The sequence below is a fragment of the Streptomyces sp. genome (assembly GCF_035644915.1).
Lineage (GTDB): Bacteria > Actinomycetota > Actinomycetes > Streptomycetales > Streptomycetaceae > Streptomyces.
This window is the reverse complement of record NZ_DASQNP010000086.1, coordinates 1-51519: the sequence shown is the minus strand read 5'-3', so window position 1 is coordinate 51519 and position 51519 is coordinate 1. Positions and strand designations below refer to the sequence as shown.

Here is a 51519-nt window from a genome sequence, read left to right as displayed (position 1 = left end):
GGAGACGGCCGCGGGGGCGGGCGCGGTGGTGGCGGTGGTGGCGGCGGCCGGGGCCGGCGCGGCGACCACGGCGGGAGCGGGCGCGGCCACCGCCGCCGGGGCGGGAGCGGGCGCGGCCACCGCCGCCGGGGCGGGAGCGGTGGGCGTACGGCCGGGGGGCGGGGCGGGCTCGACGCGCTCGCTCCGGCTCGCGGGGGCCGGTACGCCGGGGAAGACCGGCTCGCGACGGCCGCGGGGGGCGGCCAGCAGGGCGATGGAGCCGACGAGCCCCCCGGCGCACAGGCCCACGGCGGCGGTGAGCGGGGCGGAGGGCGAGGCGGGCTCGGTGGGGTCGAACGCCGGGGAGAACAGCGACAGCCTCACCCCGGTGCTGCCGGTGACCGCGTTGCCGCTCCTGGTCAGGGCGTTGGCCACCGCATTGGCGATGGCGGCGGCCCGGTCGGGGCGCGGGGCGATCCCGGTGATCTCCACCATGGGGGCGTCCGGCGAGGTGACCGACCGTACGCTGCCCCGCAGTTCGTCCGCCGGCATCCTCGCCGACGCCTGCGCCTCCGCCAGGACGGCGCTGTCGGTGGCGACGCGGCCGTACGCCTGGGCGAAGCCGAGGGCCGCCGCCGAGTCGGCCTGGCCGGCGGGCACCACGACCACGTAGCTGGTGGCGGTGTACTCGGGCGCGGCGAGCAGCCCGTACGCCGCCCCGCCGGTCAGCCCCAGCAGGGCTCCCAGGGCCGGCGGCGCCCAGGCGGGCACGGCCGGGCCGCGCCACGGGCGCCATGAGCGCAGCCTGCCCAGCAGGTCGGGACGTCCGGACGGTGCGGGGGGTTGGGTCATGCGCGTGGTCAAGGCGAAACTCACCTCTTCGTCGGAGCGGGTGTCGTCGGAGCAGTTGCCGCCGGCGCGGATGCGGTCGGCGCGGGCACGGAGGCGGACCGCGCGGGCAGGCCGGGGACGGCGGTACGGACGGGAGTGCGCCCGGAGACGCGCGCGGTGGCGCGCTCGTGCAACTCCTCGTAGAGGGCCATGAGCCGGTCGGCGCTGCGGGCCACGTCGTAGCGGCGCACGGCCTCGCACACCGGCGCGCGGCGCCTCCCGGCCGGTACCGACGACGGCTCCCGCAGGGCGGTGACCAGGTTCCGGACCCCCGGTCCGATCCGGTGCGCCCCCGGGGCGTGGCCGGGCGGCAGTTCGTCGATCGCCGGGCACGTCACGTGCAGCACGGGCAGCCCGGCCGCCAGCGCCTCCAGCACGGCCAGCCCGAAGGACTCCTCGGCGGAGGGCGAGACGAAGACGTCCATGGCGCTCAGCAGTCCGGGGATGTCCGGGCCGTCGCCGTGCCCGGCCGACACCGCTCCCCCGCACTCCCCCAGCAGCAGGACGCGGTCGGCCACGCCGAGCCCGGCGGCCAGTTCGCGCAGCCGGGTGCGCTCCGGGCCGTCGCCGACCAGGACCAGGCAGGCCCCGGGCAGTTGGGCGACGGCGCGTACGGCGACGTCGAAGCGCTTGCCGGGCACCAGGCGGCCGACCCCGCCGACCACCAGGGCGTGGGCGGGCAGGCCCAGCCGCGTCCGTACGGCCGTGCGCGCGATGGGGTCGAAGCGGAAGCGCTCGGCGTCGATGCCGTTGGGCACCAGGCGGATGCGGGAGGCGGGCACGCCCCAGCGGCGCAGCCGGGTGGCGACGGTGGCGGAGACCGCGACGGTCGTGTTGCCCAGGCGCTCGGTGGCCAGGTACAGCGCCCGGGTGCCCGCGGTGAGCGGGCGTCCCTCGATCATCCGCTCGCCCAGGGAGTGCTCGGTGGCGACCACGGTCCGCACCCCCGCCAGCCGGGCGGCGATCCGGCCGTAGACGCAGGCCCGGTACAGGTGGGTGTGGACGACGTCGTAGCGCCCGGCGCGGATGAGGTCCACCAGGCGGGGCAGGGCGGACAGGTCGCGGTTGCCGTTCATGCCCAGGTGGGTGACCGCGGTGCCGTCGGCCTCGATGCCGGCGGCGACCGCGCCGGGGTTGGTGAGGGTGACGACGTCGCAGCAGAGCGGGAGGTGGCGGAGCAGCAGCCGGAGCTGCTGTTCGGCCCCGCCGGCGCCGAGACCGGTGATGACGTGCAGCACCCTCATCGGTCCTCCCCCGTCCCGGCGTCCGGCTCCGCCCGGGTGTCCGCCCGTGCCCTCCCCGGCCGCGCCGGGCTCACCGTCCGGCCCCGGTGAGGGGGGTGCCGGCGGCCGGCTCGGTGGGCCCGCTGGGCAGGGCGCGGCGGCGCAGGGGGTGCAGCAGCCTCTTCGCGTACAGCCGCAGCGAGGTGTCCTCCTCGCCGACGTGCACGCGGGGCAGGGCGTACGGTCCGGTCAGCGGGCCGGGGTCGATGGCGCAGGCGTAGTCGTAGCCCGCGGCGCGCACGGCCCGCACCACGCGCCGGTCGACGGTGCCGTAGGGGTAGCAGAAGCCCCGCGCCGGGCGGCCGGTGATCTCCTCCACCAGCAGGCGGCTGCCCTCGGTCTCCCGCCGCAGGGTGTCGTCGTCGGCCCGGGTCAGGTCGAGGTGGAGCAGCCCGTGGGAGCCGATCTCCATCCCGGCGCCGACCGCGGCGCGGATTCCGGCCTCGGTCAGCAGGGGCTTGCGGGGACCGAGCGGGTCCCACTCGTTGCTGCCGCCGAGCCTGCCGGGCAGGACGAACACGGTCGCGGTGCAGCCGTGGCGGCGCAGCAGCGGCACGGCCTCCTCGATGAAGTCGGCGTATCCGTCGTCGAAGGTCAGGCCCACCAGGCCGGCGCCCCGTCCGGCGGCGCGCTCGCGCAGCAGTTCCCCCACCCCCACGCCGCGCCAGCCCCGCCGCCGCAGCCAGCGGAGCTGGCGGTCCAGCCGGCCGGGCGAGACGGTGATCTTGTAGGGGTCCTCGGTGTGCTCGGCCACCGAGTGGTACATCAGCAGCCAGGGGCGCACCGGGCGGAGCCGGGGGAGCGAGGCGGTCCGGAAGCCGGGGACGGCGGGAGCGGGAATGTGCGTCGGGTCAGCGGACATGGCGGAACCTTCGTGTGACGGCGGTGAGCAGCGTGGGTACTTCGGGTGCGCGGACGGCGAGCGCCGCGACGGCGAACGCGGCCGGGACGACCAGGCCCCCGGCCAGCGCGGTGAGGAGCGGTGAGGCGACGAGCGGCGCCGCGGCCCAGCCGGCCGCGGTGGCGACCGCCGCGGCCAGCGCCAGCCGGCCGAGGCCGGCCGTGACCCGGCGCACCCGGATGGGCAGCATCCGGGTGCGCAGGCCGCGCAGGAGCAGCAGCGCGGTGGTGGTGATCCCGGCGGCGTTGGCCGCGGCGATGCCGTGGACGCCCCAGTGGGGGGCGGTCAGGGCACCGGCCACGACCGTCAGCAGCAGGCCGACGGCCATCGCCCCGGCCGGGTACCAGGTGGGCCGGCCGGTGGAGAAGAACGGCCGCACCAGGGCGCCGGCCAGGCTGTGGCCGAGCAGGCCGACGGCGTAGACGCGCATGACCGAGGCCGTGGCGCCGGTGTCCGCCGCGTCGAAGGCCCCGCGCTGGAAGAGGAGTTCGATGATCTGGGGCGCGTAGGCGATCACGTACGCGGCGCCGAGCAGCACCACCACGGCGGCCAGGATCAGATCGCGCTCCACCCTCAGCCGGGCCCGCTCCGTCTGTCCGTCGGCCATCGCCCGCGCGACCAGCGGGAAGGTGACCGTGCAGACCAGCAGGGAGAAGGTCATGGGCAGTTGGGCGACCTTCTGCGCGTAGTTCAGGTGCGAGATGGCGCCGGGCGGCAGCGAGGAGGCCAGGAAGCGCTCGACGAGCACCTGGGACTGCCGGGAGAGGGCGAAGACGGCCACCGGCGCGAGCACGGTCCCGGCCACCAGCGCGGCCGTGCGCGGTGCCGGTGCCCCGCCCCGGGCGCCGGGCCGCCGTCCGGGCCGGCGGCGGCCGGTGCGGACGGGCAGGTGCCGCCAGAACGCCGGGAGCTGGGCGAGGACCATCGCGACGCTGCCCGCGGCCACCCCGAACGCGGCGGCGCGCACGCCCCACCGGGCGTGCAGCACCAGCACGGTGGTGATGATGGTGAGGTTGTACGCGACGTAGATCGTCGCCGGGGGGACGAAGCTGCGGTGGGCCCGCAGGGCCGCGCTGAAGTACCCGGCGGTCCCGAAGCCCAGCACCGTCAGGGCGGTCAGCCGGGTGCAGACCACCGCCAGGCCGGGGTCGGCCAGCCCGGGCGCGAGGGCGCGCACCAGCAGCGGGGCCAGGAGGGCCACGGTCCCGGCGGCGCACGCCAGGGCCAGCAGCAGCCGGGGGAGCGTCGCCGCCAGCAGGGCGCGCACGGGGTCCTCGGCGGGGTCATCGGCGGGGCCGTCGTCCGGACGGCCGGCGGCGGCCCGGCGGGACAGCGCGAGGCTGAACGCCGGTACCAGCACCAGCGCCATGGCGTCCTCGATGAGGATCGTCGCGGCGAACTCCGGGACCGTCCAGGACACCAGGAAGGCGTCCGTGTCGCTGCCCGCCCCGAACAAGTGGGCGATGGTCTGGTCCCGCATGAGGCCGAGGAAGGAGCCCGCCGCGGTGAGGACGGCGGTGGCGGCGGCGGCCCGGGCGACGAACCGCCCGCCCGGAACGGAGCCGACGCCCCGCCGGGAGGCGGAGGCCGCAGCGGACGCGGCGGGCGTGCCGGACGTGCCGGGACCGGAGGGCGGCGGGGGTGCGGTGGGTGCGGTGGTCACCGGCCGGCCCCTTTCACTGAGTATTCCCCGGCGCGTTCCCCGGCGTGCGCGCCGGCCGGCTCCCCCGCCACGGCCGCGGGCGCCAGCGCCCACCAGGCGGTCAGGCCGAACTCCACGGCGGTCAGCACGGTCGAGGGGCCGCCGATGTCGGCGTACAGGAAGTCGACGCAGTTGAGGACCAGCAGGCCGACCGCGACCAGGCCGCAGTCGACCCCGCGGTCGGCTCCGCGGCCGGTGCCGCCGGGGCCGGTTCCCCGGTCCGCCGCCCGGGCCCGCCGCAGCCGCCGCACCCCGAGCACCAGCAGCGCCGCCCAGCCGCCGACGACGGCGGTGACGCCGACCAGTCCCTGTTCGGCGAGGACGAGCAGGTACATGTTGTGCGGGGACAGCAGCGGCTGGCGGTGGAAGTCCTGCCCCGCTCCGGCGGTGTCGCTGGCCGAGGACAGCGCGAGGGAGGCGTGGGTGTCGCGGTGCTCGGGGAAGCCCTTGGGGCCCACCCCGGTCACCGGGTCCTCGCGCCACATCTCCACGGCCGCGGCCCACATGGTGTAGCGGTCGGTCACCGACTGGTCGGGGGCGTCGGTGACGTCGGTGATGCTGCTCGCCCGCTCCGCGACGAGGTCGGAGCCCACCCCCGCCCCGCCGACCAGGACCACCCCGGCGGCCACCAGGAGCGCCAGGGTGCGCAGCGCCGACCGCGCCCCCGCCAGGAACAGCACCGCCGTTCCGGCCGCGGCGGTGGCGATCCACGCCCCCCGGCTGAAGGAGAGGGCCAGCGGCACCAGGAGCGCCGCGGCGGTGGACAGCGCGGCGGGCCGCAGCCACCGGGGCGCGCCGGGCGGCGGGGCGAGGCCCGCGGCCAGGGCGATGACGATGCCGCAGGAGACGGTGGAGGACATCCCCATGATGTCCAGCGGGCCGAAGGTGCCCACCGCCCGGACGTCCTGGCCCTGGTAGGAGGCGCCGGTGCCGGTGAGGTACTGGTGGACGCCGACCGCGCCCTGGACCAGGGCGACCCCCACCAGGCAGGCGGCCAGCAGCCGGGCGTGGCGGCGCGAGCGCAGCACGATCACCAGGGCGGCCGGCACCAGGACGAGGATCTGCAGCAGGCGGGCGAAGCCGGCGAGGCCGGACGCCGTGTCGTGGGAGGCGACGGTCGCCGCCGCGAGCGCGGCGACGGGGGCCGCCAGCACGACGACGGCCGTCCGGTCCAGCGGCCGGGTCCGGGTGCGCAGCGCCAGGACGGCGCAGCACAGGACCAGGACCGCCGACGCGGCGTCCGCGGGGGTGACGTGAACGCCCCCGCCGCCCCCGCCGGGGCCGGGGGCGGCGGGCACGCACAGCAGCACGACGGCGGCGAGCGCGGGCAGCACCGGCCAGTGGTCGGCCAGCAGGTCCCGGATCCGGTCGTGCACCCCGTCCCGCGTCCGGCCGTCCGCCGGGGGGCACGGGGCCGTGATCGCCGTGGTGGCCGGGTTGGCCGTGGTCACCTCAGCTTCCTCCGAGCCGGAAGACGGAGCCGGCGGTGTGCAGCAGGATGCGGACGTCCTGCCACAGCGACCAGGTGTCGATGTAGTGGTTGTCGAACCGCGCCCGGTCCTCGATGGAGGTGTCGCCGCGCAGCCCGTGCACCTGGGCCAGCCCGGTGATCCCGGCGGGCATCCGGTGACGGGCCGCGTAGCCGGGGTGGAGCTGGCTGAACCGCTGGACGAAGTAGGGGCGTTCGGGCCGGGGGCCGACCAGGCTCATGTCGCCGCGCAGGACGTTCCAGAGCTGGGGCAGTTCGTCCAGCGAGGTACGGCGCAGCAGGTGGCCGACCGTGCTCATCCGCCGGTCGTCGGCGACGTTCCACCGCGTCGCCGACTCGTGCTCGTCGCGGGGGCGCAGGGTGCGGAACTTCAGCACGGTGAACGGGCGGCCCCCCAGCCCGATGCGTTCCTGACGGAAGATCACCCCGGGGCCGTCGGCGAGCCGGACGGCCAGGGCGCAGGCCAGCAGCACGGGGGAGACGGCCACCAGCGCCGTGGCGGCGACCACGACGTCCAGGGCGCGCTTGCCGCGCAGTCCGCGGGCGCGGTGCCGGGGCCGCGGGTCCAGGCGGTGGCAGGCGAAGCCCCACAGGTGGTCGCCGCCGCGGACGCGCCGGACGGCGGGGTGCGGAACCGCGGCGGTGTCGGGGGACGGCCCGCCGACCAGCCACACGGTGCAGTCCAGGTCCGTGAAGAGCGGGAGGAGCGCCGCGGTCTCCGGGTCCGACCAGGGGTCGCGGGTGAAGACCGCGTCCCGCACGGAGTTCTGGATGGCGGCCCGGACGATGTCCTCCTGCCCGGTGAGCACCGGTACGGAGACGTCCTCGGCCAGGACCGCGGCGGCCGGTCCGCCGCCGGGTTCGACCACGCCGACCGGGCGCATCCCGTACTCGGGGTGCTCGTACAGGGCGGCGGTGATCCGCCGGCCGGCCGGACCGCCGCCCACCACCAGGGCCGAGCGCGGCCTGCGGCGGCCGGCCCGGCGCCGCCCCAAGTAGACCGCGCCGCGCGCCGCGCAGGCCAGCGCCGCGTGGGCGAGGACCGTGCCGAGCAGGGCGGTCCAGCCCAGGGCCCCGGCGGGGTGGACGGCGGCCAGCAGCGCCGCCGCCACGCACCAGGCGACCGCCGTGCGGCCGAGCAGGGCGGGCAGTTCGTCGAGCGCGGAGGCGGCCAGGGCGGTGCGGTACAGACCGCCGTGCGCGTTGAGCGGCAGCAGGACCGCGGGTACGGCGGCGCAGACCGCCGCGAGGACGAGCGGGCCCTGCCCCCCGCCACCGGCCGGGGGGACCGCCGCGGCGGCCACCGCGACCGCCGTGAGGCAGTCGGCGGCCGCGAGCAGGGTGGCCGCGCGGCGCCGGTGGGTGTTCCTCCGCAGGTGCGGCGGCAGCGGTCGGGGCACCGGCCCGCGCGGCGGGCCGACGGACGTCGCCGCGCGGATCGTGGGTTCCGGTGGGGACAGGACCTGGCTCGGGTTGGACGTCCCGGCGTTCTCCGTGGTCATCGCCTGGTGCGCTCCCTGGTTTCGGGGTGGGGTGGGACGGACGGGTCGGTGGACGGGCGGGCGGGCGGCCCGGCGGACGGACGGCGGGGCGGGCGGACGCGCGGGGCGGCGGACCGTTCGGCCAGCACCTCGCCGTACAGGCGCGCGGTCTCCGCCGTCGTCCGCCGTACGTCGTAGGCGGTCAGGACGTGCTCCCGGGCCTGCCGCCCCAGGTCGTGCCGGAGCCGCGGGTCGGCCAGCAGGGCGACCAGGGCGCGGGCCAGGGCGCCGGGGTGCTCCGGCGGGACCAGGCAGTGGCCGGCGCGGTCCGGGGGGAGGCTCTCGGCCGCGCCGGTCACCTCGGTCAGCACCACCGGGCGGCCGCAGGCCATCGCCTCCAGCGGGACCAGGGCCATGCCCTCCCAGCGGGAGGGCAGCACCACCACGTCGGCGGCCGCGTACCAGGGCACCGTGTCGTCGGCGGCCCCGGCGAACAGCACCCGTCCCGGCGCCGCCGCGCCCAGTTCCCGGCGCTGCGGTCCGTCGCCGACCAGCACCAGCCAGGCGTCGGGGACGCGGGCGGTGACCTCCGGCCACGCCCTCAGCAGCACGTCCTGGCCCTTCTGGCGGCACAGCCGGCCGACGCAGACCGCCAGGGGGGCGCCGGGCGGCACCCCGTCGAGGGCGGGCAGGGCGGCGCGGGCGCGCGCGGAGTCGTCCGCCGGGCGGAAGCGGCCGGTGTCCACGCCGTTGCGGACCACCGCCCAGCGGGCGCGCACCCCCGCCCGGAGACCGTGCAGCCGCTCGTCCTCGCTGACGCACAGCACGCGGTCCGTCCAGCGGGCCGCCAGCCGCTCCCACCGCAGGGCGAGGCGGGCGGTCGTCCCCCCGACCGCGTCGAAGGACCAGGCGTGCGGCTGGTAGACGGTCGGCACCCGGCCGCGCAGGGCCAGCCGGGCGGCCAGGCCGGCCTTGGCGCTGTGCGCGTGCACCAGGTCGGGGCCGGTCCGCCGGATCAGGCGGGCGGCCCGTACCGTCTCCCGCAGCAGGTCCGGGCCCGGTTCGCGCCGCGCGGGCCAGTGGACGACCTCGGCTCCGGCCGCGGCGGCGTCCCGGCCCAGCACGCCGCCGGGCGGGCAGGCCACCACGGCGCGCAGTCCCGCGGCGGTCTGGGCGCGCACCAGGTCGGTGACGACCCGGGCGACGCCGCCGTCGACGGGCTGGGACAGGTGCAGCACCGTCCCGGGCGCCGCTGCTCTCTCGTTCTGGGGCACGACTCGACTCCTCATGCGGGGAACTGACTCGGCTTCACGCCCTCCGGCGTCCGGCGGGGCCTCAGGGCCGCGCGTCCACCTGGAGGAAGAGCGCGCCCAGTTGGTAGCCCTCGTCGCGGGTGGTGAAGCGGAACGTCAGTGAGCGGCCGCCGCGCGCCAGCGCGGGCGTGATGCCGTAGACGTCGGAGTCGTAGCCCAGCGTGTTGGGGTACGACGGCACGCGGCCGTGCGCCGGGTGCCCGTGGTCGGTGATCGTGGAGTTCATGGGGTCGTCGGCGGGGTTGGCCGCGTCGTGCACCCGGAACGCCGGGCCGGTTCCGGGGCGCACGGTCAGCGACTCGCCGCCCCGGCCGCGGTCGCCGTCGTAGGCCACCACGCCCGCGGCGCCGGCGGCCCGGGCGGGCACCGGCAGGTCCTCGACGGTGATGTCCAGGGCGTTCCGGGAAGGCGTCAGGGGCTCGTAGCCGTCCATGACCACCAGGTGGCGGAGCGGTTCCTGCGGGTGGGCGTAGGCGGCCACCAGCGTCCAGCCGCCCCACGCCCCCGCGGACGAGCGTCCCTTGGCGACGTTGAGCTGGCCGACGGTGTAGTAGCCGCCGCCGGACTGCGCGACGAGGGCGGTGACGTCGGCCGAGGCGGTGTAGCCGTCCATGACCCCGGTGCGGCGGTGGCCGACGAGGGTGTCGGCGAGGAGTTCCTTGTACGCGCCGCCCGGTTCGGCGATCAGCACCCGCCCGTTGTCCTCGTGCGGCTTCTGCTCGCCGACCCGGAGGTTGCCGCCCCAGTACAGCCGGGCGTAGGTGACCCGCGCCCCGGCGGGCAGGCGCAGTTCCGCCCGGCTGGAGTTGTAGGTGTTGGGGTCGTCGTCGACGTCGACGTACGTCATCTCGTAGTCGCCGTTGGTCCCTCCGTCCACTCCCGCCCGGGCCGCGTCGCAGGCCAGTCCCCCGGGGTCGGCGGACGCCTCACAGGTGGCAGCGGAGTTGGCGGCGCGCACGAGGCCGCCGTGCTGGACGGCGCGGTAGCGCTCGCCGAAGGGGATGCGCTCCGCCTCACCGGAAGCGGCGGGCGCGGTGGGTGCGGCCGCGGCGGGGGCGGGCGCGGCGGCGGTCGGCGGCAGTGCCATCGCCAGGGCCGCGGACGCCAGTGCGCACAGCACTCCTCGGCTGGTGAGCCCCAGGGGAACACGCATGGATCTTCTCCGATCGATGCCAACCAAATCGGAGCAAACCATGACAGAGGTGGACCCTTCCCCCGGGGGAGACGCGCGGGGGGTTGCGCCGAGAGTGTGATCATCCCGGCGGGGCATCGCGGCGGGCCGAACCGCCCCCGCCCTCCGGCCGCCACGGGAGCCGGAATGGTGATCTGACTAACCCTATCGAGTGATCATGCGCACCCCCTCGCATCAACCGTCGTTGGGCCGGGTGTCCCAATTCACCACCTGAAAGGAGATTGGCGATGATCCGTATCGCCAAGGCCGCCTCCCTCGCCGCGGTCGGCAGCGCCCTGGTCCTCGGCGGCGCGGGGGTCGCGGCGGCCACCGACGGCGCCCACGCCAACGGCGCGGCCGTCGGTTCCCCCGGCGTCCTGAGCGGCAACGTGGTCCAGGTCCCGGTCCACGCCCCGATCAACGCCTGCGGCAACACGGTGAGCGTCATCGGCGCGCTGAACCCGACCTTCGGGAACGTCTGCATCATCGACTGACCCGAGCGTCAGGGCCGTTCCTCCACTCCCGCCACGGGGCGGGAGCCGGCCGGGGCCCGGCGGAGACTCCCTTCTCCTCCGGGCTCCGGCCCTTCCCGTGTTCCGGGGCTCGTGCTCCGGGCTCACGTTCCGGGCCCGCGATCCGGCGGGCCGTCAGCCCTCCCACGACGCGCGGGTGGCCTCGGGCGAGGGCAGCGGCGGGCCCGGAGGGTCGTCGTGGGTGGGGGGCTGGGTCTCGATGCGCGTCTCCAGCACGCCCGAGCGTTCGAAGCGGAGGGTGACGGGGACGAAGTCGCCGCCCCGGACCGGCTCCTCCACGCCGCGCAGCACCAGGTGCGGGCGGTCCCGCCCCAGCACCAGGACGCCCTCCGGGGGCACCTCCAGCCCCGTCCCGCCCTCCCGGCCGACGATCTCCACCGACCCGGCCACCGGCGACTCCGCCCCGACCAGACGGTCGGGGGCTCCCGACTCGTTGTAGAAGCGGCCGTACAGCGGGATGTCGTCCCCCCTGGACCAGGCCCTGCCGTCGGGCGGTTCGGCCAGCCGCACCTGGCGCACCTCGACGGAACCGACCTCCGTGTTGGTGCCCGGCGAGTCGAACCGCCCCACCAGGTTCCCCTCCTGGGGAGGCGCGCACCCGGCGGCGAGCAGGGCGGCCAGCAGCCCGGCCGCGAGGGCGGCGGCCGTCCTCACGGCCGGCGTACGGGCGGGTGGCGGAGGCGGCGGCAGGGGCATGGCTCGGTTCCCGTTCCCGTGGGCTTCAGGGGGTTCCGCACGAGTGCCACGGGGGCGGGCGCGGGAAACCGGAGCCACCCCGGCGGCGGCCCGTTTCACTCCGGCGGCGGGAACCCGCGGACGCGGAGGCGGACGCCGTGCCCGAGCCCGGAAGCAGGAGCTGCGACAGGTAGCGCGCTCGGCGCCGCGAGGAGGCCGAGGACAGCGGCGTTCCGGACCGGCACGCCGCCGAGGAGGCCGGCCGGTCGCTGCGGGAGGCTCCTCAGCGGCGCTCCCCCGGGCCGCGCACCGGGCGCGGCAAGGGCCCCAGGAGCGAACGCCCCGAGAAGACCCGGCCGGCACCTCCGGCCGCCCCGGCCCGCCGCCGGCCGGAGGGGCCGGGAAGCCGGGGCGGCCGCACGCGCCGGAGGGCGGTCACGGACCGCCCTCCTCCTTCTGCCGCCGGACCGCGTCCGGCTCGCCCGCCGCGTCACGGGGCAGGTCGCCGTCCCGCGGCGGATCCACCTCCACCGGCGGGATCCAGGGGCCGCGCTCCACCCTCTCCCCCGGCTGCATCCCCGGGACCGGTCCCTCGGCGATCTCCGGCTGCTCGATGTCGCTGCCCGCCACCGCGTGGACGTCGCCCTTGCCCAGGGGGGACGGACGCGGCTGGTCCCCGCCGCCGGTGTCCCAGTGGCGTTCGCCCGTGCCCGGGTCCTCCCCACTGCCGGCGCTTTCGCGGTGCGGGGCGTTGCCGGGATTCCGGCTCCGTTCGGCTTCCTGCGCTATCTCGCGGGCGCGCCGCTCCCGCTCCGTTCCGTTCTCCTCGTCGGTCATGGCCGCGCTCCTCTCCGTGGATTCCGCGAGCCCTCCGAGCCCTCCGAGCGCTCCGAGTGCTCCGTGACGACGGATCTGCCGACGCGGCGCGGGTACCCCGTGACCATGGGAAACATTCTGGTGGGCACCTGCTCGTGGACGGACCCGGCACTGATCGCCAGCGGCTGGTACCCCCCGGCCGCCCGGGGGGCGGAGGGGCGGCTGCGGCACTACGCCGAGCGGTTCGGGCTGGTCGAGGTGGACTCCACGTACTACGGGCTGCCCAGTACCCGCAACAGCGTGCTGTGGGCGGAACGCACCCCCGCCGACTTCGTCTTCGACGTCAAGGCGTTCTCCCTGCTCACCGGTCACTCCACCCGGGTCGGCTCGCTGCCCGTGCCGCTGCGCCCGGCCGGGGCGGCGCCGGGGGCGCGGGTGCGGGCGGACGCGCTGCCGCCCGCGACCGTGGAGGAGGTGTGGCGGCGCTTCGCGGAGGCCCTGGAGCCGCTGCGCGCGGCGGGACGGCTGGGCGCGGTGCTGATGCAGTTCCCGCCGTCGCTGCGGCCCGGGCCGGACGCGGAGGTGTTCCTGGACCGGTGTCTGGGGCGCGCGGACGCACTCGGCTGGCGTACGGCGGTGGAGTTCCGCCACCCCCGGTGGTACGCGCCCGAGCGGTGCGCGCGGACCGCCGCACTCGCGCGGCGGCACGGGGCGGCGCTGGTGGCCGTGGACTCCGCCCAGGGACTGCCGACCTCCGTGCCGCCCGTCGCCGTCGCCACCGCGCCGCACCTGTCGGTGGTCCGGTTCCACGGCCGCAGCCCGCACTGGGGCACGGGGAGCAAGGAGGACGCCTACCGGCACCGCTACACCAAGGAGGAACTCGCGGAGTGGATCCCGCGGATACGGGCACTGGCGGAGCGGACCGAGCAGGTCCACGTCCTGTTCAACAACTGCTGCGGCGACGCGGCGGTCAGTGCCGCCGAGACCATGGCCGGCCTGTTGGAGTGATGCGGCGATGAACGAGACGACCGGGAAGACGGCCCGCCGGGACCAGGAGCGGAACGCCGCCACGGTGCGCGCGCTGCTGGACCGGTACGGCCGCACCTACGCGCAGGAGGCGGGCATCCTGCTGCGGAACACACCGGTGCCGCTGTACCGCCTGCTGGTGCTCTCGCTGCTGCTGAGCGCCCGCATCCGGGCGGACACCGCGGTGGCGGCGGCGCGCGCCCTGTTCGACGCCGGGCTGGGCGACGCGCGCCGGATGGCCGAGTCCACCTGGCAGCAGCGGGTGGACGCGCTCGGCGCGGGCGGCTACCGCCGGTACGACGAGCGGACGGCCACCCAGCTCGGGGACGGCGCGGAGCTGCTCCTCCAGCGGTACCGGGGGGACCTGCGCCGGCTGCGGGAGGAGAGCGGGGTGAGCGAGCGGCTCCAGCGCTTCCCCGGCATCGGTCCGACCGGCGCGGACATCTTCCTGCGCGAGGCGCAGGGCGTCTGGCCGGAATTCGCCCCGTACATCGACCGCCGGGCGCGCGACGGCGCCGAACGGCTCGGGCTGCCCTCCTCCGCCCGCGCGCTGGCGCGCCTGGTGCCCGGGGAGGACCTGCCGCGCCTGGCGGCGGGCCTGGTCCGCGCCGCCCTGGACCGGAAGGTCGCCGAGGAGGTGCGGGCCGCAGCGGAAGCGTGAGTTCCTTTTCCCTTTTCACGCTGCTCCGCACGCCGTACCACGCCGTTTCGCACCGTCGTGCGCCCTGGCGCGCCACGGCTCCGCCCTTTTCCGGTGGCGGCAAAGTCCACCCCTTGCCGGATTGCGACGGGCGCGTCTATGTTTGGCGCGCTCGTCGACCGAATTCTGTGAATGCTCAACCGAGCACGACTGACGGAGCGCCGGTTACGGCGTAAGGGGAGGGACCGGCCGTGGCCGGACGTGGACGTCATCGCCGTTACAAGCCCAACGCGGTTTCCCGCGCATCGCTGACCGTCACCGCGAGCGGTGCGGGAATAGCCATCCCACTGATCGGCGCCACCACCGCCCACGCGGCGCCCGACGAGATCTGGAGCAAGGTCGCCGCCTGCGAGAGCAGCGGGAAGTGGAATATCAACACCGGAAACGGTTATTACGGCGGATTACAGTTCAAGCAGAGCACCTGGCAGGAATTCGGCGGCACCGCCTACGCCTCCCGGGCCGACCTGGCGACCCGGCAGGAGCAGATCGCCGTCGCCGAGCGCGTGCTCGACCAGCAGGGCCCGGGCGCCTGGCCGGTCTGCTCGGACCGGGCCGGGCTGACCCGAGACCACCAGGGCTCCCCGGCCGTCCCCGCCCCCCGGACGGACCGCGCCGAGACCGTCGGGACCACCAAGGCCACCAAGGACACCAGACCCGCCCAGGACACCGGAGCCGCCGGGGGCGCCGAGCGCTCCGGGAAGGCCGGGGAGCGGGAGAAGCCGCGCGAGCGGCCCGACGAGGCGGGCCGCTCGTACGTGGTGGCCGGCGGTGACACGCTCTTCGGGATCGCCGACGAGCACGACGTCCGGGGCGGCTGGCAGGCGCTGTACGAGCGCAACCGCACGGTCGTGGGCGAGGATCCGAACCTGATCTTCCCCGGCCAGCGGCTCCACCTCCAGCAGGGGCGGAGCACCGCCGGGGCCGAGCCCCGGGCCCAGGAGAGGACCGGGTCCGGGGCGCAGCAGAAGCCCAGGGTCCAGGAGAAGCCCAAGGCGCAGCAGAAGCCCAAGGCGCAGGAGAAGCCCAGGGTCCAGCAGAAGCCCAAGGCCCAGGAGAAGGTCAGGGCCCAGGCCAAGCCGGAGAAGGCGGACCGGACGTCCCAGCGGGCGGAGAGCTCGCCGTCCTTCACCGCCCCCGTCTCCGGTGTCGGTCCCAGCACCGCCTACCGGCAGTCGGGCAGCAGTTGGTCCAGCGGCTACCACACCGGTGTCGACTTCCCCGTGCCCACCGGGACGTCGGTGCGGGCCGTCAGCCGCGGCCAGGTGGTCTCGGCCGGCTGGGGCGGCGCGTACGGCTACCAGGTCGTCGTCCGGCACGCCGACGGCCGCTACAGCCAGTACGCCCACCTGTCGGCGATCTCCGTGCGCGCCGGCCAGCAGGTCAACGCCGGGCAGCGGATCGGGCGTTCGGGCTCCACCGGCAACAGCACCGGCCCGCACCTGCACTTCGAGGTCCGCACCGGCCCCGGCTACGGCTCCGACATCGACCCGCTGGCCTACCTGCGCTCCCACGGCGTCCGGATCTGAACGCGCAGCACCTCCGACACCTCCAACGCCCCGGCCACGGGGGGCCGTTCGCGGACGGCGCGGGGCCGCCCCCGCGCGGTGGTCACCCGAGGTCGCGCGGCTCCAGCGGACGGGTCGCCGGGCCCTGGAGCACCGAGCCGTCGGGGGCGAAGCGCGAGCCGTGGCAGGGGCATTCCCAGGCCTGCTCCGCGTCGTTGAAGTGGACCAGGCAGCCCAGGTGCGTGCAGCGGGCGGAGACGGCGTGCACCTGGCCCTCGGCGTCGCGGTGGACGGCGCAGCGGCGGCCGCCGATCCGCACGATCGCGCCGCTGCCGGGGGCGATCTCCTCCACGGAGTCCGCGTGGGAGGGGCGCAGCCGGTCGCCGACGAAGTGCTTGGCGACGGTGGCCTGGAGGCCCAGCAGCGAGGGGGCCTCGCGGAAGCCGGGCAGGCGCCTGGGGTCGTACAGGCCGGCCCAGGGCGGGAGTTCGCCGCCGGTGGCGTACGCGGCGAGCAGCCGGCCGGCGAGCACGCCGCTGCTCATCCCCCAGCCGCCGAAGCCGGTGGCGACGTAGGTGTGGCGCGCGCCGGGGTGGAAGGGACCGATGAAGGGGACCCGGTCGGTGGAGTCGTTGTCCTGGGTCGCCCAGCGGTGGACGACGCGGGCGCCGGGGAAGCGTTCGGCCACCCAGGCGGCCAGCCTCCCGAAGCGCTCGGTGACGTCCGCCGTGCCGGGCAGGAACCGCTCGCCGGTGACGATGAGCAGCCGCTGCCCGTCCCCGTACGGCGCGGTGCGCACCGAACGGGTGTTGTCCTCGGGCGTGATGTACATCCCGGCCGGGTCCCGGTCGGCGGGGATCGCGGCGGCGACGACGAGTTCGCGGTGCGGCTCCAGCCGGGAGAACAGCAGCGCCCGGTCGAAGACGGGGTAGTGGGTGGCGACGACGACCGCGCCGGCGGTGACCGTGGCGCCGTTCTCGGCGGTCACCGTGCACGGCTCGCCCTCCTCCAGGCCGACCACCCGGGTGCGCTCGGCGATCCGTCCGCCCCGCCGCACCAGGTCCTCGGCGAGGGCCAGCAGGTACCTGCGCGGGTGGAACTGCGCCTGGTCCGCCACCCTGACCGCGCCCCGCACCGGGAAGGGCAGCGGGGTGTCGGTGACGTAGGAGGCGGGCAGTCCGGCCTCGGCGGCGGCCTCGGCCTCGGCGCGGACCTTCTCGTCCTGTTCGGCGGACTCCGCCCAGGTGTAGGCCGGGACCCTCTCCAGGTCGCAGTCGACGCCCAGTTCGCCGACGACGGAGACCAGGTGCTCGATGGCGTCCTGCTGGGAGCGCGCGTACAGCCGGGCGCCCTCGGCACCGTGGCGGCGCCGCAGGTCGTCGTAGATCAGGGAGTGCTGGGCGGTGACCTTGGCGGTCGTGTGGCCCGTCACCCCGGCGGCGATCCGGTCGGCCTCCACGACGGTGACCCGGCGGCCGGCGCGGGCGAGTTCCCAGGCGGTGCACAGGCCCGCGATGCCGCCGCCGACCACCACGACGTCCGTCTCGGTCCGGCTGCCGGGTTCCAGCGGCGGATGGGAGTTGCCGGGGGTGACGGGGGCGGAGGCCAGCCAGTACGACTCGTGCTCGGCGGGGAGTTCGCTCACGGCTTCCGCGACCCTCCCCGGTCCGGGTGCACACCGGTCCCCTCGCCCTCTCCGGACGGGCCGACCTCGCCCACGCCCTCGGGCGGGCCGGACTGGTCCTCGTCCTCCGCTCCCCTGAGCTGGCCGATGTCGCGGTCGTCGGCCACGGTGTGGACGGCCGCCTCCTCCGGGGCCAGCCCCTCGGCGGGCGACTCGTGGGAGAACACGTCCTGGTTGGCCGGGCGTTCCTGGAGGGGGTCGTCGCTGAGCTGGCCGGTCTGCTCCGTCGGGGGCCCGTAGGCCGAGGAGGTCTCCCCCACGTCGGGCTCCTCCTCCGCCAGCCGCTGGTCCAGGGACTCGCCCTCGACCTGCTCGGCGTAGGTGGTGCCCCACCGGTCGGCGGCCACCGGCCGCTCGCCGGGGACGGGCATCTGCTGCGGGTCGCTCATCCACTCCTGCTCGGGCGAGCCGTTCTGCAGGTCCGGGATGCCCTCGTCCTCCGGGGCGGCGCCGGGGTCGTTGGGGCCCTCCAGCGCCGAGTCGCCGGGGCTGGGGCCGGTGGCGGGGGCGTCGTCGGGCGGCAGGCCGGGGGTCTCGTCGTCGGTGGCGGTGGCGCCCTCGTCGCCGGGCCCGGGCCCGCTCTCCTCCATTCCGGTGGGCTCGTGCTCGTCAGCCGTCTGGTCAGCCATGGTCGGTCTCCCTCCGGGTCACGGTGCCGGTCAGGGGCGTACACGCGTCGGTGATCCGGTCGGTCGTCATCGCCCCGCCGGTACCCGCCGGTACCCGGCGGAAACGCGCGTCCCGCCCCCGCTTCGCCCCGATCGATCCGTTTCGGGGGTGGTGACGCGGGTACCCCGGCGGCCGCGCCCGGTACGGGGGCGTCACCGGAGAGTGACGAGGACGGCGGGCCGATGCGGCGACCGCGCGGCGGCCGCCGGGCGCTCCAGGCCGTACACGAGCAGGAGGACCCAGGTGACCTTCAACCCCTTGGAACAGCGCGGCATCCCCCTGGACCGGCAGATCCGCACCTGGCGGGAGCTGGACGTCGAGCCGATCGACCCCAACCACGCCGACCCCTACACCCGCTGCCGCATCATCACCATGAACGGCATCGAGGTCGAGGCGATCATGTTCAGCCACCACTTCGCCCGGGTGTGCCCCGACATGGACGTCAAGCGGCAGCTCGCGGAGGTGCGGTACACCGAGCAACAGCAGCAGAAGGCGGTCAACTGGCTGCTGCCGGGGCTCTCCTCGGTGCTGGAGACCACGATCGCCTACGAGCAGGTGGCCGTCGACCTCACCGCCTGGGTGGCCCGGATGGAGCCGGACCCGTACCTGAAGCAGGCGTACCAGTTCGGCGTCCTGGAGGACTTCGACCACCTGTACCGGTACTCGAACCTGTACGAGATGATCGAGCACCGCAAGGCCGAGAAGATCGTCGACCAGCTCACCGAGATCATCCCGGGGCGGCCGACCAAGTACCACCACCGGCACCCGGCCGACAACGTGCGCGACCCGTACGACAAGGACCGGACGGACCCGCTCTCCAAGCTGCACGCGCTGACCATCATGTCGGCGGAGCAGCAGACCATGAACTTCTACATGAACGTCGGCCCCCAGTACATGGAGCCCATCGCCCGCCGGCTCTACCAGGAGATCGGGCTCATCGAGGAGGAGCACGTCACGCACTACGAGTCGCTGGTGGACCCGGGCGAGACCTGGTGGGAGCGGCTGGTCCACCACGAGTACAACGAGTGCTACCTGTACTACTCGTTCATGGAGCAGGAGAGCGACCCGAAGGTCAAGGCGATCTGGGAGCTGCACCTGAACATGGAGCTGGAACACCTGCGCATCGCCTGCGACCTGATGCGGCGCCACGACGGGCGCGAGCCGGAGGAGGTCCTGGCGCCGCGGCTGCCCGACGTCCTGACCTTCGAACCCAACAAGGGCTACATCCGGGAGCTGCTGGCCACCCAACTGGACCTGACGACGCTGGGGGCGGGGTACGTGCGCGAGGCCCACGAGCGCTTCGAGCGGATGCAGGAGCAGCTCCACGGGGGCGAGGAGCCGCCGAGCGAGCAGGTGATCGACGAGCACCGGGAGATGTTCGGGCACGAGTACCGGATGGACACCGAGGGCGAGCACCCGGTCCCGTCGCTGCGCGAGCGGGTCTGAGCCCCGGCGGGGAGACCCGGGAGCCCCCGGCACCGGGCCGCCGTCCCTCCGCGGTGTTCCCGCGGAAGGACGGCGGCCCGGCCGTGTCCGGTGTTCCGGCCCTCCGGCTGCGGGCAGTCACCGGCCGCCGGGGGCGCGGCGCCGCTCAGTCCTTGCCCATGACCTTGCGCACGGCGTCCCGGGCGCGGTCGGCCACGGCGGCCAGCGGGCCGAGGGCCAGGTTCTCCGCGGCGGTCTCCGTCCCCGGGTGCGGGTGGGTGGGCGCCGTCGCCTCCGCCGCCCTGACCGCCCTGGCCATGGTGCGGAGCCGGCCGGGCTCGGCCTCGCGCACGAGGTGCACGAACTCGTAGCGCTCCTCGGCGCGGGCGTGCTCCTCCACGTCGCGCCGCAGCGCCTCCAGCCGGGGCATGAACGCCGGGTCGCCCGGGTCCATGTCCTCCAGTTCCTTCAGGGTCTCCTTGGCCTTCCGCTCCTCCGCCAGGCGCTGCTCCACCACCTCCTCGCCGCCCTCGATGCCGCGCCGGGCGTAGGGGTGGACCACCTCTTCCTCGGCGGTCTCGTGCACCGCCAGCATCCTCACCAGACGGCGGAAGGCGTCGCGCCGGGCGTCGCCCCGGGCCGCCTCCACCTCGTCGAAGAGGTTGCGGATCTCGCCGTGCTGCCGCATCAGCAGCGCGACGACGTTGTCGCCGTCGTCGCCGCTGATCCCGCTCCTCCTCGCGTCCTGCCGTTGCGCCATGTGCGGGTTCCTTCCGTGAGCTGCCGTGGCCCGGCCGGCGGCCGGGAGTCGCGTCCGGGGGTGCGTTCCGCCGCCGTGCCGGTGGCGCCCGGGGCGGGTTCCCCGCGGTACCCGCGGCCGCCCCCGGAAAACCCCGCGGCCGTTTCGCGCGGCGGGCCGGGGGTACTCACACTGCCGTGACCAGGGACGGAACCGCTGGGGGAGTGACCATGGGGGTCGAGGAGGAGTTCCTCCTGACCGACCCGACCACCGCGCGCACCGTGCCCGGCGCGCAGGCGGTGCTGCGGCGCGCCCACCAGGAGGCGCCCACGGCCGACGGCTCCGGTTGCAAGGCCGAGTTCCTGGCCAGCCAGGTGGAGTCCGCGACCGCGGTGTGCACCACGCTCGACGAGCTGCGCGACCGGCTGACGGCGGACCGCGCCCGCCTGGCGGACGCCGCCCGCGAGGAGGGCCTGTACCTGCTGTCGAGCGGTACGGCCGTGCTGAGCGACGGGCGGACCCCGGTGGCCGGCGGGGAGCGGTTCCGGCGCATCTCGGAGCTCTTCGCCGACGTCGTGGACGACTACGAGGTGTGCGGCTGCCACGTCCACGTGGGCGTGCCCGACCGGGAGACCGCGGTGGCCGTGGTCAACCGGGTGCGCCCCTGGCTGCCGACGCTGCTGGCGCTGTCGGCGAACTCCCCCATCTCCCACGGCCGCGACCACGGCTACGCGAGCTGGCGCATGATGGAGCAGCGGCGCTTCCCCGCCTCCGGGATGCCGCCCCGCTTCCCCGACGCGGCCGCCTACGACGCGGAGGTGGAGCGGCTGGTGACGTACGGCGCGCTGGTCGACGACCGGATGAGCTTCTGGCTGATGCGTCCCTCGCCGTGGCTGCCCACGGTCGAGTTCCGGGTCGCGGACGCGGCGGCCACCGTCGACGACGCCGTGCTCCAGGCCGCGCTCGGGCGGGCCCTGGTGCGCCGCGCCCTGGCCGACCTGGAGGCGGGGGTGCCCGAGCCGGAGCTGGACGACCGGGCGGCCACGGCCGCGGTGTGGGCCGCGGCGCGGTACGGCCTGGCGGGCGAGGGCGTGGACCCGCTCACCCGCGCCCGGGTGCCGGCCGCCGACCTGGTGGGCGCCCTGCTGCGGCACGTCGGGCCCGCGCTGGAGGAGACCGGCGACACCGCGACCGTACGGCGGCTGCTGGCGGCGGTGCGCCGGGACGGCACCGGGGCCGACCGCCAGCGGCGCGCCTGGGCCCGGGGCGGTCCCCTGGCGGTGGTGGAACTGCTGGCGGAGCTGACCGACGCGAGGGAGCGCGAGGAGACATGACGACCGGCACCGGCACGTCCGCCGCCTCCGGCGCCGTCACCGCCCCCCTTCCGGGGGCGCGCGGCGAGCTGAGCGCGGCCGTCCTCCAGACCCTGGCCGCGCCGCCGCCCGCCCGGCCGCCGTCGTCCCTCACAGCGGCGGTGGAGGGCGCCGACCCGTACGGCGACGACCTCCAACTGGCCCTGTACGCCTGCTACGAGCTGCACTACCGGGGCTTCGCGGGCGTGTCCCCGGAGTGGGAGTGGGATCCGGACCTGCTGCGGTTGCGCGCCGGTCTGGAGCGGGTCTTCCTGACGGCACTGCGCCGCGACACCACCGCGCACGACCCCTCCGACGCCGATGTGGCCGCCGCGCTGGACCCGCTGCTGGTGGAGCCCGCCGAGGGCGGCGGGGTCTCGGACTTCCTGCTGCGCGAGGGCGAGTGGTGGCAGATGCGCGAGTACCTCGCGCACCGTTCGGTCTACCACCTCAAGGAGGCCGATCCGCACGCCTGGGTCATCCCCCGCCTCGACGGACGGGCCAAGGCCGCGCTGGTGGCGGTGGAGTACGACGAGTTCGGCGGAGGCCGGGGCGAACGGGTGCACGCGCGGCTGTTCGCCGACCTGCTGGCGGGGGCCGGCCTGGACCCGTCCTACCTGCACTACCTCGACGACGTGCCCGCCCCGGCGCTGGCCACGGTGAACCTGATGTCGCTGTGCGGGCTGCACCGCTCCCTGCGGGGCGCGCTGGTCGGCCACTTCGCGGCGGCCGAGATCAGCACCGCCCCCAGCGCCCGGAAGATGGCCAGGGCGCTGGAGCGGCTGGGCGCCGCGCCGGAGTGCGTGCTGTTCTTCACCGAGCACATCGAGGCGGACGCCGTCCACGAGCAGGTGATGCGCCGGGACGTCATCGGCGACCTGCTGGAGCGCGAGCCGGAACTCGCCGCCGACGTGGTGTTCGGCATCCGGGCCACGGAGCTGCTGGAGGGCCGCCTGGCCGGTCACCTGCTGGACTCCTGGCGCCGGAACGCGAGTTCACTGCGCCGTCCGCTCGACGCCTGACCGCCGACCGGGGCCCGGGCGGGCGGCGCGGACACGCCGGCCCCCGGCTCCGCAGCGCCCGACCGAGTGGTGTCCGGCCATTTCTGAGAGCGCTCCCATAACGTCTTGTCCCGCTTCTGCCCGGTCCCTAGGCTGGGCCGATGAGGACCACCGACGCGCTGTGGCCGAAGACCGTCCGTCCGGCCTCCTCCGTCCTGACCCGCCTCCGCATCGCCCTCACCGTCTTCTTCGCCCTCGACGGATTCCTCTTCGCCGGCTGGGTGGTCCGGATCCCCGCGGTGAAGGAGCAGGTCGGCGCGTCCGCCGGGGACCTGGGGCTGGCACTGCTCGGGGTGTCGGCCGGGGCGGTGGCCACCATGCTGCTCGCGGGCGGGCTGTGCCGCCGCTTCGGCAGCCCGCGGGTCACCGTCGTCACCGGCGTGCTGCTCTCGCTCTCCGTGGTCCTGCCGTCGCTCGTCCACAGCCCCCTGGCGCTGGGGCTGGTGCTGCTCGTCTTCGGCGTCGGCTACGGCGGCCTCAACGTGGGGATGAACAGCCTGGCCCTCGAAGTCGTCGACGCCCTGCGCCGGCCGGTGATGCCCGGCTTCCACGCCGCCTACAGCCTCGGCGGCCTGGCCGGGGCCGGGCTCGGCGGCCTGCTGGCGCCGCACCTGCCGCCCACGCCGCACCTGCTGCTGCTGGTGCCGGCCGGCCTGCTGGCCACCGCGGTGGCGGGACGCGTCCTGCTGGCCCACCCGGTGCCCCGCGCCGACAGGCTCCCTTCCGGCGGCGCGGCGGACGAGGCGTCGGACGGGGCGTCCGCGCTCCGCCGCGAGGGGGCCCGGCGGGGCGGCGGGGGCCGGGGCCTGGTGGCCGTCTTCGGCCTGATCGCCCTGTGCACCGCGTACGGCGAGGGCGCGCTCGCCGAGTGGGGCGCGCTGCACATCGAGCAGGACCTCCACGCCGGACCGGGCATCGCCGCGGCGGGCTACGCGGCCGTGGCGCTCGCCATGGCGGCCGGCCGCCTCCTCGGCACCGCGGCGCTGGAGCGGCTGGGGCCCACCACGTGCGTGGTGGCGGGCGGGCTGGTGGCCTGCGGCGGCATGCTGCTGGGGGCGCTGGCCCCGTTCCTCTGGCTGGTGCTGCTGGGCTTCGCACTGACCGGCCTGGGTCTGGCCAACATCTTCCCGGTGGCCATCGCGCGGGCGGGGGCGATCAGCGGCCCGTCCGGCGTCGCCGTCGCCTCCACCCTGGGGTACGGCGGCATGCTGGTCGGTCCCGTCTGCATCGGCTTCCTCGCCGAGGGCTTCGGGCTGCCCCGGGCGCTGACCACCGTGGCCGCGCTGGCGGCGCTGGCGGCCTGGGTCGCCTTCGCGGCCAGGAACGCCACCGCCGGGGCGGCGGCCTGATCAGGCCCGGTCCGTCCGGCCGCCGTTGTCCGTCTCCGGGTCCGCGCCGGTGTCCGCCTCCGCCTCCGCCTCCGCGTCCGGGGCCGCGGCGGCGGGCCGGGCGCGGCGCTCCCGGCGGCGGTGGCTGGTGTCGCACCACGGGTAGCGGTGGCTGCGGCGGCAGACGCACAGGGCGACCACGAAGCGGTCGGAGCGGGCGGTCCGGCCGTCGGGGAGTTCGACCTCCACCGGCCCCTCGATCAGCACCGGCCCCTCGGGGTCGACCACCACGCGCCGGGCGCGCCGGTCCCCCGGCTCCGCGGGGCACCCGCCCGGCGGGCCGTCCGGCAGGTCCTCCCTCCGGTCAGGGCCGGTCGGCACGGATCACCACCAGCTCCTCCGTGCACTGGCCCGGGGCGATCAGGCCGCGGGCCTCCAGCCAGGCGGCGCGTCCGCGCAGCACCGGGCCGAACGGAATGGTGCTGCGGGCCACCACCGAGGGCTCCAGGCCCTCCCCGTACAGCAGGTCCAGCGTCCGGTCCGTGTCGCACAGCTCGGAGTGGACCAGCAGCAGGGTGCCGCCCGGCGCCAGCAGCGCCGGCGCGCCGGCGCACAGCCGGTCCAGCACCGCGCGGCCGTCCGGCCCGCCGTCCCAGCACATCGCCGCCCCGCGCCGGGGCAGCTCGCGGTCCGGGGAGGGCACGTACGGCGGATTGGCGAGGACGACGTCGAAGCGGCGGCCGTCCCCCGCCTCCGCCACGGCTTCGGCGAGGTCGCCGCGCCGCACCGTCAGCGGCAGCCGGTGCAGCCAGGCGTTGCAGCGCGCGGCGAGCACGGCCCGGGGTGAGGCGTCCAGCGCCACGGCCTCGGCCGCGCCCATCCGCAGGGCGGCCATGGCGAGGACTCCGGTGCCCGTGCACAGGTCGAGGACGCGGGCGCCGGGCGCCAGGGCGGCGTCCTGCAGCGCCCGCCGCAGCAGCCAGGTGTCGGCCTGTGGCGCGTACACCCCCGGTGGCCTGAGCAACAACATGCACACCGGATACCTCGGATGACGCTTCCCTAACACGCTTCACGGCACCCGCCCGCGGTGTGCGCGGCCCCGCCCGGCTGTGCGACGACAGCCTGCCGGACCCCGACGGCGCCACCGTCCTCGGTGCGCTCCTCCACCTCGCCGAGAACCCGGACGCGGCCGAGTTCTGGTGGCAGTACGCCGCCGGGGACGGCAACCGCACCGCCGCGTTCTGCCTCTACCTGAGCCACCGGATCCGGGCGGAGTACGCGGACGCCGCCCACTGGCGCCACCAGGTCCACCAGCTCGCCCCCCGGGCCACCGGCGCACCGGCCGGCGCCCTGCCCCCCCTGCTCGACGAGAGCGTCCGCAACTCCCTGATCGCCCAGTGCCACGAATGCCTCCCCCCGACCCTCCCCGTCCACCTGAGGACGCTCATCGAGCACCTGCCCACCCCCGACGACGAGGACTTCGAGCACCTTTCGCTGCCGCACCGCAGGCTCCCCCAGGACCTGCGCAGGCTCGCCTCCCTCTGACGCCCCCACCACCGGCGGCGCCGGCACGGCGTCCCGGAGTGCGGCCGCGGTGGTAGGCCGCCCCGCCCGCGGGTACCCGGACGGTTCCCTACAGGAGGTGGAGAGATGAAGGCAGCGGTCTGGCACGGTCGGCGCGACGTACGGGTGGACGAGGTGCCCGATCCGGCCGTGCGCGAGCCCACGGACGCGGTCGTGCGGATCACGTCGGCCGGGCTGTGCGGCTCGGACCTGCATCTGTACGACGTTCTGACGCCGTTCATGGCGGAGGGCGACATCCTCGGTCACGAGCCGATGGGCGTGGTGGAGGAGGTCGGTCCCGAGGTGGAGCACCTCGCCCCCGGCGACCGGGTGGTGATCCCGTTCCAGATCGCCTGCGGCTCCTGCTTCATGTGCTCCCAGAACCTGCAGACCCAGTGCGAGACCACTCAGGTGCGCAGGCACGGCAGCGGTGCCGCCATCTTCGGCTACACCAAACTCTACGGCGCGGTGCCCGGCGCCCAGGCCCAGTACCTGCGGGTGCCGCAGGCGCACTACGGCCCGATCAAGGTGCCCGAGGGCCCGCCGGACGACCGCTTCCTGTACCTGTCGGACGTGCTGCCGACGGCCTGGCAGGCGGTGGAGTACGCGGCGGTCCCCAAGGGCGGCACGCTGACCGTGCTGGGGCTGGGGCCCATCGGCGACATGTGCTGCCGGGTCGCCCTCCACCGGGGCGCCGAGAAGGTGATCGGGGTCGACCTGGTGCCGGAGCGGCTGGAGCGGGCCCGGGCGCGCGGCGTGGAGGTGCTGGACCTCACCGAGGTCGACGACGTCGCCGAGGCCGTCCGCGACCGCACCGACGGGCGCGGCACCGACGCCGTGATCGACGCGGTGGGCATGGAGGCCCACGGCAGCGCGGTGGCCGGCCTGGCGCAGAAGTCGGCCGGGCTGCTGCCGAAGAAGGTCGCCGAGAAGCTGATGACCACGGCGGGCGTGGACCGGCTGGCCGCCCTCCACCTGGCCATCGACGCCGTGCGGCGCGGCGGCACCGTCTCGGTCATCGGCGTCTACGGCGGGATGACCGACCCGCTGCCGATGCTCACCATGTTCGACAAGCAGATCCAGCTCCGCATGGGGCAGGCCAACGTGCGGCGCTGGGTGCCGGACATCATGCCGCTGCTGACGGACGGCGACGTGCTGGGCGTGGACGGCTTCGCCACCCACCACATGCCGCTGGAGCGGGCGCCGGAGGCGTACGAGATGTTCCAGAAGAAGGCCGACGGCGCGGTGAAGATCGTCCTGCGGCCCTGATCTCCCCCGCCGCTCCGGCCTCCCCCGGTCCGGGGTGCACGGGGCGGGCGGCGCGGGCCGTCAGCGCCCGTACCGCTCCTCCCGCGCACCCCGTTCGCGTTCGCGCCTGCGGCGCACCGTGACGACGACCAGGTCGACCAGCCCCAGCACGGTCAGCGCGGCGCAGATCCAGGCGATCGTGGCCAGGGAGTCCGCGTCGGGGATGTCGTCCGGCCCGGCCCGCCCGGACCAGACCGCGAAGAACACCGTCCCGGCCAGGAACACCGGGGTGTACAGGACGGAGAGCAGCAGCCGCAGGCCCAGGGCGCTGCGGGCCGTCACGGGTTCGGTGCCGGTGCGCGACCGGCGGCCGGTGGTCGGCATGGCTGGTCACCTCCCGCTGGACCGCCCGCCGGGTACCCGGCGCCGCCGCCGGTCATGCCGCCGCGCCGCACCACACCGCGCTGGCCGGCGCGGTGTGGTGCGGCGCGGCGCGGTTGCCGCGGCCGCGGTCGGCTGGGAGGGTTTCGTCATCGCTTTGTCGTCCGGCCGTTCGAGCGTTCCCGTCAGGCCACGGAGGCTCCATGTCCGTCCGCCCCGCACGCCCCTCCCGCTCCCGCCGTCCCTCCGGCCGCGGCGCCGTCGCCGCGGCCGTGCCCCTGGTGCTGTTCCTGGCGCTGTCCCTGGTGCTGTCCCTGGCCCTGCCGCTGCTGTCACCGCGGTCGTCCGCCGCCGCGGCCGACTCCGGCCGCGAGCCGCCCGCCCGGCACGCCGTCGCGACCGGCTACGGCGGCGCGGTCGCCAGCGTCAACCCGTACGCCTCGCGGGCCGGGCTGGACGTGCTGCGCGCGGGCGGCAACGCGGTCGACGCCGCCGTGGCCACCGCCGCGGCGCTCGGTGTCGTCGAGCCCTACTCGGCGGGCGTCGGGGGCGGCGGCTACTTCGTCCACTACCAGGCGCGCACCGGGCGGGTGCACACCATCGACGGACGGGAGACCGCGCCGGCCGCCATGGGCCGGGACGCCTTCCTCGATCCGGCCACCGGTCGGCCGATCCCCTTCGACGAGGCGGTCAACTCGGGCCTGTCGGTGGGCGTGCCGGGCACGCCCGCGACCTGGGAGGAGGCCCTGGAGGGCTGGGGCACGGTCTCCCTGGCCGCGGCGCTGCGGCCCGCCACCCGGATCGCCGAGCGCGGCTTCGTGGTGAACGAGGAGTTCCGCGCGCAGACGGCGATGAACGAGGACCGCTTCCGGGACTTCACCCCCACCGCCGAGCTGTTCCTGCCCGGCGGCCGGCTGCCCGAGGTCGGCTCGGTGTTCCGCAACCCCGGCCTGGCCGGCACCTACCGGCTGCTGGCCCGCGAGGGCGCCGACGCGCTCTACGAGGGGCCGCTGGCCCGCGAGATCGCCCGTACGGTCCAGCGCCCGCCCGTGGCGCCGGACGCGGACCGCACCGTGCGGCCGGGGCTGATGACCACCGCCGACCTGGACCGCTACCGCGTGCTGCACCGGAAGCCGACGCGGGTGGAGTACCGGGGCGTGGAGGTGTACTCCATGGCCCCCTCCTCCTCCGGCGGCACCACGGTCGGCGAGGCGCTGAACATCCTGGAGAACACCGACCTGGCCGGGACGGACCGCACCCGGGCCCTCCACCACTACCTGGAGGCGAGCCGCATCGCGTACGCCGACCGCAACCGGTGGGTGGGCGACCCGGCGTTCTCCGACGTGCCCGCCGAGGAGCTGCTGTCGGAGCGCTTCGCCAAGGAGCGGGCCTGCCTGATCGACCCCGGCCGCGCCCTGACCAGCCCGCTCGCCCCCGCCGACCCGCGCGACCCCGCCTCGTGGGACTGCACGGCGGGCCGGGGCGGCGACGAGCCGTACGAGGGCCCGTCCACCACGCACCTGGTGACCGCGGACCGCTGGGGGAACGTGGTGTCGTACACGCTCACCATCGAGCAGACCGGCGGCTCGGCGATCACCGTGCCCGGCCGGGGCTTCCTGCTCAACAACGAGCTGACGGACTTCGACTTCACCCCGCTGTCGCAGGAGGTGGACGGCCCCAACCTGCCCGGGCCGGGCAAGCGCCCGCGTAGCAGCATGGCGCCCACGATCGTGCTGGAGGACGGGGAGCCGCTGCTCGCGCTCGGTTCGCCGGGCGGCTCCACCATCATCACCACCGTGCTCCAGACCCTGGTGAACCGGCTCGACCTGGGCATGACGCTCCCGCAGGCGGTCGCCGCGCCCCGGCTGTCGCAGCGCAACACCGCGACCACGCTGGCGGAACCGGCGTTCCTGGACTCCTCCGCGGAGCGTGCGCCGCTGGAGCGGCTGGGGCACCGGTTCGTCCTCCCGCCGGCGGCCTTCACCCCGGCACCGGAGATCGGGGCGGTCGCCGCGCTGGAGGTCCTCGACGACGGGCGGACGCTGGCCGTGGCCGAACCGGAGCGGCGCGGCGGGGGCTCGGCGATGGTGCTGCGTCCGGTCCGCTGACGGCTCCGGCCGACGCGCCCTCCCGGTCCGCGCCGCCCTCAGGGCTCGCGCCCCCGGTCGTCCCCGGCTCCGGTGTCCTCCCCGGTGCCCGGGGCGCCCGGCGGGTCCGGGGGCGCGAGCCGCCCGGCCAGCTCGTCCGTGAACAGGGTGCTTTGGTCCACCGCGCCGGTGCGGTAGGCGACGCGGCCGATGACCTGGCTGGTGACGGGCACGGTGAACAGTTGGAAGACCGCCACGAGCAGCAGCAGCCCGGCGTACGGGGCGGGCACCCGCAGGGCCGCGCCGAGCAGGGTCAACAGCACGCCCAGTGTCTGGGCCTTGGCGGACGCCTGCAGCCGGGTGACGGCGTCCGGGAAGCGCAGCAGCCCGACGGCGCCCAGCAGGCAGAAGACGGCGCCGGTCAGCAGCAGCACGGCCGAGACGGTGGCCGCCACCGTGGCCAACAGGTCCCTCACCGCAGGTCCTTCCGTTCCTCGACGAGCCGCGCCGCCGCCATCGACCCGATGAAGCCCAGCAGTGCCAGCACGATCAGCACGGGCACGAACGCCGTGTACTCCCACACGGCGACGGCCACGCACGTCCCGGCGACGATCAGCGTCACCAGGACCTCCACCGCCACGATCCGGTCCAGGGCGCGCGGGCCGCGCACCAGGCGGACCAGCACGAGCAGCGCCGCGGCCGAGAGCAGGGCCAGGGCGACGACCGCGACCGCGTTCACCGCCGTCCCTCCCCCTGGTCCCCGTCCTGCTGTCCGCCGTACCGCCGCGCCCGCCGGGGCAGGTCCTCGCGCGCCGCGGTGGTGCTCAGGGCGCGCAGCACCCAGCGTTCGGCGGCCGCGACGTCCCCGCGCTGCGCCTCGGCCTCCGCGGCGTTGCGCACGGGCAGCGAGTGGATGTAGAACCGCCGTCCCCCGCGGTCGACCTCCAGCACCATCGAGCCCGGCGTCAGCGTGGTCAGGTGGGCCGTGGCGGTGATCAGCAGATCGGTGTCCACCCGCAGCGGCGCCTCCAGCACCGCCGCCCTCACCCGGGGCCCGCGCAGCAGCGCCTCCCGTGCCACGACGAGGGCCGAACCGACCAGGTCCACCATGAGGTGCCCCGCCAGGGCCACCGCCCACAGCGGACGGGCCGCCAGCCGGTGGGTGACCGGGGGCAGCGGGAAGAGGAGGACCACCAGCGCGGCCACCACCGCCCCGCCGACGAGCACGACCGGACTCACCGATCCCCACAACACGGTCCACAGCAGCCACAGTCCGGTGACCACCGGCCACCGGCGCCAGGCCCGGCGCGGCGGATCGGCGGGGGTGTTCGTCGGTGTCATCGGCGCTCCCGGTCCTGTTCGTCGGTTCCGTCGGTTCCGTCGGCGTGCCGCTGGAGCACGGCTTCCCGGTACGTGTCGCGTTCCAGCAGGTCCACCGCGGCGCGTTCGCTGACCCGGGCCAGTGGCCCGGCGGCCACCGCCACCGCCACGCCGACCAGCACGGTGCCCGTCGTGGCGCCGAGCATCAGCCGGAGGCCGCCCGGGCGCCGCACGGCGGGCGGGCGGGCCGGACCCGCCGCGAACGCCGCCTGCCACACCCGGGCCATCAGGTACAGCGTCAGCAGGCTGGTGACCAGGGCGGCGGCCAGCAGGGCGAGGACGGCCGCGCCGCCCCGGTCCACCCCGGCGCGCAGCAGGGCGAGCTTGGCGACGAAACCGGACAGCGGCGGGATCCCGGCCAGGCTGAGGGCGGCGACCATGAACAGGCCCGCCACCAGCCCCGGCGGTGGGGCCGCCCGGGCCAGCTTCGGCAGCGCGGCGGTGCCGCTCCAGCTCACCACCAGGCCGGCGATCAGGAACAGCGCCGCCTGGGCCGCGATGTGGTGGACGGCGTAGAGGACGGTCCCGGTCAGCCCTTCGACGGTGTACAGGGAGAGGCCGAAGAGCATGTAGCCGATGTGGCTGACCAGGACGAAGGACAGCAGCCGGTTGAGGTCCCGCTGGGCGACGGCGCCCACCGCGCCCACCAGGAGGGTCAGCGCCGCCGCGACCAGCAGCGGGGGCCAGGGCTCCGGGCGGGGGAAGAGCAGCGTCTGGGTCCGCACCATCGCGTACAGGCCGACCTTGGTCAGCAGCGCGGCGAGTACGGCGGTGATGGGCGCCGGGGCGGTCGGATAGCTGTCCGGCAGCCAGAAGTGCAGCGGCACCACGGCGGCCTTGATGCCGAACACGATCAGCAGCAGCAGGCTGAACACGGTCCGCAGGCCGTCGGGGAGTTCCGGGACGCGGCGGGCGAGGTCGGCCAGGTTGACCGTGCCGGTGGCCGCGTAGAGCAGCCCGATGGCGGTGAGGAAGAGCAGCGAGGACAGCAGGCTGGTGATGGTGTACGTCATCCCGGCCCGGATGCGGCCCTCGTCGGCGTTCAGGTTGATCAGCACGTACGAGGCGGCGAGCATCAGCTCGAAGGCCACGAAGAGGTTGAACAGGTCCCCGGCGAGGAACGCCAGGCAGACCCCCGCCGCCAGCAGCAGGTAGGTCGGGTGGAAGGGGGCGTGGACCGGGTCGCCGCCCTCGGCGGTGCCCTGTCCGACGGCGAAGACCAGCACGGCGAGCGTCACCGCCAGCGCCATGGTCATCAGCAGCGTCGACAGCCGGTCGGCCACCAGGGAGACCCCGGCCGGGGCCGGCCAGCCGCCGACGTGGAGCACCAGCGGGCCGTTCCGGTCGGCGAGCACCAGCAGGACCGCGGAGTCGGCCAGCACCGTCGAGAGCACGCCGACGCCCAGCAGCCGCTGGGTGCCGGCGCTGCGCCACACGGCCAGGGAGAGGCCCGCCACCAGCACGGGCAGCAGGACGGGCGCGACGAGCAGCCAGCCGGTCACCGTTCCTCCCTCCTCTCCCGCGGGCCGCTCTCCCCCAGCCTGCGGTCCTCGACGTCGTCGCGGACCTCGTCGTGGCCGCGCAACTGCCAGCCCCGGTAGACCAGGGCGAGCAGCAGGACGGTGACGCCGAAGGTGATGACGATCGCGGTCAGGGCCATGGCCTGCGGCAGCGGGTCGGCGAAGGAGGCGGCGTCCCCGTGTCCCTCCCCGGTGACGGGGGGCCTGCCCGGCGGGCCCGCGGCCAGCAGCACCAGCAGGTTGGTGGCGTGGCCGAGCACCAGGAAGCCGAACAGCAGGCGCATCAGGGAGCGTTGCAGGAGCAGGTGGAGGCCGGCGGCGAACAGTCCGCCCACCACCACGGCCGACGTCAGGTCGAGTTCCGTCATCGCTCGCGGCTCCCGGGGTCGTCGTCGGGCGCGCCGGGGGCACCGGACGCCCCGGGCGCGTTGTCGGGTTCCCGTGCGGCCTCCTGTACGGACACCTGGGCCGGGCCCACGGCCGACAGCAGCTTCAGGCACACCCCGGCGACCAGCAGGTAGATCCCGGTGTCGAAGACCACACTGGTGGTCAGCTCGACATGGCCGAGCACCGGCAGCGTCCCGCCGACGAGCGCGGTGGACAGCGGCTCGCCGCCGAAGGGGATCGGGGCCAGTCCGGCCGCCGCCGCCAGGGCCAGCCCGCCGCCCGCGACGACGCGGGGGTCGAGCGGGCCGACGAACGCGGTGTCGGCCCGGCCTCCGACCAGATAGCGCAGGGTGAACGCCTGCCCGGCCACCAGTCCCCCGGCGAAGCCGCCGCCTGGGCGCAGATGGCCCGAGTAGAGCAGGTAGACCGAGAACACCAGGACGGCCGGGAACAGCAGCCGGGTCACGACCTCCAGCAGGATCGAGCGGTCGTGGGCGGGCAGTTCCCGCGCCTCCGGCAGCCACTGCTCGCGCGGCACGGCCCAGCCGGCGGCGCGCGGATGGCGGTCCGCGGCCGGGGGCCCGGCCCGGACCGTCCTGGCCCCGCCGCTCCGCTCGCCGCCCTGCACGGCGATCAGCGCGCCCACCCCGATCGCCGTCACCACCAGCACGGCGATCTCACCGAGGGTGTCCATGGCGCGGAAGTCCACGATGATCGCGTTGACCACGTTGTGGAAGCCGGCGTCCGTCACGTGGTCCGCGTAGTAGGTGGAGACCGGGGGCTCCCGGCGGGCGGCGGAGGCGGCCACGGCGAGCAGTCCGACCAGCGCCCCGCAGGCCACCGACACCGACAGGCGCAGCCTGCGGGCGCGGCGCGAGCCGGGCAGGGAGCCGACCTCGGCCGGGAGTCCGCGCAGCACCAGCACGATGATCACCAGGGTCAGCGTCTCGACGAGGAATTGGGTGAGGGCCAGGTCCGGTGCTCCCTGCACCAGGAAGAACCCGGCCGTCCCGTAGCCGACCGCGCCGGCCAGCAGGGCTGCGGCCAGCCGGTGCCGTACGCGGGCGAGGACGATCGCCGGAACCAGCACCACCGCGCCGAGCGGCACCTGGAGGGCCGAGGACCACAGCGGCGGGGCGGGCAGCGGGGTCCGGCTCAGCAGCAGGGCGGTGCCGGGCACCAGCAGCACGGTCGCCAGCAGCACGGTGAGGTAGACGGGCAGGGAACCGACCTGGGTGCGGCGGGTGAAGCGTACGGCCGCCTCGTCCAGGCCGTGGCGCAGCCGCCGGTAGCCCTCCTGCGCGTCGGGGGCCCGGGGCAGCCGGCCGCGCACCGCGGCCAGGGCGGGACGCACCCGGTGGAGGACGAGACCGGCGGCCAGGGCGGCGGCGGACAGTGCCAGGGCGGGGGTGGGCCCGTGCCAGAGCGCGAGGTGGTACGGCGCCTGGCGCTGCGGCATCCGGTCCGCGTAGGGCTCGGTGAGCGCCTCGGTGCCCGGGTACCACACGCCCAGCGCCAGGGCCGCCGCCACCAGGAGGCCGATGGGCACCGCCATGCCGGGCGCCCGGTCGCCGGAGCCGTCCGCGGGGAGCGGCTCCACGCCGGGCTTGTCGCCGAAGGCGCCCCACAGGAACCGGGCGGAGTAGGCCACGGTGAGCGCCGAGCCGGCGGCCAGGGCGACCAGCACCCATCCCTCGCCCGCTCCGGCCCCCTGCAGGACCGCCTCGGAGAAGGTGTCGAAGTACGCCTCGTGGCCCAGGTAACCGACCAGCGGCGGCAGTCCGGCCATGGAGGCGGCCGCGAGCGCGGCCAGCGCCAGCAGGACCGGCCTGCGGCGGCCCAGGCCGGAGAGCCGGCCGAGGTCGCGGGTGCCGGTGTGGTGCTCCACCAGTCCGGTGGTGAGGAACAGCGCCGACTTGAAGGTGGCGTGCGCCAGCAGCATCACCGCGCCGGCGAGCGCGGCATTGCGGGTGCCGTAGCCGAACAGCGCGATCAGCAGGCCGAGTTCGCTGATGGTGCCGTACGCCAGGACGCGCTTGAGGTCGCTCTCCCACAGGGCCCGCCAGGCGCCCACCAGCAGGGAGAGCAGTCCGACGGTGAGGACGAGGGGGCGCCAGGGTCCGGCGTCGGCGAAGCCCGGGGCCAGCCGGGCCACCAGGTAGACCCCGGCCTTGACCATGGCGGCCGCGTGCAGGTAGGCGCTCACCGGGGTCGGTGCCACCATCGCGGCGGGCAGCCAGCCGTGCAGGGGCAACTGCGCCGACTTGGCGAAGACCCCGATCAGGACGAGGACCAGGGCGACGGGCACATAGCCGCCCCGCGGAGGAGCGGCGACCAGTTCGGAGACGCGGTAGGTGCCGGCCGACTCGCCCAGCAGGACGAAGCCCAGCAGCATCGCCAGGCCGCCGCCCGTGGTGACCATCAGCGCCTGCTCGGCCGCGGCGCGGTGCTCCCGGGTGCGGCCCCGGCCCGCGATGAGCAGGAACGACACCACGGTGGTCAGTTCCCAGAAGACGTACAGGACCAGCAGGTTGTCGGCGGTGACCAGGCCGAGCATCGTCCCGGCGAAGGCGAGGAGCAGCGCGGACTCACGGCCGTGGCCCTCCTCGGTGTAGCGGGCGGAGTAGGCCAGGACGGCGGCCCCTACGCCGCTGACGACCCCCACCATCAGCAGCGAGAGCGCGTCCAGCCGCAGGATGACCTCCAGGCCCAGCGAGGGTGCCCAGGTGAGGCGTTCGACGGGCGCTTCGCCGTCGAGCACGGTGGGGGCGAGCGCCGCCGCCCAGCCCAGCGCGGCCAGCGGCACCAGTGTGGCGACCGCCCAGACTGCGCGGCCGGTCCGGGACGCGAGGGCGGGGAGGACGGCGGCCACGACGATGTGGGCGGCGATCAGAACCAGCACGGGCACTCCTGGGTGAACCATGCGTCAGTGCGTGTACCGGTACGCGTGCCGCACGGTCGTGCGTCCGCCCCCGGCGCGGCCGCGCCGGGGCCCGTCCGGTTGTCGGGTCGTCGGTGGTGCTGTCGGCGTTGTCGTTGTCGTGGGTGACGAGGCCGGCGGTGGGGGCGGCGCCGTCGGCGGTGCGGGCCGGGCGGGTGGTCCGGTGTCAGCCCTCCGCCCGCTGGCACACCTCGCACAGCGCGCGGCGGGCCTCGGGCTTCTGGCTCACCTGGCCCATGCCCCGCGGTTCGCTGACGATCTCCGTCTCCATCCGCAGGTGCTCGGGACACAGCCCCACGTGGCAGCGCGAGCACACCGCGACGGCGGTGGTGGTCCGGCCCTGGGCCTGGCATTCGTAGCAGTTCATGACAGGGGTCCGTTCTCGTCCGGGGGACGCCCGCGCGGTCCCGGCGACTTCCCCGGCCCGCGGGTGCGCGCGGGGCCGGGCGTTCCGGGCGGCCCGCTCGTACGGGGCGGGCGGAAGCCGTCCCATGACCACCGGGGCCGTGCGGCGGTGGAAGCGGCGGGCCGGTGCGGCGGCGGGCCGCGGGGGAACGCCAGGAGGCCGACCGGCGTGCCGTTCCCTTCCCTCCTTGCGTCCCTCCTCCCTCCTTGCGCACCTCGCGCAGTACCCCTCGCCCCCGGGCGGAAACACCGGTCGGACACGGGTTCCCGGTCTCCGGAAGCGGCCGGGAACCACCCGGCGGCGGGACGGCGGCGGGGCCCGGGGCGCGTCCGCCCGGGCGCCCGGGCGGGCCGTTTTCCCGCTCCCCGCCCGGGTACCCGGCGTCGCGTCCCCGCACCGCGGGATCACGACGGGACGCCGGGGAGCACGGCGCGGCGGGGCGGCGTGACAGCAGCGCGTGAGGAGAGGCGAGATGGACGGACGGGACAGGACGGCGGCCCGGAACGCCGGACGGAGGGCCGGGCGGTGAACGGCGGCCCGGTGAGCAGCGGCGCCACGGGCCTGCGCGTGGTGGTCCTGGGCGCCACCGGCAACGTGGGCACCTCCGTGGTGGAGAGGCTGGGTGCCGATCCGCGGGTCGCCTCGGTGCTGGGCGTCGCCCGCCGCACGCCGGACTGGCACCCTCCCCGGACCGAGTGGGCGAGCGCGGACATCGGCGCCGGCGGTGACCGGGCGGGCGGCGACGACAGCGCGGGACAGGCCGCCGAGGAGCGGCTGACCGACCTGTTCCGGGGCGCCGACGCCGTGATCCACCTGGCCTGGCTGCTCCAGCCCCTGCGCGATCCGCTGACCACCTGGCGCACCAACGTGCTGGGCACCGCCCGGGTGCTGCGCGCGGTGGCGGCGGCCGGGGTGCCCGCGCTGGTGTACGCCTCCTCGGTGGGCGCCTACTCCCCCGGTCCCCAGGACCGCGCCGTGGACGAGTCGTGGCCCACCCACGGCGGCCGGCCGGACACCGCGTACTGCCGGGAGAAGGCGTACGTGGAGCGGCTGCTGGACGGTTTCGAGCGCGACCACCCCGAGGTCCGGGTGGTGCGGATGCGGCCCGGGTTCCTCTTCAAGCGGGAGTCGGCCGGCGAGCAGCGGCGGCTGTTCATGGGGCCGTTCCTGCCCCAGCGGCTGATCAGGCCCGGGCTGCTGCCCGTCGTCCCGGACCTGCCGGGGCTGCGTTTCCAGGTGCTGCACACCGACGACGCCGCCGAGGCCTACCGGCTCGCGGTCACCGAACCGGTGCACGGCGCCTTCAACCTGGCCGCCGGGCCGGTGGTCGACGCCTCCGTGCTGGCCGGCCTGCTCGACGCCCGGGTCGTACGGCTGCCCCTGGGGCCGGCGCGGGCGGCGGTGGCCGCCGCGTGGCGGCTGCGGCTGGCACCGGCCTCCCCGGAGCTGTTCGACGCGTTCCTGCGGCTGCCGGTGATGGACTGCGGCCGGGCCGAACGGGAGCTGGGCTGGACCCCGCGCCGCTCGGCGACGGACGCGATCCAGGAGCTGCTGCGCGGCCTGCGCGAGACCGCGGGCGCGCCGACCCCGCCGCTGGTGCCCAAGCTGCGCGGCGGCCGGCTGCGCGAGATCGCCACCGGCGTGGGCCGGCGGCCCTGACCGGCGGCCGGCAGCCCGCCCCGGCAACCACGAGCCCCGAACGCCACGAGCCCCGGACCACCGGGGCTCCGGCCATCGGCTCACCGGGGCAGGGGACGCGTACCCTCCCCGGCTCCGCCCGCAGGGCCGCCACCAGCGCGTTCCCGAGGTCACCGGGCCCCGCGGGGTGCCGGAAGGCGTACCGCCGGCGCCGCGCCGCCGCCCGGCCCGAGACCAGGCACCACCGCCACCACCGGTCCAGTTCCCCGTCCGTCAGCCGCTCGGCCGGGATCAGGGCGGGCCACCGGTGGACGCGCGCCTGGGCGGTCACCTTCGCGCCGCCCTCCACCGGGTCGACGGCCAGGGCCGGGACTCCGGCGCGCAGGGCGAGCACCAGGCCGTGCAGCCGGTCGGTGACCACCACGTCGAGCCGGGCCAGCACCGCATGGAACTGGGCGGGGGTGCGGCACAGCCGCCAGTCGTCGCGGGCCAGCCGGGTGTCCAGCTCCACCCGGGCGCAGTCCCGGCCCGCGAGCCACCCGCTCACCCGGCCGGTGACCTCCTCGTGGCGCCGCCGCCGTCCGTACTCGCCCTGCCCGTGGGTGAGGATCACTCCGGCCACCGGGGTGGGGGGCGCCTCCGGCGCGGCGGCGGCCAGGTCGGCGGCCGGCCGGACGCCGGGCGCGTCGCGCGGCAGGACGCGGTGGAAGCCGCGCACGGCGGGGTCGCCGGGATCGACGACGGACACGCCCACGGCGATGCGCAGGCAGTGCGCGTAGCGCTGGTGGAGGCGGGCGACCTGAGGGCCGTGCAGCGGGCCGCAGACGAAGACCAGGCGGTCGTAGCGGTCCGGGTCCGCCTCCTCCAGGCTCAGGGCGTCCGGCCGGAAACCGGGGCTCCAGGCGGTCTCGTACGGGATGCCGGAACGGTCCAGCACCTCCTGCACGCGGCGCAGCGCCAGCTCGTCACCGGCCGTGACCTCGCCGTGCAGGAAGGTGAACCAGCCCGTGAGCAGAGTTTTCTGTGCGGCCATCAGGGGACTCGGGGTCACAGTGCCACTGCGTAGGCGAGGAAGAACGCCGCGACAAGGACCCCCAGGGCCAGCAGCACGATCAGCGGGGCGGGACCCCAGCCGCTCGGCGTGTTGGCGTTCTGGTCGGGCGCCCCAGCGGGCGTGCTGCTCTCGCCGGGCGGCGTCTCGCCCGGCGGCACTCCACCGCCGTCCTCGAGGCCGGGCGTCCGTCGGGGGTCCGGGTCCGGATGCGTCTCGTTCATGCCCTCCGAGTGCGCAGCGGGCGCCGTCTTACACCGGCCGGAGGAATCCGGAGCCGAAGAGGGAAGAAGGAGTTGCTCGATGATGGGTGGACGTGAGCGGCGGGCCGTGGTGACCGGCGGAGCCGGGTTCGTGGGCTCGCACCTGTGCGAGCGGCTGCTGACCGACGGCTGGCGGGTGGTCGCCGTGGACAACCTGCTCTCCGGGGTCGAGGAGAACGTCGCGCACCTGTCCGGCCGGCCGGACTTCGTCCTGGTGCGCCGCGACGTGTGCGCGCCGGACGCCCTGGCGGACCTGCCCGGCGGCCCCTTCGACGCGGTGTTCCACCTGGCCTGCCCGGCCTCCCCCGCGGACTACCTGCGGCTGCCCCTGGAGACCCTGGAGACGGGCAGCAGCGGCACCCGCAACGCCCTGGAGCTGGCCGCCCGCGACGGCGCGCGGATGGTGCTGGCCTCCACCTCCGAGGTGTACGGCGACCCGCAGGTGCACCCGCAGCGCGAGGACTACTGGGGGCACGTCAACCCCGTCGGCCCGCGCAGCGTCTACGACGAGGCCAAGCGGTACGCCGAGGCGCTGGTCACCGCCCACCGGCAGGCGCGCGGCACGGACACCGCGATCGTGCGGATCTTCAACTCCTACGGGCCCCGGATGCGCGCCGGGGACGGCCGCGCGGTGCCGACCTTCATCCGGCAGGCCCTGGCCGGCGAGCCGCTGACGGTGGCCGGGGACGGCAGCCAGACCCGTTCGCTGTGCTACGTCGAGGACACCGTGGCGGGCATCGTGGCGCTCACGGAGAGTGACCTCCCGGGGCCGGTCAACATCGGCGGCGACGAGGAGACCACGGTGCTGGAGATCGCCCGCCGGATCGTCAAGCTCACCGGCTCCTCGTCCCCGGTGGTCTTCGTCGAGCGCCCCGGCGACGACCCCGCCCGGCGCTGCCCCGACACCGCCCTGGCCAGGGAGAAGCTGGGCTGGGCGCCGCGGGTGGGCTGGCAGGAGGGGCTGGAGCGGACCATCGAGTGGTTCGCCCGGCGCACCACCTCCTGACCCGTCCGTCGCTCCCGCCCCGCCCTTCCCGCTCGCCCCAGGGCCTCCCGGCCCTCTCCTCCGCCGTGTCCCGGCCCGCTCTCCTCACTCTGGGGAGTCAGTTCCCCCCGGAAGAGTCGATCTCGGACGTTTGACATCGCTGCTGACGGTAACCACGGAAGGCCACGACAGCCCGGCCCACGGGACGACCGAGACCGGAGGCACTCGTACATGCGCATCCTCGGCATCAACGCCGTCTTCCACGACCCGGCAGCGGCGCTCGTGATCGACGGCAGGACGGTCGCGGCGGCGGAGGAGGAGCGATTCAGCCGCCGCAAGCACGGCAAGCGGCCGGTGCCCTTCTCCGCGTGGGAGATGCCCGAGCGGTCGGCGGCCTGGTGCCTGCGGCAGGCGGGCCTCACCCCGGCCGACCTCGACGCCGTCGCCTACTCCTTCGATCCCGACCTGGCCGCCCCCGCCGGCTCGCTGGGGCTGGACGACCCCTGGGACCACCTGCGCCAGGAGTACGCCCGGCGCGCCCCGTCCTTCCTCGCCGAGGCCCTGCCGGGCCTGGACCCGTCCGTCGTCCGCTTCGTGCCCCACCACATGGCGCACGCCGCCTCCGCCGGGATCGCCGGACCGCACCGCGACGCCGCGGTGCTGGTGCTGGACGGGCGCGGCGAGTCCGCCTCCCACCTGTCCGGGCGCTACCACGGCGACCGGCTGGAGGTGCTGGCCACCCAGAAGCTGCCCCACTCCCTCGGACTGGTCTACGAGGAGCTGACCGAGCACCTGGGCTTCCTGCGCTCCAGCGACGAGTACAAGGTGATGGCGCTCGCCTCCTACGGCAAGCCGCGCTTCCTGCCGGAGCTGCGCCAGTGGGTGCACGCGGTCGGCAAGGGCGGCTTCCGGGCCCACGGGGTGGAGTGGGCCGCGCTGGCCCCGGCGCGGCGGCCGGGCACCGAGTGGACCCAGGACCACGCCGACCTGGCCGCCAGCGCCCAGGCCGTGCTGGAGGAGACGCTGCTGGACCTGGTGAGCTGGCTGCACGCGGAGGCGGGCGGCCGGGAGCTGACCATGGCCGGCGGCGTCGCCCTGAACTGCGTGGCCAACTCCCGGATCGCCGCCGAGGGCCCGTACGAACGGGTGTGGGTGCAGCCCGCGGCCGGGGACGCGGGCACCGCGCTGGGCGCGGCCCTGCACCTGGCCGCCGCCCACGGCGAGTCCCCCCTTCCGATGCCCGGCGCCGACCTGGGCCGCGGCTGGTCGGACGAGGAGATCGAGGGCTTCCTGACCGGGGCCGCCGTGCCCTACGAGCGGCCCGCCGACATCGCCGAGACGGTCGCCGAGGCCCTCGCCGCCGACGGCATCGTGGCCTGGTTCCAGGGCCGCAGCGAGTACGGGCCGCGGGCGCTGGGCCACCGCTCGCTGCTGGCCCACCCCGGCCGGGCGGAGAACCTGGACCGGCTCAACCGGGTCAAGGGGCGCGAGGAGTTCCGCCCGGTGGCGCCCATGGTCGCCGAGCGGCGGGCCGCGGAGATCTTCAACGGCCCGCTCCCCAGCCCGTACATGCTGTTCGTGCACGACGTGGCCCCGCAGTGGCGCGACCGCATCCCGGCCGTGGTGCACGTCGACGGCACCGCCCGCGTCCAGACCGTCGATCCCGGCAGCGAGCCCCTGGTGGCGCGGATGCTGGACGCCTTCGAGCGCCGCACCGGGCTGCCGGTCGTGGTCAACACCAGCCTCAACACCGCCGGCCGTCCGATGGTGGACTCCCCCCGCGACGCGCTGGAGTGCTTCGGCTCCGCGCCCGTGGACCTGCTGGCCATCGGCCCGTTCGCGGTCCGCCGCGGGAAGGCGTTCGCATGAGCGCCCCGGCCACCGACTACTCCGTGGTCATACCCACCGTCGGGCGCCCCTGCCTGGCCGAGTGCCTGGCGGCGCTCGGCGGGGCGATCGGCCCCGAGCCGCGCGAGATCGTGGTCGTGGACGACCGACCGCAGCCCGAGCCGCTGCGCGAGGAGCTGCCGCTCGACGCGCTGGGCCCGCTGCGGGAGCGCGCCGCCGTCGTACAGACCGGCGGCCGCGGCCCCGCCGCCGCCCGCAACGCCGGCTGGCAGGTGGTGACCGCCCCCTGGGTGGCCTTCCTCGACGACGACGTGCGGGTCGGCGCCCGCTGGCGCGAGGCCCTCGCCCGCGACCTGGCCGAGGCCGACCCCACCGTCGCCGGGGTGCAGGGCGTCCTGGACGTGCCGCTGCCCGTCGGGCGGCGGCCGACGGACTGGGAGCGCAACACCGCCGGACTGGCCCGCGCCCAGTGGGCGACGGCCGACATGGCCTACCGCACCGAGGCGCTCAAGGCGGTCGGCGGCTTCGACGAGCGCTTCCCCCGCGCCTTCCGCGAGGACGCCGACCTGGCGCTGCGGGTGCTGGACGACGGCTGGCGCATCCGGCGCGGCAGCCGACTGACCACGCACCCGGTGCGGCCCGCCGACCGCTGGGTGTCGCTGCGCCTGCAGCGCGGCAACGCCGACGACGCGCTGATGCTGCGGCTGCACGGCCCCGACTGGTGGCGGCGGGCCGCCGCGCCCAGGGGGCGCATCCGCCGCCATGCGGCGGTCACCGCCGCCGGTCTCGCGGCGCTCGCGCTGGCCGCGGCCGGGCGGCGGCGGGCCGCCGCGCTGGCCGGGGCGGGGTGGCTGCTGGGCACGGCCGAGTTCGCCCGGGCCCGGATCGCCCCGGGGCCGCGGACCCGCGAGGAGGTCATGACCATGCTGGCGACGAGCGCGCTCATACCGCCGCTGGCGGCGTACCACCGGCTGGCCGGGACGCTGCGCCACCGCGGGGCCTCCCCCTGGGACGGGACCGGAACCGGCACCGGGGACCACGGGATCGCACGCCGCTCCGGGGACGGAAGCGGCCGGGACGGTGACGCATGACGGCGGTGCGCGCGGTGCTCCTCGACCGGGACGGCACCCTCGTGGAGGACGTCCCCTACAACGGCGACCCGGCGCTGGTGCGCCCGATGCCGGGTGCGGCCGAGGCGCTGGCGCTGCTGCGCTCCCGCGGGGTGCCGGCCGCGGTGGTCACCAACCAGTCCGGCATCGCCCGCGGGCTGGTGAGCTGGGACGACCTGGGCCGGGTGCACGCCCGGATCGACGAACTCCTCGGCCCGCTGAACGCCTGGGCCATCTGCCCGCACGGCCCCGACGACGGCTGCGCGTGCCGCAAACCCGCCCCCGGCCTGGTGCTGGACGCCGCCCGGCGGCTGGGCGTGTCCCCCGCCGAGTGCGTGGTGATCGGGGACATCGGCTCCGACCTGGGCGCTGCCCGGGCCGCAGGCGCCCGCGGCATCCTCGTCCCCACGCCCGTCACCCTGCCGGAGGAGGTCCGGGCCGCGCCCGTGGTCGCCCCCGACCTGCTCACCGCGGTGCGCACCGCGCTGGACGGAGCGCTGGACGGAGCGCCGGCCGCAGCACCGGGCACAGCGCCGGGCGTCCCGGTGCCGGTGTCCGTCCCCGCCGACGGCCGTACCGCCGCCCGCGCCGGAGCGCGCACCACCGCCCGCGCCGGAGCGCGCACCACGGCCCGCGCCACCGTCCGCCCGACCGTCCGGAGGCCGTCATGAGAGCCCTGGTCGCGCGTCTGGACAGCTTCGGGGACGTGCTGCTGGCGGGCCCGGCGGTACGGGCCGTGGCGGCGCACGCCGAACGGGTGACGCTGCTGTGCGGCCCGCGCGGCGCGCCCGCCGGGCGGATGCTGCCCGGGGTGGACGAGGTCCTGGTCTGGGACGCCCCCTGGGTGGGCTTCGACCCGCCCCCCACCGACCGCGCCGGCATCGAGCGGGCCGTCGGGGAGATCGCGGCCCGGCGCTGCGACACCGCCCTGGTGCTGGCCTCGGCCCACCAGAGTCCGCTGCCGACCGCGCTGGTGCTGCGGATGGCGGGCATCGCCCGCATCGCCGCCGACAGCGTCCACTACCCCGGCTCCCTGCTGGACGTGCGCCACCGGCGGGACGAGCACGCGCACGAGGCCGAGGCCGCCCTCGCCCTGGCCGAGGCCGCCGGCTTCCCCCTGCCCGAGGGCGACGACGGACGGCTGCGGGTGCTGCCGCCGCCGAGGACGGCGGAGCTGACCGGGCCGCCGGGCTACGTCGTGCTGCATCCGGGGGCGAGCGTGCCCGCCCGCCGCTGGAGCCCGGGGCTGTCGGCCGAGGCCGTGACCGCCCTGGCCGCGGCCGGCCACCGGGTCGTGGTCACCGGCGTGCCCGAGGAGCGCGAGCTGACCGCGTACGTCGCGGGCTCGGACGGGCTCGACCTGGGCGGACGGACCTCGCCGGCGGAACTGGCCGGGGTGCTGGCCGGGGCGCGGGCCGTGGTCACCGGGAACACCGGGCCGGCCCACCTGGCCGCCGCCGTCGGCACGCCGGTGGTCTCGCTCTTCTCCCCGGTCGTCCCGGCCGAGCGCTGGGCGCCCTTCCGCGTCCCGCTGGTCCTGCTGGGCGACCAGCAGGCGCCGTGCGCGGGCACCAGGGCCCGCACCTGTCCCGTCCCCGGCCACCCCTGTCTGGACCGGGTGACTCCGGAGGACGTGGTCACTGCCGTGGAGAAGGTCGCTGCCGAAGGCGGCCGACAGGAGGCAGCCGCCGAGGGCGGCCGGGAAGGAGCCGCATGAGGATCCTGCTGTGGCACGTGCACGGCTCCTGGACCACCGCGTTCGTCCAGGGCCCGCACACCTACCTGGTGCCCGTGACCCCCGACCGGGGTCCCGACGGCCTCGGCCGTGCCGTCACCTTCGACTGGCCCGACAGCGTGGTGGAACTGCCGCCCGACCGGCTGCGCGACACCGACGTCGACCTGGTGGTGCTCCAGCGCCCGCACGAGACCGAGCTGGCCGAGCGCTGGCTGGGCAGACGGCCGGGCCGCGACGTGCCCGCCGTCTACCTGGAGCACAACGCGCCGGACGGGAACGTGCCCGACACCCGCCACCCGATGGCGGACCGCCCGGACCTGACGATCGTTCACGTCACCCACTTCAACCGGCTGTTCTGGGACTGCGGCACCACGCCCACCACCGTCATCGAGCACGGCATCGTCGATCCCGGACCGCTGTGGACCGGCGAGCTGGCACGGGCGGCCGTGGTGGTCAACGAGCCGCTGCGCCGCGGCCGCACCACCGGCACCGATCTGCTGCCCCACTTCGCCCGGACCGCACCGCTCGACGTCTTCGGCATGCGCACCGAGGGGGTGGCCGAACGGCTCGGCCTGCCCCCGGACCGCTGCCGTTCCCACGACCTCCCCCAGCGGGAGCTGCACCGGGCCATGGCCAGGCGCCGGGTGTACGTGCACCCGGTCCGCTGGACCTCGCTCGGCCTGTCCCTGCTGGAGGCCATGCACCTGGGCATGCCCGTGGTCGCCCTCGACACCACCGAGGCGTCCGAGGCCGTGCCCGAGGGGGCCGGGGTGCTCTCCAACCGGCTCGACGTACTCACCGACGCCGTCCGCGGCTTCATCGCCGACCCCGCCCACGCGCGCGAGGTCGGCGGGCGGGCCCGCGAGGCCGCGCTGGCCCGCTACGGGCTGTCGCGCTTCCTGGACGACTGGGAACGGCTGACGAAGGAAGTGACCCGATGAGGATCGCCATGGTGTCCGAGCACGCGAGTCCCCTCGCGGCGCTCGGCGGCCCCGACGCCGGAGGCCAGAACGTATACGTCGCACAGTTGTCGAAGGCGCTCGCCCGGCGGGGTCACGTCGTCACCGTCTACACCCGCCGGGACGCGTCCGGGACGCCCGACCGGGTGCCGTTCGGCCCCGGCGTCACCGTCGAGCACGTCCCCGCCGGGCCGCCGCGTCCGGTGCCCAAGGACGACCTGTTCGAGCACATGCCCGCCTTCGGCGCCCATCTGGCGCGCCGCTGGGCCGACCGGCCGCCGGACGTGGTGCACGCGCACTTCTGGATGTCGGGCCTGGCCGCGCTGGCCGGGGCGTGCGGCCTGCACGTCCCGGTCGTGCAGACCTTCCACGCCCTGGGCACCGTCAAGCGGCGCCACCAGGGCGCGGACGACACCAGCCCGCCCGAGCGGATCGAGGTGGAGCGGCGGATCGGACGCGAGTGCAGCCGCGTCCTGGCGACCTGCACGGACGAGGTGTTCGAGCTGACCGCCATGGGCGTGCCGCCGCAGCAGACCTCGGTGGTGCCGTGCGGCGTGGACACCGGGGAGTTCAGCCCCGCCGGTCCCGGCGGTCCCCCGGACGGCGGCCCGGACCGGGACCGGCGCGCCGCCCGCCACCGGCTGCTGGCCATAGGCCGCCTGGTGCCGCGCAAGGGCTTCGACCAGGCGATCGCGGCGCTGGCGGAGATCCCCGGCGCCGAACTGCTGATCGCCGGGGGCCCGGAGCCCGCGCGGCTGGCGTCCGATCCCGAGGCCGGACGGCTGCGGCGGCTGGCCCGGGAAGCGGGTGTGGCGGGCCGGGTCCGGCTGCTGGGGGCCGTGCCGCACGAGCGGATGCCCGGTCTGATCCGCAGCGCCGACCTGGTGCTCTCCACGCCGCGGTACGAGCCGTTCGGCATCGTCCCGCTGGAGGCGATGGCCTGCGGGGTGCCGATCGTCGCCACCGGCGTCGGCGGCCATCTGGACTCGGTGGCCGACAAGGTGACGGGGCGGCTGGTGCCTCCCGGCGATCCCGGCGCGCTCGCCCGCGCCGTCAACGAGCTGACCGGCTCGCCGGAGCTGCTGCGGCGCTACGGCGAGGCCGGCCGGGAACGCGCCCTGGCCCGCTTCTCGTGGGAGCGGGTCGCCGACGGCGCCGAACAGGTGTACGCCCAGGTGGTCGCGCGCCACCGCGTTCCGACGGGGGCGATCCGATGACGACGACACCCAGGACGACGTCCAGGACCGGGAGGGCCCGCAAGACGGCCCGCGCGGCGGCGCCGGAGCCGGAGGCCGGCGTCGGCGCGTCCCCGGAGGCGCCGGGGACGGTCGCCGCCCACTGCGACGCGCTGCTGCACGCGCTGACGGACTTCCGCACCCACACCGGGACCGCCCAGCGCTGGGGCGAGCGGCTGGCGAGGGTGCTGGCCGGCGGCGGGCGGCTGCTGGCGGCCGGGAACGGCGGCAGCGCCGCCCAGGCCCAGCACCTGACCGCCGAACTGGTGGGCCGCTACCGCGACGACCGCCCGCCGTTCTCCGCCATCGCCCTCCACGCCGACACCTCCTCCACCACCGCCATCGCCAACGACTACGGCGTGGACGAGGTGTTCGCCCGGCAGGTGCGGGCGCACGGGCGCGAGGGCGACGTGCTGATGCTGCTGTCGACCAGCGGCGCCAGCGCCAACCTGCTGTCGGCCGCCGAGGCCGGGCGCGAGGCGGGCATGGCGGTGTGGGCCCTCACCGGTCCCGCGCCCAACCCGCTGGCCGCGGGCAGCGACGAGGCGCTGTGCGTCCGCGCGGGCTCCACCGCGACGGTGCAGGAACTCCACCTGGTGACGGTGCACATGGTGTGCGCCGCCTTCGACGCCGCACTGGAGGACGTACTGGGAGGGGGGAACGCGACCGATGGCGCCACCGATGCCACCGCCGGTGCCTGAGCCGGTGCCCGAACCGGCGGCCGGGAAGTCCTCGCCGCCGTCCGTCGCCGCGCCGCTGGTCGTGGTCGGCGACGCCCTGCTGGACCGCGATCTGGTCGGCCGCGCCGAGCGCCTGGCCCCCGACGCCCCGGTGCCGGTGCTGGACGACTGCGAGGAGCTGCTGCGGCCGGGCGGCGCCGCCCTGGCCGCCTACGTGGCGGCGCTCGGCGGTCGCGAGGTCACCCTGGTGACCGCCCTGGGCGACGATCCGGCCAGCGCGCGGCTGCGCGAGATGCTGGCCCCCTGGGTCTCCGTGGCCGCGCTGCCGCTGGACGGCGCCCTGCCGGAGAAGACCCGGGTGCTGGCCGGGGACCGCCCGGTGGTCCGGATGGACCGCGGGGACGGCCGGGCCGCCGCGGACGCCCCGGGGGCCGTGCCCGAGGAGGTCCGCGCGGTGATCGCCGCGGCTCCGGCCCTGCTGGTCTCCGACTACGGCCGGGGCACCGCGGACGTGGTGCGCGGTCTGCTGGCCGAGCGGGCCGCCCGGGTGCCGCTGGTGTGGGACCCCCATCCGCGCGGCCGGGAGCCGGTGCCGGGCGCCCGGCTGGTGACCCCGACGGCGAAGGAGGCCCGGCTGTTCGCCTCCCGCCTGCCCGGCGGCGCGGACCGGCCGGGCACCACGGGCGGCGGCACGGGCGGCACCACGGGCGGCACCACGGGCGGTGGCTCCGGCGACCCGGAGGACCTGCACACCGCAGCCCGGTACGCGCGGGCGCTGGCCGACGCCTGGGGCGTGGGCTCGGTGGCCATCACCCTGGGCGAGCGGGGCGCGCTGCTGTCCTACGGCGACCACCCGCTGCTGGTGCCCGCGCCCGCGCGGCACAGCGGCGACTCCTGCGGGGCGGGCGACCAGTTCGCGGCCAGCGCGGCCGGCCTGCTGGCCGACGGCGCGCTGCCGGAGACGGCCGTACGGGGTGCGGTGGCCGCCGCCACCGGCTATGTGGCGGCCGGGGGCGCGGGGGCGCTGGCCTTCCCGGACCGGGCCTTCCCCGACCGGGCCGCGCCCCCGCCCTCCCCCGGCGAGGACGCCGAGCAGCTCGTCGCCCGGGTGCGGGCCGCGGGCGGCACCGTGGTGGCCACCGGCGGCTGCTTCGACCTGCTGCACGCCGGGCACGTCGGGCTGCTGCAGGCGGCCCGGCGCACCGGCGACTGCCTGGTGGTCTGCCTCAACTCCGACGCCTCCGTGCGCCGCCGCAAGGGCCCGGGCCGCCCCATCAACCCGCTGGCGGACCGCATCCGGGTGCTGCGCGCGCTGGAGTGCGTGGACGCGGTGGCGGTGTTCGAGGAGGACACCCCCGAGGAACTGCTCAAGCGGCTCCGCCCGGACGTGTGGGTCAAGGGCGGCGACTACGCGCTCGCCGACCTGCCCGAGGCGGCGCTGGTGGAGAGCTGGGGCGGGCAGGCCGTGCTGCTGCCGTACCTCGACGGCCGCTCCAGCAGCAGCATCGCCGAGCGCGCGGCGGTGTCCGTGGCCCGGAACGGGACGCGGTGAGCGGCCCGGCGAACGGGCCCGCGGACGTCTCGCACCGCCCCCGGCTGCTGGTGCTGCGCGCGCTGGGCCTGGGCGACCTGCTGGCCGGGGTGCCCGCCCTGCGGGCGCTGCGGCGGGAGTTCGGGGGGTACGAGATCGTGCTGGCCGCGCCCCGGGAGCTGGAGCCGCTGGCGAGGCTGAGCGGCGCCGTGGACACCCTGCTGCACGCCGCGGCGCCCGGCCGCGCCGTGCCGGAGGAGATCGGCTGGCCGGGGCCGCCGCCGCGGGTCGCCGTCGATCTGCACGGCAGGGGGCCGGAGAGCATGCGGCCCCTCGAACGACTGGCCCCGCACCGCCTGCTGGCCTTCGCCGCCCCCGGCGGGCCCCCGTGGTACGCCGAGGAGCACGAGCGGGACCGCTGGTGCCGGTTCCTGCGCTGGTACGGCGTCCCGGCCGACCCTTCCGACCTGCGCCTGCCGCGTCCCGCCGCGGTCTCCCCCGCCCCCGGCGCGGTGGTGCTCCACCCGGGCGCGGGGTCGCCCGCGCGGTGCTGGCCCGTGGAGCGGTACGCGGCCGTGGCCGCCGGGCTGCGGCGCGCCGGACGCCGGGTGGTGGTCACCGGCGGGCCGCAGGAGTACGACCTGCTGGCGCGGCTGGCCAAGCTGGCCGCCCTGCCCGACGCCGACGTCCACGGCGGCCCGCCCCTGGAGCGGCTGGCCGCGCTGGTGGCCGGGGCCTCGGCGGTGGTGAGCGGCGACACCGGGATCGCCCATCTGGCGGTCGCCCTCGGCACCCCCTCGGTCACCCTCTTCGGGCCGGTGGCGCCGCGGCTGTGGGGCCCGCCGCCCCTGCCGCGCCACCGGGCGCTGTGGCACCCCGGCCCGCCGGGCGATCCCCACGGCCACGTGCCCGACCCGCTGCTGCTGCGCATCCGGCCGGAGGAGGTGCTGGCTGCGCTGTCCCGCCTGCCGGAGGTGCGTACCGCATGACGGACCCGCCGATCGGCGTGGTCATCGCCACCCGCAACCGTGCCGACAGCCTCGCGCGGACCCTGCGCCACCTGACGGAACTGCCCGAACGGCCGCCGGTCCTGGTGGTCGACAACGCCTCCGGCGACCACACCCGCACCATGGTGTCGGTGCTGTTCCCGCAGGTGGAGCTGTTGCCGCTGCCCGTCAACCGCGGGGCGGTCGCCCGCAACCTGGGGGTGGCGGCGATGGACACCCCGTGCGTCGCCTTCAGCGACGACGACTCCTGGTGGGAGCCGGGGTCCCTGGAGCGGGCCGCCGACCTGATGCGGCGGCACCCGCGGCTGGGGCTGATCGCCGCGCGCACCTGCGTGGGCCCCGAGGAGAGGCCCGACCCGATCAACGACCTGCTGGGCACCTCGCCGCTGGGCACGGCCGAGGACCTGCCGGGACCGCAGGTGATGGGCTTCCTGGGGTGCGCCTCGGTCGTGCGCCGGTCGGCGTTCCTGGACGCCGGGGGCTTCCACCCGCTGCTGTTCTTCGGCGCCGAGGAGACCCTGCTGGCCTACGACCTCGCCGCCCGGGGCTGGGGGGTCAGCTACTGCCCCGAGGTCACCGCCCACCACCATCCGGACCCCGCGCCGCGGGCGGGCCGCGAGGCCCAACTGCGCCGCAACGAACTGCTCACCTGCTGGCTGCGCCGCCCGCTGCCGCTGGCCCTGCGCCGTACCCGCGCGCTGGCCGCCGAGGCCCGCCGCGACCCGGTGGCCCGGCGCGCCCTGCGCGGCGTGCTGGCCGCGCTGCCCGCGGCCCTGCGCGCCCGCAGGCCCCTGCCGCCGTACGTCGAGGAGGCCGCACGCCGTGTGGATGGACAGCACCGTGCCCCCTGAGAACGCCCCCGCCCGGGACGCTGATGAGGACGCCGGCCCCGCCCGGACCCGGGACGCCGACCCCCGGGTCTCGGTCGTGGTGATCACCCACAACCGGCGCGGGGAGCTGCTGCGCACCCTGGGCCGGCTGGCCGAACTGCCCGAGCGGCCGCCGGTGTTCGTCGTCGACAACGCCTCCACGGACGGCACCTGCGCGACCGTGGCCCGCGTCCACCCCTGGGTGCGGCTGCTGCGGGCCGGGCGGAACCTGGGGGCGGTGGGCCGCAACGTGGCGGTGGAGCGCGTCACCACGCCGTACGTGGCCTTCTGCGACGACGACTCCTGGTGGGAGCCGGGTTCGCTGGGCGCGGCGGCCGACCTGCTCGACGCCCGTCCGGGACTGGCGGCGGTCACGGCGCGGATCGTGGTGGAGCCGGACGGCACCGAGGACCCGATCGTCGCCGAGCTGCGCGACTCGCCGCTGACCGGCCCCGGCTGGCTGCCCGGCCCCGCGCTGGGCTCGTTCCTGGCCGCCGCGACGGTGCTGCGCGTGGACGCCTTCCGCGCGGCGGGCGGTTTCTCGCCGCGGCTGTGGCTGGGCGGGGAGGAGGAACTGCTGGCCACCGACCTGATGGTGCGCGGCTGGTGGCTGGCCTACGCCGAGGAGCTGACGGTCCACCACGCCCCCTCGGCCGCGCGGGACGCCACCGGCCGCCGGGAGGACGGGCTGCGCAACACGCTGTGGTTCGCCTGGCTGCGCCGCCCGCTGCCCGCGGCCCTGCGCCGCACCTGGCACCTGGCCCGCACGGTGCCGCGCGACGCGGCGTCCGCGCGGGCCTTCGGCCGGGCCCTGGCCGGGCTGCCGTGGGTGTTGCGCGAGCGCCGGGTGGTGCCGGAGGAGGTCGAGGAGCGGCTGCGGCTGCTGGAGCGCGAACAGCGCCGCTCCACCGCCCGCCGGTACGTCGGCTGAGGCGGTGGAGCGGCGCCGGGTCCGGGAGCGCGCCGGTCAGGA

At 76.4% G+C, this 51519-nt stretch carries 48 protein-coding genes and 1 pseudogene; 24 read left to right on the top strand and 25 right to left on the bottom strand.

Features of this window, described 5'->3' with window-relative positions; all coding sequences use genetic code 11:
- The 8 genes from VE546_RS10950 to VE546_RS10915 form a co-directional block, all read right to left on the bottom strand.
- A partial coding sequence (locus tag VE546_RS10950) for a hypothetical protein (RefSeq protein WP_324921074.1) occupies positions 1 to 831 on the bottom strand: 831 nt, incomplete at its 3' end.
- 20 nt (positions 832 to 851) lie between these two features.
- Positions 852 to 2114, bottom strand: coding sequence for a glycosyltransferase (locus VE546_RS10945; RefSeq protein WP_324921072.1), 1263 nt, complete (start codon positions 2112 to 2114; stop codon positions 852 to 854).
- A gap of 70 nt (positions 2115 to 2184) precedes the next feature.
- Positions 2185 to 2919, bottom strand: a complete 735-nt coding sequence (locus tag VE546_RS10940; protein WP_324921080.1) for a polysaccharide deacetylase family protein — start codon at positions 2917 to 2919, stop codon at positions 2185 to 2187.
- 85 nt (positions 2920 to 3004) lie between these two features.
- Complete coding sequence (locus tag VE546_RS10935) at positions 3005 to 4717, bottom strand: lipid II flippase MurJ (RefSeq protein WP_324921070.1); 1713 nt, start codon at positions 4715 to 4717, stop codon at positions 3005 to 3007.
- Complete coding sequence (locus VE546_RS10930) at positions 4714 to 6207, bottom strand: O-antigen ligase family protein (RefSeq protein WP_414720445.1); 1494 nt, start codon at positions 6205 to 6207, stop codon at positions 4714 to 4716. Before VE546_RS10930 ends, VE546_RS10935 begins: the two co-directional genes overlap by 4 nt.
- Before the next feature lies 1 nt (position 6208).
- A complete protein-coding gene (locus VE546_RS10925; RefSeq protein ID WP_324921068.1) occupies positions 6209 to 7747 on the bottom strand; it encodes a sugar transferase in 1539 nt (512 codons plus the stop codon).
- Entirely contained in the window at positions 7744 to 9015 is a 1272-nt protein-coding gene (locus VE546_RS10920) for a glycosyltransferase (RefSeq protein WP_324921066.1), read from the bottom strand. The genes VE546_RS10925 and VE546_RS10920 overlap by 4 nt, the downstream gene beginning before the upstream one ends.
- A gap of 46 nt (positions 9016 to 9061) precedes the next feature.
- Positions 9062 to 10192, bottom strand: a complete 1131-nt coding sequence (locus VE546_RS10915; protein ID WP_324921063.1) for a DUF3344 domain-containing protein — start codon at positions 10190 to 10192, stop codon at positions 9062 to 9064.
- A gap of 266 nt (positions 10193 to 10458) precedes the next feature.
- Between VE546_RS10915 and VE546_RS10910 the strand changes: the two genes are divergently transcribed.
- Positions 10459 to 10704, top strand: coding sequence for a chaplin (locus VE546_RS10910; protein ID WP_324921061.1), 246 nt, complete (start codon positions 10459 to 10461; stop codon positions 10702 to 10704).
- Positions 10705 to 10857: 153 nt separating this feature from the next.
- Here VE546_RS10910 and VE546_RS10905 read toward each other — a convergent pair whose 3' ends face one another.
- Both VE546_RS10905 and VE546_RS10900 read right to left on the bottom strand, forming a co-directional pair.
- Positions 10858 to 11397, bottom strand: coding sequence for a copper chaperone PCu(A)C (locus VE546_RS10905; RefSeq protein ID WP_324921059.1), 540 nt, complete (start codon positions 11395 to 11397; stop codon positions 10858 to 10860).
- A gap of 456 nt (positions 11398 to 11853) precedes the next feature.
- Entirely contained in the window at positions 11854 to 12255 is a 402-nt protein-coding gene (locus VE546_RS10900; protein ID WP_324921057.1) for a hypothetical protein, read from the bottom strand.
- 105 nt (positions 12256 to 12360) lie between these two features.
- On the opposite strand from VE546_RS10900, the gene VE546_RS10895 reads away from it, so the two are divergent.
- The 3 genes from VE546_RS10895 (at position 12361) to VE546_RS10885 (ending at position 15486) form a co-directional block, all read left to right on the top strand.
- Positions 12361 to 13242, top strand: a complete 882-nt coding sequence (locus tag VE546_RS10895; protein WP_324921055.1) for a DUF72 domain-containing protein — start codon at positions 12361 to 12363, stop codon at positions 13240 to 13242.
- A gap of 7 nt (positions 13243 to 13249) precedes the next feature.
- Positions 13250 to 13921 carry an endonuclease gene (locus tag VE546_RS10890; RefSeq protein WP_324921054.1) on the top strand — a complete coding sequence of 224 codons (672 nt, stop codon included), beginning with the start codon at positions 13250 to 13252 and terminating at the stop codon, positions 13919 to 13921.
- 230 nt (positions 13922 to 14151) lie between these two features.
- Positions 14152 to 15486, top strand: a complete 1335-nt coding sequence (locus tag VE546_RS10885) for a transglycosylase family protein (protein ID WP_324921052.1) — start codon at positions 14152 to 14154, stop codon at positions 15484 to 15486.
- Between the two features lie 82 nt (positions 15487 to 15568).
- Here the strand turns inward: VE546_RS10885 and VE546_RS10880 are convergent, their stop codons facing one another.
- Entirely contained in the window at positions 15569 to 17110 is a 1542-nt protein-coding gene (locus VE546_RS10880; RefSeq protein WP_324921050.1) for an FAD-dependent oxidoreductase, read from the bottom strand.
- Positions 17107 to 17778, bottom strand: coding sequence for a hypothetical protein (locus tag VE546_RS10875; RefSeq protein ID WP_324921048.1), 672 nt, complete (start codon positions 17776 to 17778; stop codon positions 17107 to 17109). Before VE546_RS10875 ends, VE546_RS10880 begins: the two co-directional genes overlap by 4 nt.
- 283 nt (positions 17779 to 18061) lie before the next feature.
- On the opposite strand from VE546_RS10875, the gene VE546_RS10870 reads away from it, so the two are divergent.
- Positions 18062 to 19264, top strand: coding sequence for a hypothetical protein (locus VE546_RS10870; protein ID WP_324921046.1), 1203 nt, complete (start codon positions 18062 to 18064; stop codon positions 19262 to 19264).
- Positions 19265 to 19409: 145 nt separating this feature from the next.
- On the opposite strand, the gene VE546_RS10865 is transcribed toward VE546_RS10870, so the two are convergent.
- Complete coding sequence (locus VE546_RS10865) at positions 19410 to 20003, bottom strand: hemerythrin domain-containing protein (protein WP_324921044.1); 594 nt, start codon at positions 20001 to 20003, stop codon at positions 19410 to 19412.
- Between the two features lie 209 nt (positions 20004 to 20212).
- Here VE546_RS10865 and VE546_RS10860 point away from each other — a divergent pair, with 209 nt between their 5' ends.
- From VE546_RS10860 to VE546_RS10850, 3 genes are all read left to right on the top strand, one after another.
- Positions 20213 to 21316 carry a glutamate--cysteine ligase gene (locus tag VE546_RS10860; RefSeq protein ID WP_324921042.1) on the top strand — a complete coding sequence of 368 codons (1104 nt, stop codon included), beginning with the start codon at positions 20213 to 20215 and terminating at the stop codon, positions 21314 to 21316.
- Positions 21313 to 22356, top strand: coding sequence for an iron-containing redox enzyme family protein (locus VE546_RS10855; RefSeq protein WP_324921040.1), 1044 nt, complete (start codon positions 21313 to 21315; stop codon positions 22354 to 22356). Before VE546_RS10860 ends, VE546_RS10855 begins: the two co-directional genes overlap by 4 nt.
- A 140-nt stretch (positions 22357 to 22496) precedes the next feature.
- Positions 22497 to 23744 carry an MFS transporter gene (locus VE546_RS10850; RefSeq protein WP_324921038.1) on the top strand — a complete coding sequence of 416 codons (1248 nt, stop codon included), beginning with the start codon at positions 22497 to 22499 and terminating at the stop codon, positions 23742 to 23744.
- Here VE546_RS10850 and VE546_RS10845 read toward each other — a convergent pair whose 3' ends face one another.
- Positions 23745 to 24104 carry a CDGSH iron-sulfur domain-containing protein gene (locus VE546_RS10845; protein WP_414720444.1) on the bottom strand — a complete coding sequence of 120 codons (360 nt, stop codon included), beginning with the start codon at positions 24102 to 24104 and terminating at the stop codon, positions 23745 to 23747. It abuts the gene before it with no gap.
- Complete coding sequence (locus VE546_RS10840) at positions 24088 to 24753, bottom strand: HemK2/MTQ2 family protein methyltransferase (RefSeq protein ID WP_324921036.1); 666 nt, start codon at positions 24751 to 24753, stop codon at positions 24088 to 24090. Before VE546_RS10840 ends, VE546_RS10845 begins: the two co-directional genes overlap by 17 nt.
- A gap of 59 nt (positions 24754 to 24812) precedes the next feature.
- Between VE546_RS10840 and VE546_RS10835 the strand changes: the two genes are divergently transcribed.
- A complete protein-coding gene (locus VE546_RS10835) occupies positions 24813 to 25268 on the top strand; it encodes a hypothetical protein (RefSeq protein WP_324921035.1) in 456 nt (151 codons plus the stop codon).
- A 105-nt stretch (positions 25269 to 25373) separates the two neighbouring features.
- The gene (locus tag VE546_RS10830) at positions 25374 to 26555 is read left to right on the top strand and encodes a zinc-dependent alcohol dehydrogenase (protein WP_324921033.1); all 1182 of its coding nucleotides are present in this window, start codon (positions 25374 to 25376) and stop codon (positions 26553 to 26555) included.
- Between the two features lie 60 nt (positions 26556 to 26615).
- Here the strand turns inward: VE546_RS10830 and VE546_RS10825 are convergent, their stop codons facing one another.
- Positions 26616 to 26918, bottom strand: coding sequence for a DUF6343 family protein (locus VE546_RS10825; protein WP_324921031.1), 303 nt, complete (start codon positions 26916 to 26918; stop codon positions 26616 to 26618).
- A gap of 200 nt (positions 26919 to 27118) precedes the next feature.
- Here VE546_RS10825 and ggt point away from each other — a divergent pair, with 200 nt between their 5' ends.
- Positions 27119 to 29023: a gamma-glutamyltransferase gene (gene ggt / locus VE546_RS10820; protein ID WP_324921029.1), complete on the top strand. Its 1905-nt coding sequence runs from the start codon at positions 27119 to 27121 to the stop codon at positions 29021 to 29023.
- A 38-nt stretch (positions 29024 to 29061) separates the two neighbouring features.
- Here ggt and mnhG read toward each other — a convergent pair whose 3' ends face one another.
- The 7 genes from mnhG to VE546_RS10785 form a co-directional block, all read right to left on the bottom strand.
- Positions 29062 to 29478 carry a monovalent cation/H(+) antiporter subunit G gene (gene mnhG / locus VE546_RS10815; RefSeq protein WP_324921027.1) on the bottom strand — a complete coding sequence of 139 codons (417 nt, stop codon included), beginning with the start codon at positions 29476 to 29478 and terminating at the stop codon, positions 29062 to 29064.
- Positions 29475 to 29741 (bottom strand): monovalent cation/H+ antiporter complex subunit F, encoded by a 267-nt coding sequence (locus tag VE546_RS10810; protein ID WP_324921026.1) that lies wholly within the window; start codon positions 29739 to 29741, stop codon positions 29475 to 29477. The genes mnhG and VE546_RS10810 overlap by 4 nt, the downstream gene beginning before the upstream one ends.
- Entirely contained in the window at positions 29738 to 30343 is a 606-nt protein-coding gene (locus VE546_RS10805) for a Na+/H+ antiporter subunit E (protein ID WP_324921023.1), read from the bottom strand. The genes VE546_RS10810 and VE546_RS10805 overlap by 4 nt, the downstream gene beginning before the upstream one ends.
- Positions 30340 to 31884 carry a proton-conducting transporter membrane subunit gene (locus VE546_RS10800; RefSeq protein ID WP_324921021.1) on the bottom strand — a complete coding sequence of 515 codons (1545 nt, stop codon included), beginning with the start codon at positions 31882 to 31884 and terminating at the stop codon, positions 30340 to 30342. The genes VE546_RS10805 and VE546_RS10800 overlap by 4 nt, the downstream gene beginning before the upstream one ends.
- Complete coding sequence (locus VE546_RS10795) at positions 31881 to 32270, bottom strand: Na(+)/H(+) antiporter subunit C (RefSeq protein WP_324921019.1); 390 nt, start codon at positions 32268 to 32270, stop codon at positions 31881 to 31883. Before VE546_RS10795 ends, VE546_RS10800 begins: the two co-directional genes overlap by 4 nt.
- Positions 32267 to 35191 carry a Na+/H+ antiporter subunit A gene (locus tag VE546_RS10790; RefSeq protein WP_324921017.1) on the bottom strand — a complete coding sequence of 975 codons (2925 nt, stop codon included), beginning with the start codon at positions 35189 to 35191 and terminating at the stop codon, positions 32267 to 32269. The genes VE546_RS10795 and VE546_RS10790 overlap by 4 nt, the downstream gene beginning before the upstream one ends.
- Positions 35192 to 35396: 205 nt before the next feature.
- On the bottom strand, positions 35397 to 35597 hold the full coding sequence (locus tag VE546_RS10785; protein ID WP_324921015.1) for a DUF2180 family protein: 201 nt from the start codon (positions 35595 to 35597) through the stop codon (positions 35397 to 35399).
- 564 nt (positions 35598 to 36161) lie between these two features.
- Between VE546_RS10785 and VE546_RS10780 the strand changes: the two genes are divergently transcribed.
- Positions 36162 to 37295 carry an NAD-dependent epimerase/dehydratase family protein gene (locus tag VE546_RS10780; protein ID WP_324921075.1) on the top strand — a complete coding sequence of 378 codons (1134 nt, stop codon included), beginning with the start codon at positions 36162 to 36164 and terminating at the stop codon, positions 37293 to 37295.
- Positions 37296 to 37680: 385 nt separating this feature from the next.
- Here VE546_RS10780 and VE546_RS10775 read toward each other — a convergent pair.
- Positions 37681 to 38307, bottom strand: a pseudogene (locus VE546_RS10775) (polysaccharide pyruvyl transferase family protein); the annotation flags it as partial.
- A 14-nt stretch (positions 38308 to 38321) separates the two neighbouring features.
- Positions 38322 to 38549 carry a DUF6480 family protein gene (locus tag VE546_RS10770; protein ID WP_324921014.1) on the bottom strand — a complete coding sequence of 76 codons (228 nt, stop codon included), beginning with the start codon at positions 38547 to 38549 and terminating at the stop codon, positions 38322 to 38324.
- 79 nt (positions 38550 to 38628) lie between these two features.
- Between VE546_RS10770 and VE546_RS10765 the strand changes: the two genes are divergently transcribed.
- From VE546_RS10765 to VE546_RS10710, 12 genes are all read left to right on the top strand, one after another.
- Positions 38629 to 39594 carry a UDP-glucuronic acid decarboxylase family protein gene (locus tag VE546_RS10765; protein ID WP_324921012.1) on the top strand — a complete coding sequence of 322 codons (966 nt, stop codon included), beginning with the start codon at positions 38629 to 38631 and terminating at the stop codon, positions 39592 to 39594.
- Between the two features lie 210 nt (positions 39595 to 39804).
- Entirely contained in the window at positions 39805 to 41442 is a 1638-nt protein-coding gene (locus VE546_RS10760) for a carbamoyltransferase family protein (protein ID WP_324921011.1), read from the top strand.
- Positions 41439 to 42512 carry a glycosyltransferase family 2 protein gene (locus tag VE546_RS10755; protein ID WP_324921009.1) on the top strand — a complete coding sequence of 358 codons (1074 nt, stop codon included), beginning with the start codon at positions 41439 to 41441 and terminating at the stop codon, positions 42510 to 42512. Before VE546_RS10760 ends, VE546_RS10755 begins: the two co-directional genes overlap by 4 nt.
- On the top strand, positions 42509 to 43201 hold the full coding sequence (locus tag VE546_RS10750) for an HAD family hydrolase (protein ID WP_324921007.1): 693 nt from the start codon (positions 42509 to 42511) through the stop codon (positions 43199 to 43201). The genes VE546_RS10755 and VE546_RS10750 overlap by 4 nt, the downstream gene beginning before the upstream one ends.
- Positions 43198 to 44247 (top strand): glycosyltransferase family 9 protein, encoded by a 1050-nt coding sequence (locus tag VE546_RS10745; RefSeq protein WP_324921005.1) that lies wholly within the window; start codon positions 43198 to 43200, stop codon positions 44245 to 44247. Before VE546_RS10750 ends, VE546_RS10745 begins: the two co-directional genes overlap by 4 nt.
- Entirely contained in the window at positions 44244 to 45206 is a 963-nt protein-coding gene (locus tag VE546_RS10740; RefSeq protein WP_324921003.1) for a glycosyltransferase, read from the top strand. The genes VE546_RS10745 and VE546_RS10740 overlap by 4 nt, the downstream gene beginning before the upstream one ends.
- On the top strand, positions 45203 to 46441 hold the full coding sequence (locus VE546_RS10735; protein WP_324921002.1) for a glycosyltransferase: 1239 nt from the start codon (positions 45203 to 45205) through the stop codon (positions 46439 to 46441). The genes VE546_RS10740 and VE546_RS10735 overlap by 4 nt, the downstream gene beginning before the upstream one ends.
- Positions 46438 to 47160 (top strand): SIS domain-containing protein, encoded by a 723-nt coding sequence (locus tag VE546_RS10730; RefSeq protein ID WP_324921000.1) that lies wholly within the window; start codon positions 46438 to 46440, stop codon positions 47158 to 47160. The genes VE546_RS10735 and VE546_RS10730 overlap by 4 nt, the downstream gene beginning before the upstream one ends.
- A complete protein-coding gene (gene rfaE2 / locus VE546_RS10725) occupies positions 47153 to 48691 on the top strand; it encodes a D-glycero-beta-D-manno-heptose 1-phosphate adenylyltransferase (protein ID WP_324920999.1) in 1539 nt (512 codons plus the stop codon). Before VE546_RS10730 ends, rfaE2 begins: the two co-directional genes overlap by 8 nt.
- Positions 48688 to 49659 carry a glycosyltransferase family 9 protein gene (locus VE546_RS10720; RefSeq protein WP_324920997.1) on the top strand — a complete coding sequence of 324 codons (972 nt, stop codon included), beginning with the start codon at positions 48688 to 48690 and terminating at the stop codon, positions 49657 to 49659. Before rfaE2 ends, VE546_RS10720 begins: the two co-directional genes overlap by 4 nt.
- The gene (locus VE546_RS10715; protein WP_324920996.1) at positions 49656 to 50528 is read left to right on the top strand and encodes a glycosyltransferase family 2 protein; all 873 of its coding nucleotides are present in this window, start codon (positions 49656 to 49658) and stop codon (positions 50526 to 50528) included. Before VE546_RS10720 ends, VE546_RS10715 begins: the two co-directional genes overlap by 4 nt.
- Positions 50506 to 51477 (top strand): glycosyltransferase family 2 protein, encoded by a 972-nt coding sequence (locus VE546_RS10710; RefSeq protein ID WP_324920995.1) that lies wholly within the window; start codon positions 50506 to 50508, stop codon positions 51475 to 51477. The genes VE546_RS10715 and VE546_RS10710 overlap by 23 nt, the downstream gene beginning before the upstream one ends.
- Positions 51478 to 51519: the final 42 nt, after the last annotated feature.

Excerpts from the sequence above, each read along its gene's own strand:
- VE546_RS10945 (WP_324921072.1), bottom strand. The coding sequence starts at position 2,114 with ATGAGGGTGCTGCACGTCATCACCGGTCTCGGCGCCGGCGGGGCCGAA.
- VE546_RS10940 (WP_324921080.1), bottom strand. The coding sequence starts at position 2,919 with ATGTACCACTCGGTGGCCGAGCACACCGAGGACCCCTACAAGATCACC.
- VE546_RS10925 (WP_324921068.1), bottom strand. The coding sequence starts at position 7,747 with ATGACCACGGAGAACGCCGGGACGTCCAACCCGAGCCAGGTCCTGTCC.
- VE546_RS10920 (WP_324921066.1), bottom strand. The coding sequence starts at position 9,015 with ATGAGGAGTCGAGTCGTGCCCCAGAACGAGAGAGCAGCGGCGCCCGGG.
- VE546_RS10915 (WP_324921063.1), bottom strand. The coding sequence starts at position 10,192 with ATGCGTGTTCCCCTGGGGCTCACCAGCCGAGGAGTGCTGTGCGCACTG.
- VE546_RS10910 (WP_324921061.1), top strand. The coding sequence starts at position 10,459 with ATGATCCGTATCGCCAAGGCCGCCTCCCTCGCCGCGGTCGGCAGCGCC.
- VE546_RS10900 (WP_324921057.1), bottom strand. The coding sequence starts at position 12,255 with ATGACCGACGAGGAGAACGGAACGGAGCGGGAGCGGCGCGCCCGCGAG.
- VE546_RS10895 (WP_324921055.1), top strand. The coding sequence starts at position 12,361 with ATGGGAAACATTCTGGTGGGCACCTGCTCGTGGACGGACCCGGCACTG.
- VE546_RS10890 (WP_324921054.1), top strand. The coding sequence starts at position 13,250 with ATGAACGAGACGACCGGGAAGACGGCCCGCCGGGACCAGGAGCGGAAC.
- VE546_RS10875 (WP_324921048.1), bottom strand. The coding sequence starts at position 17,778 with ATGGCTGACCAGACGGCTGACGAGCACGAGCCCACCGGAATGGAGGAG.
- VE546_RS10865 (WP_324921044.1), bottom strand. The coding sequence starts at position 20,003 with ATGGCGCAACGGCAGGACGCGAGGAGGAGCGGGATCAGCGGCGACGAC.
- VE546_RS10860 (WP_324921042.1), top strand. The coding sequence starts at position 20,213 with ATGGGGGTCGAGGAGGAGTTCCTCCTGACCGACCCGACCACCGCGCGC.
- VE546_RS10855 (WP_324921040.1), top strand. The coding sequence starts at position 21,313 with ATGACGACCGGCACCGGCACGTCCGCCGCCTCCGGCGCCGTCACCGCC.
- VE546_RS10850 (WP_324921038.1), top strand. The coding sequence starts at position 22,497 with ATGAGGACCACCGACGCGCTGTGGCCGAAGACCGTCCGTCCGGCCTCC.
- VE546_RS10840 (WP_324921036.1), bottom strand. The coding sequence starts at position 24,753 with ATGTTGTTGCTCAGGCCACCGGGGGTGTACGCGCCACAGGCCGACACC.
- VE546_RS10830 (WP_324921033.1), top strand. The coding sequence starts at position 25,374 with ATGAAGGCAGCGGTCTGGCACGGTCGGCGCGACGTACGGGTGGACGAG.
- VE546_RS10825 (WP_324921031.1), bottom strand. The coding sequence starts at position 26,918 with ATGCCGACCACCGGCCGCCGGTCGCGCACCGGCACCGAACCCGTGACG.
- ggt (WP_324921029.1), top strand. The coding sequence starts at position 27,119 with ATGTCCGTCCGCCCCGCACGCCCCTCCCGCTCCCGCCGTCCCTCCGGC.
- VE546_RS10805 (WP_324921023.1), bottom strand. The coding sequence starts at position 30,343 with ATGACACCGACGAACACCCCCGCCGATCCGCCGCGCCGGGCCTGGCGC.
- VE546_RS10795 (WP_324921019.1), bottom strand. The coding sequence starts at position 32,270 with ATGACGGAACTCGACCTGACGTCGGCCGTGGTGGTGGGCGGACTGTTC.
- VE546_RS10785 (WP_324921015.1), bottom strand. The coding sequence starts at position 35,597 with ATGAACTGCTACGAATGCCAGGCCCAGGGCCGGACCACCACCGCCGTC.
- VE546_RS10770 (WP_324921014.1), bottom strand. The coding sequence starts at position 38,549 with ATGAACGAGACGCATCCGGACCCGGACCCCCGACGGACGCCCGGCCTC.
- VE546_RS10765 (WP_324921012.1), top strand. The coding sequence starts at position 38,629 with ATGATGGGTGGACGTGAGCGGCGGGCCGTGGTGACCGGCGGAGCCGGG.
- VE546_RS10760 (WP_324921011.1), top strand. The coding sequence starts at position 39,805 with ATGCGCATCCTCGGCATCAACGCCGTCTTCCACGACCCGGCAGCGGCG.
- VE546_RS10755 (WP_324921009.1), top strand. The coding sequence starts at position 41,439 with ATGAGCGCCCCGGCCACCGACTACTCCGTGGTCATACCCACCGTCGGG.
- VE546_RS10750 (WP_324921007.1), top strand. The coding sequence starts at position 42,509 with ATGACGGCGGTGCGCGCGGTGCTCCTCGACCGGGACGGCACCCTCGTG.
- VE546_RS10745 (WP_324921005.1), top strand. The coding sequence starts at position 43,198 with ATGAGAGCCCTGGTCGCGCGTCTGGACAGCTTCGGGGACGTGCTGCTG.
- VE546_RS10740 (WP_324921003.1), top strand. The coding sequence starts at position 44,244 with ATGAGGATCCTGCTGTGGCACGTGCACGGCTCCTGGACCACCGCGTTC.
- VE546_RS10735 (WP_324921002.1), top strand. The coding sequence starts at position 45,203 with ATGAGGATCGCCATGGTGTCCGAGCACGCGAGTCCCCTCGCGGCGCTC.
- VE546_RS10730 (WP_324921000.1), top strand. The coding sequence starts at position 46,438 with ATGACGACGACACCCAGGACGACGTCCAGGACCGGGAGGGCCCGCAAG.
- VE546_RS10715 (WP_324920996.1), top strand. The coding sequence starts at position 49,656 with ATGACGGACCCGCCGATCGGCGTGGTCATCGCCACCCGCAACCGTGCC.
- VE546_RS10710 (WP_324920995.1), top strand. The coding sequence starts at position 50,506 with ATGGACAGCACCGTGCCCCCTGAGAACGCCCCCGCCCGGGACGCTGAT.